Origin of the sequence: Microbulbifer sp. MCCC 1A16149 (assembly GCF_050368945.1) — a bacterium.
Lineage (GTDB): Bacteria > Pseudomonadota > Gammaproteobacteria > Pseudomonadales > Cellvibrionaceae > Microbulbifer.
The window spans coordinates 3235001-3292671 of the sequence record NZ_CP185959.1; the positions used below are offsets into that span (position 1 = coordinate 3235001).

Genomic DNA, 57671 nt, shown 5'->3' on the forward strand with positions numbered 1-57671 from the left:
TGCCACCCTGATACATCAGGTCAACGATCAGCTTCAACTCGTGCAGACATTCGAAGTAGGCCATTTCCGGTGCATAACCCGCTTCGGTCAGGGTTTCGAAGCCAGCCTGAACCAGTGCAGATACACCGCCACACAGAACGGCCTGCTCACCGAACAGATCGGTCTCGGTTTCTTCACGGAAATTGGTTTCGATGATGCCTGAGCGGCCACCACCGTTGGCAGATGCGTAGGACAACGCCAGCTCTTTCGCGGTGCCGGAGGCGTTCTGGTAGATTGCGATCAGGGTCGGAACACCGCCGCCTTCCAGATAGGTAGAGCGCACAGTATGGCCCGGGCCTTTCGGGGCGATCATGATGACGTCGACATCTTTCGGCGGCTCAATCAGTTCGAAGTGAACGTTGAAGCCGTGGGCAAACGCCAGCGCGGCACCGGATTTCAGGTTCGGCGCTACCTGCTCGCGGTACACCGCTGCCTGGTACTCGTCCGGAGTCAGGATCATCACAACGTCGGCATCTTTAACCGCGTCGGCAACTTCCGCTACACGCAGACCGGCTTTCTCGGCTTTTGCCCAGGAAGCAGAACCCTTGCGCAGACCGACAACCACATTGCTCACACCGGAGTCTTTCAGGTTGTTGGCGTGCGCGTGGCCCTGGGAGCCGTAACCTATGATTGCAACAGTCTTGGACTTGATCAGAGAGAGGTCACAATCTTTATCGTAATAAACTTGCATAACTTACTTCCTGCTTTTCGTACTTTAAAAGTCATTTACCCGCTGATTACTCAGCATTGATTCATTCAGACAGCGCTCAAACACTGAGGATTTTTTCGCCGCGGGCGATCCCCGAAACACCGGAGCGGACCACTTCCATAATGGTGTGCTCGCCCAGCGCCTGTAAGAAAGCGTCCAGTTTTTCACTGGTACCCGATACCTGTACCGTGTACATATTGCTGGTGACGTCGACGATCTGGCCGCGGAAGATGTCCACACTGCGTTTGACTTCGTCCCGCTGTGCTCCGGTCGCACGCACTTTCACCAGCAGCAGTTCGCGCTCGATATGTGAACCCTCAGTCAGGTCCACCAGTTTTACCACATCGATCAGCTTGTTCAGATTCTTGGTGATCTGTTCGATCTTGTGGTCGTCCCCGATGGTAGTCAGCGTCAGCCGCGACAGGGTCGCGTCTTCGGTAGGGGCCACCGTGAGGCTCTCGATGTTGTAACCTCGCTGGGAAAACAGGCCAACCACCCGCGACAGCGCACCGGGTTCGTTCTCCATCAGAACTGAAATGATTCTGCGCATTGTGTTTACCTCCCTTTACGTCCGTTCCGTTTTGCTGAGCCACATATCCCGCATGGAGCCGTTCGGCATCACCTGCATGGGATAAACGTGCTCAGTCGGATCGACGTAAACATCGATAAACACGGTGCGATCCTTGATCGCAAACGCCTCCGCGAGTTTGCCGTGCAGCTCATCGCGGTGCTCGATCTTCATGCCAAGGTGCCCGTAGGCTTCCGCCAGCTTGATGAAGTCCGGCAGGGACTCCTCATAAACACTGTTGGACAGGCGCCCTTCGTACTGCATTTCCTGCCACTGCTTCACCATGCCCAGGGCCTGGTTATTCAGACACAGGATTTTTACCGGCAGCTTGTACTGGGTCGCCGTGGACAACTCCTGGATACACATCTGGATGCTGCCTTCACCGGTTACACAAACGACTTCTGCATCCGGGAAAGCGGCTTTCACCCCCAGGGCAGCCGGCAGGCCGAAGCCCATGGTGCCGAGGCCACCGGAGTTGATCCAGCGCCGAGGTTTGTCGAAGCGGTAGTACTGGGCTGCAAACATCTGGTGCTGGCCAACATCCGAAGTCACGTAGGCATCGCCCCTGGTGATCTCGTGCACTGCGCTGATCACCTCTTGCGGCATGATCATGTCGCCATTGGTGCGATAACGCGGCGCGGTATAAAGACCGTGGCGCTCGCGCCAGTCGTCAATCTGACGCCACCAGTCAACGATCGCAGACTGATCCGGCATATCCGTGGAGGCCTTGAGCATCTCGAGCATTTCCTTCAGTACCGACTGCACCGTACCCACGATGGGCACATCCGCAGTAATGGTCTTGGAAATGGACGCGGGATCCACATCGATGTGGATAACCTTGGCGCCGGGACAGAATTTATTCGGCGTATTGGTTACCCGATCATCAAAGCGCGCACCCACCGCGAGAATCACATCCGCGTGGTGCATGGCCGTGTTGGCCTCGAAAGTACCGTGCATGCCGAGCATGCCCAGGAAGCGCTTGTCGGTGCCCGGGTATGCACCCAACCCCATCAGGGTATTGGTCACCGGGTAGTTGAGGTGCTGGGCCAGCTCGGTGAGTAATTCGGAACCGTCGCCTTGAACCACGCCGCCACCGGCGTAGATGACCGGGCGCTTGGCAGACAACAGCAGCGCCACCGCTTTGCGGATCTGGCCGGTGTGTCCCTTACCCGCGGGGGTATAGGATCGCATGCGCAGCTTTTCCGGGAACTTGTAGGGATAGCGATCCACCGGATTGGTGACATCCTTGGGAATATCGATCACCACCGGGCCGGGACGGCCAGTGGAAGCGATATAAAACGCCTTCTTGACCACCTCGGGAATTTCTTCCGCCTTCTTGACCAGGAAGCTGTGCTTCACGATCGGCCGCGAGCAGCCCACCATATCGGTTTCCTGGAAGGCGTCTTCACCGATCTTGTCGGAAGGCACCTGCCCGGAAATCACCACCATCGGAATCGAGTCCATGTAGGCGGTCGCAATACCGGTAATGGCATTGGTAGCACCGGGACCAGATGTGACCAGGACGACGCCAGTCTTACCCGTCGCGCGGGCATAACCATCGGCAGAGTGGGTTGCCCCCTGCTCGTGGCGCACCAGTAGATGCTTGATGCCCTTCTGACGGAAGATGGCATCGTATATATGAAGCGCCGAACCGCCGGGGTAACCGAAAATCAGGTCTACCCCTTCATCCTGCAGCGCGCGAACCAACATATCGCCGCCGGAGAGTAATTCCACTTGAGCCCCCTCAATATTTCGCTAAATTAGGATCCGCATCATCCAATAACCACAGAAAAACCGGACGGCGCGAAAGCCAGACGGCGATTCTAAAGGAAAAGCGTGATAAATATCAGCCTTAAACGCAGATTTAGCCCATTTTTTAGGATAGCTTAACGGAAACGCTAAATTGCGCGGTGTCCGGCCGGTAGCGGAACCGGGTCGCGAACACCAAGGCCTCCAGATGGGGAGGGCCTCCTCGGCAGGAGGGGGTGAGTGCTTAACTCACCGGAAAGAGTACGGTCCACGGGGTGGTGTGGTGACATCTACTTCGCCGAGCGAAGGCCAAATTGTGCAGTTTGCGCCCGCAGTGTCAACAGATGAAGCCAGCCAATAGACCACGCGGCCACTTTCCCTCGCACAAACTGTTAACTGGGTTGCGAGATACCCACACCTCCCCGGTACAATGCGGGCATCGGGGCAGGCGTCTGACGGACTCCCGAACAGGCCGGCACAACAACAATACTCATACACCGAGGCGGTTTTCCATGCGCACTGTTATTGCAACCCTCTTCCTGTCGCTGGGCCTGTTGGCAGCGACAGCTCAGGCCGATGGCATCTACAAGTGGGTGGATGAAGACGGCGTGGTGCACTTCACATCCCAGCCGCCGCAGAAGAAACAGGTAGAAGTGGTCAAGGCACCCCGCTCTGAGCGCTACAAGAAATGGCAGGAGGAACAACAGGCCCTGGTCGCACAGCGCAAGATGAGCACCGCCGGCAAGCCCAACGAAGAAACCTCCTCCGTCGCGCCACAGCAGTCCAGCCGTGACGATGCCGAGAAAAACGCCGCGAAAGCGGCAACCGAAAAGGCCGAGATCGCGGCCCGCGCCCAGCGCTGCCGCAGCGCACAACAGCGTCTGCAGGAACTGGAGAGCCACGCGCGCGTGCGCGAAGTGGATGCCAGTGGCGGCTACCGGGTTCTGCCGGAAGAAGAACGGCAGCAGCGGATCCAGCAGACCCGCCAGATCCTGCAAAATAACTGCTGAGTCTCTCAGTGTCCGGCGGGCATTTCACCGTCCGCCGGGTGCGCTCTATCCGGCAATTCGCCACCTGGTCCATCCCCGCTCTGCCTTTCCTCCTTTTGCCCCGCTCCGTAATCGCGCCCCAGGTACATATACATCGCCGGCACCACAAACAGGGTGAACAGGGTGCCGATGGTCATCCCGGAAGCCACGACCAGCCCCATGGCAAAACGCGCGCCCCCACCGGGACCGGCAGCAATCAGCAGCGGCACCATTGCCAGTACCAGAGAGGCCGTGGTCATCAGGATCGGGCGCAAGCGGATACTGGATGCCTCTTCGATCGCCTCTCGCTTGCTTCGCCCCTGCAGCTGTAATTGATTGGCAAACTCCACGATCAAGATGCCGTGCTTGGAGATGACCCCGATCAGGGTCACCAGCCCCACCTGGGTATAGATGTTGAGTGTGGTCAGCCCCAGGCTGACGAAGATCATTGCACCGCACACACTCATGGGTACCGTGACCAGCATGATCAGAGGGTCCCGCCAGGATTCAAACTGCGCGGCCAGCACCAGGTAAATTACGATCAGCGCGAAGAAAAACGTGAGCAACAGATCCGAACCCTCGTTTTTAAACTGGCGGGACTGGCCGGAGTAATCGGTGGAGTACTCCCGCGGCAACACCTCCGCAGCCGCGGACTCGAGAATGCCCAGCGCCTCACCCAGGGGAACCCCTGGCCGGGGCACACCGGAAATGGTGACCGCATTCAATTGCTGGAAGCGTTTCAGCTGCTGCGGTTCGACGCTTTCTTCGATTCTTACCAGTGTGGACAGCGGGACCAGGGTGTCATCGCCGGCGCGAATGTAATATTGCTGCAACTGTTCACCGGTGAGACGCTCGCTGCGCACCACCTGCGGGATAACCTTGTAACTGCGGTTCTCCAGGGAAAAGCGGTTGGTGTAGGCACCGGACATCATCGCGCCCAGCTCCCGCGCCAGGTCGGCCATGTTGATCCCGATGGACGCCGCCTTGTCACGGTCGATAACGACCGAAAGCCGGGGTTTGTCCAGCTTGAGGTCCGCATCGAGAAAGATAAATTTCTTGCTCGCCAGCGCGCGCCCCATGATGTCGTCGGCAAAGCTGGCGAGACTGGCGATGGGCTCGGTGGTGCCAATCACAAACTCTACCGGCAGGGTGCCACCGGCAGTGGGCAGGCTGGGGGGAACAAAAGTGGCGACTTTCAGCCCGGCAATCTGGGAAACCTCGCCGTTGATCAGCTCCTGCATTTCCTGGGTGTTCTTGTCGCGCTTGTTCCAGGAGGAGAGCACGAACCCCGCGATTGCGCTGTTGGTACTGTTTCCCGCGCCGCCGACGCCGTTGAGCAGAAAAAGGTTTTCCACTTCCGGGTGCCGCTCCTTCACACCGTTGATCTGCTTGGTGTACTGCTCCATATAATCCAGCGTGGCGAAAGAGTCCCCACTGGCAATCCCCAGCACAAAACCGCGATCTTCTTTCGGCTCCAGCTCACTGGGTGATGTAATAAACAGGAAGTAGCAACTGCACAGCACGATCAGGCCGAACACCAGGATGACCGCGCGACTGTCCAGTGCACCGTGCAAGCGCCGCCGGTACCCGGACTCCAGCCCATCGAGTCGGCGCTCCAGCCAGGCTTCCAGACGATTGCTGCGTTCACCACTTTCCGGCCGCAGCACCCTGGCGGCCATCATCGGCGACAGGGTCAGCGCAACCACGCCCGACAGCAGCACCGCCCCGGCCAGGGAAAACGCAAACTCAATAAACAGGGTACCGGTCAGCCCACCCAGAAAGCCAATAGGCAGATACACCGCGATCAGTGTCGTGGTCATCGCCACAATGGGCCAGGCCAGCTCGCGCGCGCCCTTGATGGCCGCTTTTTCCGGCGACAGCCCCTCTTCGATATGCCGGTGCACGTTTTCCAGCACGATGATCGCGTCGTCCACCACGATGCCGATGGCCAGCACCATTGCCAGCAGGGTCAGCAGATTGATGGAAAACCCCATCAGCAACATCAAAAACAGCGCCCCAACCATGGACAGGGGAACCGCCACTGCGGGAATGATCACACTGCGCAGGGAGCCGAGGAACAGGTAGATCACCAGAATTACAATCAGCACTGCCTCGGCAATGGTCTTCACCACTTCATTGATCGAGTCCTGAATGTATTCGGTGCTGTCGTAGGGAATTTCCCCGAGCATGCCCTCCGGCAGCTGGGGAAAAATTTCATTGTTCAGTTTGTCGCGCACATCAGCGATCACGTCCAGCGCATTGGCATCCGGCGCCACCTCAACCGCGACGAAGGTAGCGGAACGGCCATTGAAGGTCACCGAGGTATCGTAAGATTCGGATCCCAGCTCCACCTCCGCCACATCCTCCAGTCGTACCAGGCGATCACCATCCGCGCGCACCACCAGCTTGCGAAACTCGGCTTCAGTAGCGATATCCGTCGCCGCGCGGATGTTCATCGCCACCCGGGTGCCCTTGGTGCTACCCACCGCTGCCAGCACATTGTTCTGACGCAGCGCGCTGCTGATATCCCCGGGGGTAACACCCTGGGCTGCCATCTCCGCCGGTTTCAGCCAGATACGCATGGCGAAGGTGCGGTTGCCCAGTAATGCCGCGCGCTGGACCCCGGCCACGGTGGAGAGCTTCGGCTGTACGACTCGGGTGATGTAATCGGTGATCTGGTTGTTGTTGAGAATTTCTGAAGAGAACGACAGGTACATGGCAGCGATGGTTTCCCCCACCGCCAGGTCCACGGTGGAATCCTCGGACTCTTCCGGCAGTTCATTGCGCAGCTTGTTTACCTTTGCAACGATCTGAGTAAGGACTTCGTTGGGGTCGTAATCCAGGCGCACGTACGCCTGAATGACAGAAATACCCTGGATACTGGTGGAAACGATGTAATCGAGGCCGTCGGCGCTGGCGATTTCCTGCTCCAGGGGCGTGGTAATAAATCCCTGTACCAGATCGGCATCGGCACCGACATACACGGTGCTGACGGTAATCACCGCATTTTCCAGCTCCGGATACTGGCGCACGTTCAGCTCGGTAGCGGAGCGCAGGCCGAGCAGGAAGATAAACAGGCTCACCACGCAGGCGAGCACGGGCTTGCGAATAAAGATATCGGTAAAATTCACACGGCATCCTTGCCTGCTGGCGGCGACAGCTAACTGTTATCCGGTTGCGGTGATATCTGATCCGGGGGCGGGTTTTCGTTATTGATGATCACGCTGCCCTCGTTGCGCAGCTTCAGCAACCCGCTGGTGGCGACCTGCTCACCGGCTTCCAGCCCCTGGGTAATCTCTATCAGGTCCCCACGCTCTTCCCCGGTTTTCACAAACCGCTTTACTGCGACCCACTGCGGCTGTTGCGATGCGCCTTTTTGAGAGGAATCCCCCTGCGCCGAAGAATCCGACGGTTTTTTCTGCGGCTTGCGGATCACGAATACTGCATTGCCATAGGGCGCGTAACTGATGGCGGTACGCGGTACCACCAGCACGGTGCGAAACTTTTCCACTTCTACCGATACTTCCGCGAACATACCCGGGCGCAGCCGGCGCTGTTTATTCTCCAGGGTGGCCTGGAGCAGGAAGGTTCGATTGCGCGGGTCTATGGCGGGATCGATCGCGGTAATACGCCCGCTAAATTTCTCGGCGGGCACCGCAGCAGCATTGAGCGTGATCTGTTGACCCAGCTGGACGCGACTGAAGTCCTGCTCAGACAGGGAAAAATCGACATAGATGGGCTGCAATTGCTGCAGGGAAACTACCGCATCCCCGGGCGCGACATTCTGGCCGAGGTCGACCTGGCGAATTCCCAGTTGTCCGGAGAACGGGGCGGTGATCGTGCGCTCAGCTATGGTGGCACGCTGTACGGAAAGGTTCGCGAGCACCTGATCGCGGGTGGCTTCGGCCTGATCCAGCTCGCGCAGTGTGGCCACACCCTTGTTGTAGAGTTCGGAGATCCGTTTGTAGTCCCGGTCCGCGAGCCGGCGCTCAGCCTCCAGCACTTCAATCTGTGCAGTCTCCGGATTGGCGGTGAGCTCTGCCAGCAGGGTCCCTTTTTCCACCTGCTGGCCGGACTCGAAATAAATGGCTTTGACTTCGCCCTGGGCCTGGGTGGTGACGTCGACACCATTGATGGCGCGCACGCTGCCCACTGCGGCGAGCGTTGTCTGCCAGCGCTGCTGGGCAACCCTGGCGGTACTGACGGTGGCCGGCGGCAAAGACATGTTGTCCATAAACTGGTTCATCATGTATTTGCCGAACAGTTTGAAACCGAAAATGCCGCCGAACACCAACAGGCACCCCAGCAACATCCAGAACATGCGCCGGTTAAACAGCTGCTTTGCCAACGACATACATCAGGTCCATTGAATACTGCCCGTCCCTGGGCGTTCGTTAGTCAGGGCGCTATTTGGTGAATACCGCCTTGTCTCCTTCCAGCGCTGCGTGAATGGTATCTCCCGGGGCAAATTTCCCGGAGAGCACATCCTGGGCCAGAGGGTTTTCCAGCCACATCTGGATCGCGCGCTTCAGGGGACGCGCGCCGTAAACCGGATCGAAGCCCACATCGGCGAGTTTGTTGAGAAGCTCTTCGGAAATCTCCATTTTGAGGTCCCGCTCCGCCAGTCGATTGCGCAGGTTCTGCAACTGGATTTCGGCAATGGATCGCACCTCGGCGCGATCCAGGGGATGGAACACCACAACCTCGTCGATGCGGTTGATAAACTCCGGACGGAAATGGGTTCCTACAACCTCCATGACCGCCGCCTTCATTTGCCGGTAGTGGATTTCGCTGTCCACCTCGTCGTCATTTTTGGCGCTGGCGTATTTCTGAATCAGGTCAGACCCCAGATTAGAAGTCATAACCACCACCGTGTTACGGAAATCGACGGTGCGACCCTGACCATCGGTCAGACGACCATCTTCCAGCACCTGCAGCAGGATGTTGAAGACATCCGGATGCGCTTTTTCCACCTCGTCCAGCAATAGCACAGAATAAGGCTTGCGGCGCACGGCCTCGGTGAGGTAGCCGCCCTCCTCGTATCCCACGTACCCGGGGGGCGCACCGATCAGGCGCGCCACCGAGTGTTTCTCCATAAACTCCGACATGTCGATACGCACCATGGCGTCTTCGGTGTCGAACAGGAATTCCGCCAGCGCTTTACACAGTTCGGTCTTGCCCACGCCGGTGGGGCCAAGGAAAAGGAAGGAACCGTTCGGGCGGTTGGGATCTGCGAGCCCGGCACGGGAACGCCGCACGGCATTGGATACCGCTTCCACCGCCTCGTCCTGGCCGATAACACGATCGTGCAGCGCGCCTTCCATTTTCAGCAGCTTCTCGCGCTCACCCTCGAGCATCTTGGACACAGGGATGCCCGTCCAGCGGGAAACTACTTCCGCCACTTCTTCATCGGTGACGCGATTGCGCAGCAGCTGATTGTCGCTGGTATCGCTGGCATCAGACGCCAGTTTCAGCTGCTGCTCCAGTTGCGGAATCACGCCGTACTGGATTTCAGACATGCGCGTGAGATCACCCGCGCGACGTGCGGCATCCATATCCAGCTTGGCCTGCTCCAACTTGTTCTTGATGTCCGCGCTGCCGGCGAGCTTGGCTTTCTCCGCCTTCCAGATTTCTTCGAGATCGGCGTATTCTTTCTCGATACTGTGGATATCTTCCTCGAGCTTCTGCAGGCGTTTTTTCGCCGCTTCATCGTCCTTGTCTTTTTTCACCGCCTCACGCTCGATCTTGAGCTGGATCAGGCGGCGTTCCAGTTTGTCCATTTCCTCCGGCTTGGAATCGATCTCCATGCGAATGCGGCTTGCCGCTTCGTCGATCAGGTCGATCGCCTTATCCGGCAGCTGTCGATCGGTGATATAGCGCTGGGAAAGTTTGGTGGCGGCGATAATCGCGGAGTCGGTGATATCCACCCCGTGGTGTACTTCATAGCGTTCTTTGAGCCCGCGCAGGATCGCGATGGTGTCTTCCTCACTGGGCTCATCCACCAGCACTTTCTGGAAGCGGCGCTCCAACGCCGCATCTTTTTCGATGTACTGGCGATACTCGTTGAGGGTAGTGGCACCGACACAATGCAGCTCACCGCGAGCCAGTGCCGGCTTCAGCATATTGCCGGCATCCATGGCCCCTTCCGCCTTGCCGGCACCGACCATGGTGTGCAATTCGTCGATAAACAGAATGACACGACCTTCCTGTTTGGATAATTCGTTCAGGACCGCCTTCAGTCGCTCCTCGAATTCGCCACGGAATTTTGCCCCGGCGAGCAGCGAGCCGAGATCCAGCGACAACAGGCGCTTGTCTTTCAAACCCTCGGGCACTTCGCCATTAACGATGCGCTGGGCGAGACCTTCGACAATTGCAGTTTTACCCACACCCGGCTCACCGATAAGCACCGGGTTGTTCTTGGTGCGACGCTGTAGTACCTGGATGGTGCGACGAATTTCATCGTCGCGACCAATCACCGGATCCAGTTTGCCGGCTTCCGCGCGGGCGGTCAGATCCATGGTGTACTTGTCCAGCGCCTGTCGGGCTTCTTCCGCCTGCGGGTCGTTGACCTTCTCATCGCCGCGCACCTTGGTGATCGCATCCTGCAGATGCTTGAGGTCACCATGCGCATTCAATATCTTGGAAACTTCACCCGCGGCAGAATCAAACGCCGCCAGTAAAACCGTTTCACTGGCAATAAAACTGTCGCCATTTTTCTGCGCTTTTTTATCCGCCAGATTGAACAGGCGCATCAATTCCTGCGACATACCGACGTCACCGGTGGGGGAACCCACGGTGGGCAGGCTGTCGAGGCGCTTGGCGAGATCATTGCGCAGGCCGTTGATATTGAATCCGGCCTGATTGAGGAATGCGGTAACGCTGCCATTGGATTGATCCAGCAGCGCCTGCAACAGGTGTTCGGGATAAATCTGATTGTGGTCGCGGCCAACCGCGATGGATTGTGCGTCAGCAATGGCGGCCTGCAACGGGTTGGTCATTCTGTCGATGCGCATTGTGCTTTTCCCTCTCCTGATCATTGACGCGCCGGACAAAGGATAAGGCGGCGCATGGAAACGCAATGACGAATACAGTCTAGTGCTGATCAGTAATTTGCGGGCTGGTGGCGGGTTTTCAAGCTCTGCGCAGCTTGGAAATGCTTATTTAAATGCGGTAAGCAGCGGAGCACTGTAAGGTCGGGGAGAAGGCCAAGCGCTGGAGATGGGGATTCAGGATCGTCGGCAACAGGGATGTTGCCGACGAAGCGTACAGGGATGTATTCACAGCGGTCCTGAAGCCCCATCTCCGGTGATTGGCCGCCACAGGACTAGCTTCAGTGCGGAAACCTCACAGCTCAAATATTTATTCAAGCCAAATCAAAGTCGCCATTCGACCGGTATCCCCATCCCGGCGATAGGAAAAGAATTCAGATTCTTCCGTAACGGTGCAGCGGTCGCCGCCAAATACCTGAGAGATTCCCAGTTCCGCCAGCTCTGCACGTCCCAAGGCGTAGATATCCGCCAGAAAATGCAGCGGCTTGTCCGCATGGGGAACAAAGCTGTTGGAAATGGCCTCGGCGTGGGATTCGCTCATGGCCGATTCAAACGCCGCTTCGAGCACATCCACACCGCATTCAAATGCCTGCGGACCAATGGCCGGGCCGAGCCAGACCATAAGATCCTCCGGTGCACTCGTCAGTGCGCGAATGGTCTCGCGGATCACGCCCCCGGTCAGCCCCTTCCACCCCGCGTGAATCGCAGCTACCTCGGTACCGTCGCGGTTGGTCACCAACAGCGGCAGACAGTCCGCGGTCAGCACCGCGCATACCACTCCCTTCTCGCGGGTATAACTGGCATCCGCCGTGCGCACCTTGTCATCGCCCTGCGCTTCCACCGCCTTGTCGCTATGAATCTGCTCCAACCACTGCGGGCCGCGGGGCAGGTTCTGCTCCCGCTGCAATTGCGCGCGGTTGGCGGCAACCGCATCGGGATTATCACCCACATGATCGGCGAGATTGAACGCGCTGTAAGGTCCCTCACTGTGGCCGTCGCGGCGCAGTGTAAAACAGGCCCGTACATTGGCCGGGGCGGGCCAGTCCGGGGTCAGATAGTGATCAGCTGCCATGTTGATTCCTGGTAATTCCTGTTCGACGCGCGTTAGTGATTATCCGCCCGCAGTAGCGCGAGCAGTTGCAGCATATCCTCCGGCATGGGTGCCGACCAGTGCATTGGCTCTCCGGTCTGTGGATGGATCAGCGCCAGCTCCGCGGCGTGTAGCGCCTGACGGGGGAACTGCTGCAGCGCAGCAACCAGCTCGGGATCTGCGCCGGTTGGTAGCTTATTGCGCCCGCCGTACAAGGGGTCGCCCACCAGCGGGTGGCGGATATGCGCCATATGCACACGAATCTGGTGGGTGCGGCCGGTTTCCAGCTGGCAGCGCACCAGGGTGTGGCCGCGAAAGCGCTCCTGCAAGCGATAGTGGGTGATCGCTTCCTTGCCACCGCCATCGCCGGATTTACCGAGTACCGCCATCTTGAGGCGATGCTGACGATGCCGCCCCATGGGGGCATCGACGGTACCGCCGCCGCTGAGCACGCCCAACACAATGGCGTCGTACTGCCGGCTGACGGTGCGCGCCTTGAGCTGATTGACCAGGTCGGCCTGCGCCTGCAGGGTCTTCGCCACCACCATCAGGCCGCTGGTGTCCTTGTCCAGACGATGCACAATGCCGGCGCGAGGGATATTTCTCTGCCCCGCGCAGTGTGCCAGCAGGCCGTTCAGCAGTGTGCCGTCCGGATTGCCCGCCGCCGGGTGTACCACCAGGCCCGCGGGCTTGTTGACTACCAGCAGACTGTCGTCTTCGTAGACGATATCCAGGTCCATCGGCTGCGGCTGCCACTCTCCCTGGGGCTCCAGCTCTGCGCGCAATTGCAGCGTTTCACCGCCAAATAGCTTGTCCTTGGGCTTGCCAGACCGGCCGTCAATGGTGAGTTGGCCGCCTTTTATCCAGGATTGAAGTCGCGCGCGGGAATAGTCGGGGATCAAATCCGCTGCGATCTGGTCAAACCTCTGGCCGGCGTACTCCGCCGGCACTTCAATATCGATATGTATTTGATTGCTCATCCGAGTGGGTCTAATACTTTGGGCTGGCGGGGCGCTGTGGTTAAATAGCTGCCCTTCTGCCCCCGGTGAATTTTGGGCGGCTAGTTTAATAAGGTTGAGACAAATAATGATAGAGCGAGGGGCTATGCAGGCCTGGAAAACGCTGTGGCTGGCACTGCTGGCCGTTTTGGTGGCCTCGTGCGCCAGCACGGACGAAGAAGAAGAGGGACTGCCCTCTGGTAACCGCACCGAGCAGGCTTTCTACGAAGCTGCCCAGCGGCAGCTGAAATCCAGCCAGTGGGAGCTGGCGATCAAGAACCTGCGCGCGCTGGAAGACAACTTTCCTTTCGGCAACTACGCCGAACAGGCGCAACTTGAGCTGATCTACGCCTATTACCGCGACTACCAGAACGATGCCGCCATCTCTGCGGCAGATCGTTTTATCCGTCTGCATCCGCAGCATCGCAACGTGGATTATGCCTATTACATGAAGGGCCTGGCGTCATTTACCGAGGGCAGTGGCCTGTTTGAGCGCTTTTTGCCCACCGATATGACCCGTCGGGATCCGGGATCCGCGCGTGAGTCTTTCGCATATTTCGCCCAACTGATGGCGCGCTATCCGGACAGCCGCTACGCCCCAGACGCGCAGAAGCGCATGATCCACCTGCGCAACCTGCTGGCGCGCTACGAGATTCACGTGGCCAACTACTACTTCAAGCGCAACGCGTACCTGGCAGCAGCCAACCGCGGCCGCTATGTGGTGGAGAACTTCCAGCAGACCCCGGCGGTGCCCGATGCTCTAGCGGTGATGGTGCAGTCCTACCACCTGCTGGAAATGCCGCAGCTGGAGTCGACTTCACTGGCGGTGTTGCAGAGCAACTACCCGCACCACCCCGCCTTCCGCGATGACGGCACTTTCAACTATAAATACTACGCTGGCGCCAGTGGCCGCAGCTTTATCCACCGCATTACCCTGGGCCTGTTCGAGAAGTCAGATCCACGTGGCTTCGACAGCCGCGAGCTGTACAACGCCGAATACCGCACCGAGGACGCGCCGCTGCCGCCCGAACTTTAAGGACGACTTCTAGCGCAAACAAAAAAGGCCCCGCTGTCACCAGCGGGGCCTTTTTTGTAGATGGTGAGCGTGATTGCCAACCCGTCCGACGAAGCGAACGCTTACTCCCCGGCCTTCCAGCCATTGGTGATCGGGTAACGGCGGTCGCGCCCGAAACCGCGCTCAGAGATCCGCACCCCGACTGCAGCCTGGCGGCGCTTGTACTCGTTGCGATCCACCAGTCGCACCACGCGCATGACGGTCGCCTCATCAAATCCGCGGGAAATGATGTCCGTAGCACTGTGATCCAGGTCGATATACAGCCGCAGGATTTCGTCCAGTACCTCATAGGGCGGCAGGCTGTCCGAATCCACCTGGTCCGGCGCCAGTTCAGCGCTGGGCTCGCGGGTAATCACGGTTTCCGGGATGACTTCGGACACGCTATTGCGGTAGCGGGACAGCTCGTACACCAGAATCTTGGGCACATCCTTGAGCGCATTGTAACCACCCACCATATCTCCATAGAGAGTGGCGTAGCCCACTGCCATCTCGCTCTTGTTGCCGGTAGTCAGCACCATAAAGCCTTTTTTGTTGGAGATCGCCATCAGCAGCATGCCGCGGGCGCGGGCCTGCAGGTTCTCCTCGGTGGTATCGCGCTCGCTGCCGGCAAACTCTCCCTCGAGCGCCTTCATTGCGGCATCGAAAATGCCTTCGATCCCGATCACCCGGTAATTGATCCCCAGACGCTCCGCCTGGTCCGCGGCGTCGTTTTTGGACAGGTCCGAGGTATAGCGGAACGGCATCATTACCGCCTCAACTCGCTCCGGCCCCAGGGCATCTACCGCCACCGCCAGGGTCAGCGCGGAGTCGATGCCCCCGGACAGGCCCAGCACCACGCCTTTGAAGCCGTTCTTGTTTACATAGTCCCGAACCCCGAGCACCAGCGCCTGGTATACGGAGGCCAGGCCATCCAAAGGCTTGGCATCGCTGCCCTGGTCCAGGGACACCCGATCCCCGTCCGCCTGCACCGTCACCGGCAACAGGCTCTCGACAAATTCCGGCGCGCGCGCACGCAGCTCGCCATTGCTGTCCACAGCAAATGACCCGCCATCGAACACCAGCTCGTCCTGGCCACCCACCGAGTTCACATAGACGATAGGCATCTTACCCGCCTGCGCCTGGCGCCCCAACAGCGCGAGGCGCTCTTCCGCCTTGCCGCGATGGAACGGAGACGCATTGATGTTCAGCATCAACTTGGCGCCGGCACGCTCCGCCTGCACCACCGGCTCCGGGTGCCAGATATCCTCACAGATGGTAATAGCGGTAGGGATACCCTTGATATCCACCACACAGGGCTGCTCGCCGGGCACAAAGTAGCGCAACTCGTCGAACACCTGATAATTGGGCAACTTCTGTTTGGCGTATTCCGCAACCAGCTCCCCATCCTGGATCAGTCCGGCCATGTTCAGTACGGTACCCGCGATCACCCTTGGATAGCCGATAAGCACCGCACAGGGAAGTTCAGCCTGCTTGATCTTGCTCAGGGCCGCGTCAATCCGCTTCTGCATACTGGGACGCAGCAGCAGGTCTTCCGGCGGATACCCGCACAGGGTCAATTCCGGGAACAGCACCAGATCGGCACCGTGTTCCCGGTGGGCCCGTCGCGCGACCTCGACTACCTGGTCGGTATTGCCGTGAATATCCCCCACCAGCAGATTGATTTGCGCCAGCACTAGCTGCAAAGTAGACATCGTTATATCCCGTTTATCTGAGGCGGCTATTGTAGCCACGCCGACCGGGTGTACAACATCTGCCCGGGCCATCTCCCGACAGTTTGCCACTCACCATAACAATGTGAATAAAACGAGAACAAAATGTGAGCAGCCAGACGGCCACCGATCCCGCAGTTTCTCCAGAATCCGAAAATCCTAAGGGCGCCCGTTCACGCGGTGTAGAGCCGTATCGACTGCGCTTGCGGCAGCGGGAGCTGCTAAAGCTGTACGCCTGGTACCGGGTCATCATCGCACTGATATTGCTGGGACTGTTCGCTTCCGGAATCAGCAGTAACAGTGTGGGCACCCTGCACCCTGCGCTCTATCTGGATACCGCATTTACCTATGCGGTCCTCAACATTGCCTGGCTGCTTTACCTGTATCCCAGCAGTTTTCAAACTACGCCGCTGCGTATCGGCTCCCTTCTCGGGTGCGATATCCTCGCATTCCTGCTGTTGATCCAGGCCAGTGGTGGACTGAATTCCGGGGTCGGCTACCTGATGCTGACTACCTGTGCGGTGGGCTCCCTGATTCTAGATCGCCGTATGGGCGCGTTTCTCGCAGCAATAGCCAGTATCGCGGTGATTGCACAGCAACTGTTTGGCTTGCTCACCGGGCAGGCCGACACCCAGGACATCGTCTCCGCCGGCAGTCTCGGAATCCTGATGTTTACCTGCGTCAGCGTCCTGCAATACCTCTCTGCACATATCCATATCGCCAATCAGAAAGTAGAACAGGAACGCAGACATACTGCGCATTTGCAGAGGCTCACCCAGCAGATCGTCGCGCAGATGCGTACCGGGGTGCTGGTGGTCGACGGAGAAGACCGGCCGGCACTGGTCAATCGCGCCGCACAGCAGTTACTCGGTATCCAACGTATCAAAGACGGCAAACTAAGCGCGGATTTTCGCCAGACACTGGATGACCTTCGCCGCGGTGAGACCCGCAACCGCATCATCCAGGGAGCGGGACACTCCGAGTTGCGCGCGAGTATCACCACCCTGCCCCACGATGCGCGGGGCAGCTCGCTGATATTTCTTGAGGACAATCGCAAGCTCGCGCAGCAGGCACAACAATTGAAACTCGCCTCACTGGGCCGCCTCACCGGCTCTATCGCCCACGAAGTGCGCAATCCACTGAGCGCAATCAGTCATGCCGCGGAACTACTCGCGGAGTCCTCCTCGCTGACCGCGGAAAATCGCGAACTCACGGAAATCATCGGCCGCCACAGCCAGCGGGTAAACCAGATTATCGAGAATGTGATGCAGCTGTCCCGTCGCCAGCCTCCAATGACGCAACTATTCGACTTGTGTCAGTGGGTAGGTGACTTCCTCAGGGATTACCGCATGGAAATGCCGCGGGACATAGAGATCCGCTGCAGTTACCCGGTAATGCCGGTGTACGCACGTTTCGACCCGAACCAGATGGCTCAGATTCTCACCAATTTATGCAATAACGCGGTGCGACACTCACAGGCCGCCACCGGCGAACCGACTGCGGAACTCGTAATCAGTTACCTGCCCCAACGTCAGTGCGCGCGGCTTGATGTACTCGACGATGGACACGGAGTTGCCGACGAAAATACAGATAAAATTTTCGAGCCATTTTTTACCACCGAGTCGGCCGGTGCCGGGCTCGGTTTATATATCGCCCGCGAACTGTGCGAATCGAACAGAGCAAACCTCTATTACTGCCGAGGCCGAGACAGACGCAGTTGCTTCAGAGTAGAATTTGCGAACGCAGACCAAATTTTTTGATCCCATTAACACAATAATTTTTTAAATAAATGGCCGATCGTCAACCCATAGCGCTAATAGTCGACGACGAACCGGATATCTGTAACCTGATATCCATGACCCTGCACCGTATGAACGTGCGCTCAGATATTGCCATGTCAGTCGGTGAAGCCCGTCGGCAACTGGAGCAAAAGCGCTACGATTTCTGCCTGACCGACATGAAGTTGCCGGATGGTACGGGGTTGCAGATCGTCGAACATATTCAGGATCTACCCGCTGACCGTTTACTTCCGGTTGCCGTCATCACCGCACACGGCAATATGGATACGGCCATCGCCGCACTTAAACTCGGCGCCTTTGATTTCGTCAGTAAACCGGTAAACCTCGAACGCCTACGTAACCTGGTTCAGTTGGCGCTGCGCTTGAATGAAGCCCGCTACGTGGAGCAGCAGGAATTCCCCACACTGCTACAGGGGCAATCTCCGGCGATACAGGAACTGCGCAAGCAAATTGAAAAAGTTGCGCGCAGCGATGCTCCGGCACTTATATTCGGCGAGGCGGGCAGCGGTAAAGAACTGGCGGCACGCTGTATCCACCAGCACGGCCCGCGCGCGCAGCAGCCATTTGTGCCCGTGTACTGCGCCAGCTTGACATCAGAGCAGCTAGAAGCAGCCTTATTCGGTAGCGAATCAGAGCCAGGCTTCATCCAGCGCGCACATGGCGGCACTCTGTTTCTAGATGAAGTTGCCAGCCTTCCCCCGGATATTCAGGTCAAACTCCTGCGGGTCATTCAGGAAAAGCGCTATTTTTCAGAAATAGATGCAGCACGCACCGATCTGGATATTCGCATCCTCAGCGCCAGCAAACAGCCCCTGGCTAATGCAGTGCGAGAGGGACGATTTCGCAGCGATCTTTACTACAGTATCAACGTTATTGAACTACACGCCCCACCCCTCAGGAAAAGGCTTGAAGATATCCCGCTTCTGGTTCGCGATATGCTGCGTAGGGTTTCCACTACGAAAAAAGGCGCCGCCCCGAAGGCTGCACCAGACGCCATCAGTGCCCTGCAGGCCTACGCACTTCCTGGAAACCTGCGCGAACTTGAGAACATACTCGAGCGCGCAGTCACATTGTGTGAGCGCAACACACTGCACGCCGCAGACCTGCTGATTCCCGCTACGCAACCGACGAGGCCTTCCGAAACTGGAGAGCCGTCGGCTTATTCAAATAACAACGAACTCGAACAGCCAGTGATGACACCACTTCCGGAGTCAAAGCAATCCACCTACCCCGGCCAGTTCGCAACTTCAGATTACTCAAGCCTGGATGACTTTCTGCAAACCATCGAGCGGGAAGCTATCGAAACGACCCTCAATGAAACCGACTGGAATAGAACGGCAGCGGCGGAAAAACTGGGGATTAGCTTTCGTTCTCTTCGATATCGCCTGAAAAAGCTGGGGCTAGAGAGCGAATAACCCGGCAACTGCCGGGTTATTCTTTATTTACAAATAGCTTGTGCCTGCGTTACCAACAATCGACACCGAGTGCCCCACCGGCGCCCCGAACTCCGGCATTGGTCAGCGTGAAATTTCCACACTGGGAATCCGAGGCCTGGGTTGTGCCATCGACCGGTGTTGCAGTCAGAGTAAATGTGGTTGCGGCAAGCGCTGCCGATATGACGTACAGGTTCTCACCAGAATCTATGGTCGCTCCATCCTTAAGAGACTCAGCTATCGCGCAGTCCTCACTATTGTAGATATTGTACGTGGTAAAGCAGCGCTGCAGACGTTGCGCAGTATCATTCAGAGAAGCCTTCGCATCTGCTCTGTTACTTTTTCGTACAGAATCCAGATAAGAAGGGTAGGCTATTGCGGTAATAACACCAATGATCGCCACGACGATCATCAACTCGATTAGAGTAAAACCTTTTTGTATTTTCATTTTTTATCTCTCTTGAATACGGATTACCGCAGCTGACGCCAGGACATACGCCCTACCGCCTCTGAGGGAAACGCCCCTTCGGTCACATCCAACTCACCTTTGATGTTACTGGTGGGTAGATAGGCCTTTTCCCCACTGCGGATCACCTCTGAGTAGCTGATCACCGCGTAATCAACCTCTATACCATCTTCACCAAAAATAGAGTGCCCTTCATAGCGATCGCCAACGGCGACAAGTTCCATCAACCAGCCACTGCCACCGAACGAACATGGATCGGACGAAGTGATCATTGTCGGGAAAAGCAATCGATCATAAATCAACAGTGGCTTACTGATAATCCGCTCTCCAGTGACGCTGCCGTTATAGGTGAAGTCCAAGTACCAGCCTTTCTTATTCAGCCACCAGTCCGTATCAGCATTACCGTCTACGACCCGACGACCATCTGCTTCAGTAGAAATTGTCTTGGCGAATAGCTGATCCCTACCGGACACTTCTTCCCCGGTATCGGCAATTGCATAGAAGCTGTTTACAGTATCGCCAGCGCTGTTATCAGAGGAAGTCAGATAACTACCTGTACCAAAGTACACCATAACCGCATTTTCCATCTCCGCATTTAGGCCCAGGGTGGGCGTAGAGGTTATCGGCTGGGTGACAGTGATGTCGGCACCATCTGCATCCACAGAATCATAAGCAGCGGTGTACAGGGGAACATCATTGCCACCGCTACGGTAGTCGACACCCCAGCTATTGGTATTGCCCGCAGAAATATCAAACTTCCACATATTCCCAAGGAGATCACCGGCATAAGCGGCTACGACTTCACCCGTACCATTGGGCAGCAGAGCTGCGCCGGATAGACCATTAGCTCCCGATGTTCCGGCTGCCATTACCTTAGTAGCAGTAGTCGGATTATCAAGGCTAACCGCAAACAGGTGAGCATTACCGCCATCAGAGTTATAGCCGTTACCAAGAATCACTCTCCAACCAGCATAGGTTGGGGCAATAATCGGCTCATTGGTGATATTGCCTAACTTGGTGAAATCACCAGCAAGAAGATCTTCATCGGTGAAGTCAAACAGCACGTCCCCTTCATCAAAGTTGGTCGGATCGGTCACATCTAGCGCGAAAAGTCCGCGCCCGCCCGCACCAAGCGTCCCTACAAGAACATTTTTCCAACTTCCATTGATAAAAGCATCGCCCACAAATAAGGGACCGTCCACATTATAGGTGTGTGGATTGCTATTGGTACCGTAATCAGAACCACTTAGCTTACGAAGCTTTTCGTAAACACCTGCCGGCACATAGGCAAAAAGCTCTTCCCCGTTTGCGGCATCAAACGCATGCAACATCCCATCGTTGGCGCTGACGTAAAGCACTTCTTTGCGATTCTGTTTGTAAGTCGCGTAGTAAGTGGCATACAAAGTTCCGCCCAGTTCTTCAGACAGCAAGTGGAAGTTGTGTTTTTTACGACCAGCAAAAACGGGGCTGGAATTTACAATATCACCCAATAAACTCTCGCGACTGCGCAATCCAGACTCATCAGAGCCCCGCACCCACGCCAGACGTGACCGGCCCTCAACTTCCGTGTCATCACCCACGAGATCTGCCTGTTGCGCGGCACTAATCGTATCCCAGGTAAATTCGGCACCTGCCGTACCATTGTGGGTATATATCTCCCTGTCCGTGGGGTTCGTGAAATCCGAGTCCTCGGTTTGCCATTTCACAGTTCCTACGGTGCCATCGCTATTAAGAGTCAGTGCCTTCAGCTCGCCGCTCCAGTCCGCGCTATTGAACAGCGCCTGGTAGATAACAGTGTCTGTTCCCAGCCGGGTGGAGTTAGTAGCAACAGACGATGCGGATCCAGCGGCGGCGGCTACCTGCTCCAGAGCTTCACTTAAGCTGGCCTCCAGCTCTGAAGGATCTATCGCATAAAAATAAGTGCTGGCCTCTCCTGCGGCGATATCCGCTTCGGAGGGCGCGTTACCATTTTCATCATCGCTGTAACCGCCCCACTTCGCTGCGTAGTAGAGCGGGGTTTCCAGCAACTTGGCAGTAGACGTCCCTACATTGAATGTTGCAGGGAATGCGGCATCACTGAGATTACAACCATCACTACAACCAGTGCCGGAATAAGTAAAACCTTCGACTCCCGAATTCACATGGAAACCATCATTGGTGGTACCACCGATGACAAACCCAAACCCCATTGGTTGGTCGGTAGACTCCGCAATCGCATTAGTCGTCACTTTTACCTGTGTAGAGGTAACTTCATAATCGATGATGCCCCACATATCCTGGTCAAAGTCACCGCCTTGCTCGCTGTCCTCCCAGTTCACATACAGCTTACCTTTATTCGCCAAAACGCCCGCGCCGGTGTCCACACCCAGATCTTGTGAAATCACTTTGAAGTCTACGATAGCGCAGTTTCCATCCGGGTTCGGATGTGTGTTACGGCAAGCGGGTAGGATGGAAATGGTCTTGCCAGAATCGCCAGGTACCGGGATTTCCACCTTGGGCACCGCAGGCGCCAGCGCCACGCCATAAGTACGCACCGTCTGGTCGGAAGGCAAATCATTGCGGATACTATTCGCGCGGGCAAAGTAGGCCATACCAGCGATATCATAGGTACCTTCCAATCGGGGAGCATCCGGACAGGTCCCCTCGACTCCGGAAAGGGCATTTACGGTTTTCGCCGTGCACAACTGATTATTATCGGTACCGTTCTCGCCTACGAAATATGTGCCACCGTGAATATTTTCCGCATCACCGATTTTATCAGTCCACGTATCAACACCAGAGAAGGTTGCGTCCGTGTAGTCGCCGTCATAGGAACTAGTCGAAGCGTTAAACTGAATAACACTGAGCGCAGCGCAATAATTGGAGGAATCCAGCGGAGTATCCCATGCGGGAGCAGGAAGGTTACTTATATAGTTCGAATCCGTGGCCGCAAAATTCGAACTTGCGGTTCTTCCAGCGAGATAACGCAATGACTCCAGATAAATTTCGGACTGCGGATTTCCCCAGTTGGAACAGTTTCCATCGGTGAAGCTCGACCGCCCCCATGGACAGCTATCTGCACTGTTATACACTCCATCGTCGTAGTCATAGCCATAAATACGCAGCAGATCGAGTGTCTTAACGATACCGATCGCACTGGTAAAGGTACCGTCGGTAGACACGTTCACCTCATCGGCAAGACTTGAAACATTTTTGCGTAGAACACCACCAGATTTGTTCTTTCCGTAGGACCCTGTCAGCAAGCCAAATAAAATATCTCCGTCTTCACCGTATTTTTGCAGCAGTCCGGTCGGTTTCTGGTTGCCATTGGGATAAGCCTTACAGTTGTCTTCCTCCAGACCGGAAACACAGACCTGAACGCGCACATTGTATTCGCCATCCCCTAGTTTTACGCCGGACACACCTTCTGAACTATTTTTAAGCGGGCTCTGGGAGTTTGCCCGCATTCCAGTTTTCGCGTAATCATTACCGTTGACGCCCTGGTTACCGCCAACACCACTTTCATTTTTCCAGCGACATTGCCAGCGCTCATTACTGGCCCAGAGTGAATAGTTTCCTTGCGCTACACGAATTTCTGGCGCGTTTGTTACACCTTCGGAGTTTCCACTACCGGGAGTGGTATTACACAAAGTAATACCGCTGGTTGAGGTATCTGATCCACCGATATCGCCAAATGGTGTCAAGCTGCCAATATCACTGCCGTTGTAGTACTTTGCAAACGAGTGCGCATCGTGGGGTAACAAGGCACGCTCAAGTACGGTAACACCATCGTCCGCTTCGACATCCGCATCATAATCATTATCGGTTGAACGGTAGCCACCGTACAAAATCTTGCGAACCGCATCCATACGCGTCATGGTTGCCCAGTTCAGGAAGTTACCACTCCACTCGCCAGTCCCCGTATCGTAGTTACAATAGCGACTGGAATCGGCTACCCGGCTGGGCTCAAAGCGCGCGTTCTGATACTTGTAGCACTTGCCATTATCAAAATAACCGTAGTATTCGATGGTCTTGTCGTAGGTGGTATCCAGAGTGCCATCTTCATCCAAGTCTGTGTAATCATCGTACGCCTTGAAATAGAGCTGATGATCATTAGACATGTTCAGCATCACAATCGGCTTCACCGGTTGTGAAAGGAAAAGTGGCGACTGCGCCAGTTCCAGAGATTGCACACTGTGGGCGAATCCCACTGCCAACAAAGCCGCACTGGTTGTCAGGCTGAGTCTTGCTTTTATCTTTTTGAGCAACATAATCAATTCCTAAACTATCGACTTATCAGCGCTTGTACGTTGACTGCAGAATCACGATGGCATCAGCGGTACCGCCTTCAGCACGACCGGTCACCCGGTAGAAAACCGTATCCTCTGTATCCAGGGAGCTGGCAAAATCAACAGCGCTACCATCTGCCGCATTGATGGTGGTAGTACTGATAACCTCCTCAATGACAAACTGCGGCTGGCTCGCCACTTTTTTGACCCCGATATCGGTACGTACTGAACCAGCATCCCAGTTATAGGCATCCCAGTAGCCGGTACTGGTGGATCCATCAATCGCGGCGTAATAGCCAGTGACGGTATTATCGAACGCCGGGATGGTTGCTCCCGTCAGCACTTCCTCACCTTCGCGCAAGGCCGCCTCCGCGGACTGGAACGCGAGGTTTCGGTCACGCATATTGCCGGCCATCAGCTCCTGCATACCACTGCCCCGAATTGCAGCCATTCCCACCACGGTCATCAGCAAGACCATGATCAGGCCGACTATCAGTGTCATTCCGCGCTGGCTGCCGATTTTTTTTTGATAATTCATATTCTTCATGAGCTAAGAGTCTATTTTGTTCAGGGAAGACGGCTGCGGATAGCAATGGTATTGATAAACACCTGACGCAGGCGGCGATCACCGGGAGTGCTGTTGGTAGTACCGTTAAAGGTATAGGGCTGCTCCTCAGAAAGGAGGTTGTCTTCGGTACTTTGCACCAGTAACTGAACCCGCACACTGGCGACATCCTCCCAGGCATTCGCAGTATTGATTGCAGTAGCCGTCTGGTAACTGTCCGGAATGCCATCACCGCTGGTGTCGCGGCCGTACAACAACTGCATGTCTTCAACACCTTGCAGAAGTTCCTGAGCATCACCACTATTTACCCTTTGCCACAGACTTGGCTGCCCAGAGGTTCCGTTATTCCTGATGTAGTACACAGTGGTGTTCATCTTGATGATCTCGGAGTCAGTCCCGAAATTTTCATCTGGATCACTTTGACCGCCCCAGGATGAATCTGCGTTCCCTGGTACCATGTCATTGCCACCACCACTTGAATGCACGACATTGATTTCTGTGGCACCACCCGTAGAAGAAAGGTTTAGCACTTGAAACACGCGAGCCTTGGTGCAGTCTGAAACCACCAGGATGTCGTGCTCACACAATCCGCTAAAACTGTCCAACCCCTCACCACAACTCGCCGTAACACCGGTATTTTCCGCAAATAACTGTGAACCATTGTTATTCTGCGTTACATCTACACCGTTACCGGTTGCGCCGCGAACGACAAGCACATCAGTTCCGGCCACGATATCAGCGGGGTAACCAGTAGGAATGGTTGTAACGTTGTCCAGCGCCTCGATACCGCTTTCAAAATCGTATTTCAGATCATCGGCATCATTTAGCGTATTGGTAAAGCTCATATTCCGGCTCATACAGCCCATATAACCGGCCATACGAATATCCTGAGCCAGAAATTCCATCGCCAGTCGTCCACTCTCCTGGACTCGAGCCAATGCTTGCTGAGTGGAAAAAGTAGTACGACTTGATAGGAATAGTTGCACCACACCCGTCATCAGAATCAGACCGATAGTGACTGAGATCATCAACTCGACCAGAGAAATACCTTTTTGACTACGCATGCTTCCCGTCCTTACAGCCGAGTGGAGTACACAAATTCAGATTCATCTTCAGCAGCCTCACCAGAGCTGTTCTGCTCCGCCCACTTAATTGTGACAGTACAGAAATCGGTAGCGGCTAGACACTCTACGCCACCGTCTGCACCCGGTAGCATGGTCTCAATATTGGTGAGCCACTCATTCATATCGGTCTGTGCGAGACTGGTACCAGTAGGTTTGTTTGCATCTACAGCAAGTGAATAACTAGCCACATTGCGACGATTAATCCGGACTCGATCGAGAATGTCATACGCGAGAATGTTCGCCTGTGAACGTAGATAGGCACTGTGGTTGTACTGCAGAGACTTACTCTGTAGAGCTGCCAGAGCCAGCAGCGAAGTACCCAGAATCAACGCCGTCACCATGACTTCAATCAATCCCGCTCCCTGTTGTGTACGCATATAGTTTTCCTCTCTGGTCAGGAGCAGCCGGTGGTGCTGCGCGACATATTCAAAAGCCCGGCGACACCCACGGTGATGACTCGCGCAGAATTACTACCACAGCCTTCGAAGCTGGCATTCATGGTGACATCTCCCGAGCTGGAGCGCCCGAGCATGCCTTTGCGGGTAAACCGCACGAAGGTGATGGCATTCCCACCTTGCGTAGCGGTCAGAGCGGCATTGTTGTCCGGGGCCTCCCAGAAGCGGAGCACTGCATCGGCATTGGCTACCACCGGTGCCGCCGCGTCATCAGTGGTAGCGGTGTCCACCACAACGATCCAGCTGTCGGTCCAGCCGCCGTTACACTCGGATCCATTCGTTGTCCCACACAGAGTAATCCGCGCGCCGCGCTTCACCGATTCCGATCGCGCAAAGTTGAGCGCCCCGGCCAGGTCCTCGCCCAGGGCCAGAGAGCGCTGGTTTTGGACCATTGTGTTGAAGCTCGGCACCGCGATACCGACGATGATGGCCAATACGGCCATGGTTACCAGCAGTTCAATCAGGGTCAGGCCCCGCTGTTTGAATCCCATGACTGGATTATTCCCCCAATACAGATGCATCTGTTTCTCTAAGCGTTTATTTTTTGCACATTTACCACCAAAACACTTGTAACACAGGGGGCGCCCCCAAGTGGTACGGATAGCTAGTAAATTCTGGCGTTCATTTTACTGTATCGCGACAGAGAACCCTGCGTCCTCTAGATGCGGAGTTACTGCGATGATAATTTTTGGGCACCGTATCACGTTGCCGACGCACTCAGGAGTAGCGGCCGACCAGCGGTGTCGTTTGCGGTAGTCAACGGCAGCCAGGATGGCGGCCGTTCAGATATTGCACAGGTTCAAGGAAGAAACGTGAAAGCCAAAGGCCTCACTTTAATCGAGCTGTTGATTACACTCACCATTCTCGCGGTTCTTGTGGCCATCGGTATTCCGAGCTTCAGCGCCCAGGTAAAATCCAGCAGGACTCGCGCAGCGGCAGATGAACTACTGCAGGCAATCCACTTGACCCGCACTAAAGCGGTGACGAGTAACCGACGTGTGACACTGAGAAAACTGGGAAGCTGGCAGTCTGGCTGGGAAGTCTTTTACGACCGGGATTTTGACGGCGAGCGGGACAACGATGAAGCTCAAATTACCACCGCAGGCCCTCTGGAAGGTGTTTCTATCAGTACCAACGCCCCATTTACCAACTATGTTTCTTTCATTGGTACCGGTGAGAGCCGCTATGCGGGATCTATAAGTGGTGGGGGTATCCAAATGGGCAGTTTTACCATCTGCCCTAAGGACGGAGGGGAAGGATATCAATTGATAATCTCCCGCAGTGGCAGGGTTAGGGTGACCCCGGTCACTGCGGAGGACTGCTGACCAAGGTTAGGTCCGCAACTCTTTAGGCAAGCTGAAGCTGATATTTTCCGGAATGCCGGCAACTTCATCCGGCGCTTCCGCACCCAGTTCGCGCAACTTCTGGATCACGCGCTCCACCAGCACTTCAGGCGCGGAAGCGCCAGCGGTAATACCGACGGTCTTCTTGCCTTCCAGCCAGCCGGCATCGATACACTCAGAGCCATCAATCAGGTACGCCTCGGCACCGCAGCGCTCGGCCAGCTCACGCAAACGATTGGAGTTGGAGCTGTTGGGGCTTCCCACAACCAGTACCAGATCACATTCCAGAGCCAGCTGCTTGACCGCATCCTGGCGGTTCTGGGTGGCATAGCAGATATCATCTTTGCGCGGACCGCGGATATTCGGGAACTTGGCCCGCAGTGCGTCGATCACTTTGGAAGTGTCATCCACCGACAGCGTAGTCTGGGTGACGAAAGTCAGGTTATCCGGGTCGCGAACTTCGAGCCCGCTCACATCCTGCTCATCCTCCACCAGATAGATGGAGCCACCGTTACCGGTGTCGTACTGTCCCATGGTGCCTTCTACTTCGGGATGGCCCTCATGGCCAATCAGGATGCACTCACTGCCATCGCTGCTGAACTTACTCACCTCCATATGCACCTTGGTCACCAGTGGACAGGTGGCATCGAAGACCTTCAGTCCGCGATTGGCAGCTTCCTGCTGGACCGCCTTGGACACGCCGTGGGCACTGAAGATGACAATCACATCGTCCGGAACTTCATCCAGCTCATCCACAAAGACTGCACCGCGTTCGCGCAGGGTATCCACCACAAACTTGTTGTGCACGACTTCGTGACGCACGTAAATGGGTGCACCGAACACGTCCAGCGCGCGATTGACGATATCAATTGCACGATCGACACCGGCACAGAAACCGCGGGGATTGGCGAGGCGAATCTGCATTTTTCTGTCCTTGACCTAGTTGACCGAGGCCACTTCGAGAATTTTCACGTGAAAGAATACGGTCTGTCCGGAAAGCGGGTGATTGAAGTCGACTTCCACTTCATCATCAGTGATTTCGCGAATAACACCGGGCAGTTCTCCCGTGCCGTTATCAAATGAAACCACGAGGCCTTCCTCCAGTTCCATATCCGGAGAGAAGTGATCCCGGCGCACTTTCTGGATGTTGGCCGGATTGCGCTGGCCAAAACCCGCCTCGGGGGGAATTTCGATCTCCGCCTCGTCACCAGCCTTGAGGCCGAACAGCGCCTGCTCGAAGCCCGGCAACAGATTGCCGTCGCCGACGATAAACGTGGCGGGGTCACCTTCAAAGTTGGAGTCCACCTCGGAACCATCATCCAGCTTCAGGCTGAAATGCAGGGTAACGCGGCTGTGTTCACCAATGACGTTATTGCTCATAAAACTGCTCTGAATATTTACACTTCTGCGCTGTTCTTGTCGGACTGCTCACTGTTGTCTTTGAAAAAAAGCAGCTCGATTACCAGCATGGCGGCCCCCACTGAGATGGCCATATCAGCGACATTGAATACCGGGAAATGCCAGCTGCCGTAGTACACGGAGATAAAATCCCGCACATAGCCCAGCACCACGCGGTCCCACAGATTGCCCAGGGCACCACCAAGAATCAGCGCCAGCGCGATGGGTTCCCAGCGCTTGGCCGCCGGCAACCGCTTCAGCCAGACAATCACCACCGCACTGAAAATCAGCGCAACGGCACCGAAGAACCAGCGCTGCCAGCCACCGGCATCGGCGAGGAAACTGAATGCAGCACCGTAGTTCTCCGCATAGGTGAACTGCAGCAGGCCCGGAATAATCTGCAGTGCGGGCCCGTACATAAACTGCTCCACGGCCCACACCTTGGTGGCGATATCGAGCAGGATCACTACCAGCGCCAGCAGGTACCAGCGCAGCGGGCTGCCGGAAAGTCGAGCCCCAGCAAGGTTAGGCATAGTGACGTTCCTCACCGGCACCGCTGACGTTTTCAACGCAGCGACCGCAGAGTTCCGGGTGCTCGCTGTTACTGCCTACGTCTTCGCGGTAGTGCCAGCAGCGGCCACACTTGGGCGCATCCACTTTGTGTACGGTCACGCGCAATCCGGCCAACTCGGTCTCTTCCGCGCCCGCGGCGTCGGAGAGAGGCTGTACGGACGTTGAGGAGCAGATCAGCACAAAGCGCAGTTCGTTTTTCAGCGCGTCCAGCTTCTGCTGCAGAGCCGGGTCGGCGTACAGGGTAACGGATGCCTGCAGCGAGCCGCCGATATTGCCGGCGCCGCGCTGCTCCTCGAGCACCTTGTTTACCGCGGTCTTCACATCTGCGATCGCCTCCCAAAATTCCGCATCCATCTGCGCATCCTTGGGCAGTTCGGGGAACTGGTGCCACTCCGCCAGCATCACACTGTCTTCAGTGTTGCCGGGCACAAACTGCCACAGCTCTTCCGCGGTGAAGCTCAGGATCGGCGCAACCCAGCGCACGAACGCCTGCATGATGTGATACAGGGCCGTCTGCGCAGAGCGGCGCGCGACGCTGTCTGCCTGAGTGGTGTACTGACGGTCCTTGATGATATCCAGATAGAAGCCACCCATTTCCACTACACAGAAGTTGTGCAGCTTCTGGTAGATCTGGTGGAACTGGTAACGATCGTAGGCTGCGATAATTTCTTCCTGCAGTTTCGCAGCCTGCTCCAGCGCCCAGCGATCCAGCGCCAGCAGCTCCTCTACCGGCAGCAGATCTTTTTGCGGATCGAAACCCGCCAGATTGGACAGGAAGAAGCGGGCGGTATTGCGCAGACGGCGATAGGAATCCGCGGTGCGTTTGAGGATTTCATCGGAAACCGCCATCTCGCCACTGAAATCGGTGGCGGATACCCACAGGCGCAGCACGTCCGCGCCCATTTTGTTGATCACGTCCTGCGGGGCAACGGTGTTACCAATGGACTTGGACATCTTGCGGCCCTGGGCATCCACGGTGAAGCCGTGGGTGAGCACCTGCTTATAGGGCGCGCAGTCGTTGATCGCGATAGAGGTTTTGAGGGACGACTGGAACCAACCGCGATGCTGGTCAGAGCCTTCCAGGTACAGGTCCGCCGGGAAACGCAGGGCATCGCGACGCTTCAGTACCGCGTGATGGGTCACACCGGAGTCGAACCATACGTCCAGGGTATCGGTGACTTTCTGGTAGTCGTCCGCGTCGTCACCGAGAAGCTCACTGGCGTCCAGGTCAAACCAGACGTCCATACCACCCTGCTCAACCTTCTGCGCCACTTTTTCCATCAGCGCCGGGGTGTCGGGATGAATTTCGTGGGTTTCCTTGTGCACAAACAGCGCGATGGGCACACCCCAGGTACGCTGACGGGAGATACACCAGTCCGGGCTGGCATCCAGCATGGAATCGATGCGCGCCTTGCCCCAACCGGGGATCCACTGCACCTCATCTGCCGCCTTCTGCGCGTGATCCAACAGGTCATTCTGCTGCATGCTGATAAACCACTGCGGCGTGGCGCGGTAGATCAGCGGGGTTTTGGTGCGCCAGCAGTGCGGGTAGCTGTGTACCAGTTTGTCCTGGTGCAGCAGCACGCCCTTTTCTTCCAGCAGCTCGACAATCTTGCCGTCCACTTTGTACACATGCTCGCCGGCAAACAGCGGCACGCTGTCGCGGAACAGTCCATTGTCATCGACGTAATTCAGGGTATCGATGCCGTAGCGCTTGCCAACGTTGAAGTCGTCCGGGCCGTGATCGGGCGCGGTGTGTACGCAGCCGGTACCGGCGTCGGTGGTGACGTGGTCGCCGAGGATGATCGGCAGTTCTTTGTCGTAGAACGGGTGCTTGATTTTCAGGTGCTCAAGCGCTGCGCCACGAATGTGGCCAACCACATCGCCCTCGAGCCCTGCGCGCGCAAGTACCGCGTCTTTCAGCTCTTCCGCCACTAACAAGCGCTTGTCGCCAACCTGGACAACCACGTATTCCAGCTCGCCATTGACGGATACCGCCTGGGAGGACGGCAGGGTCCAGGGGGTGGTGGTCCAGATCACTACGGAGAGCTGGCCATCACCGGCGTGGCCGCCCGCCGCATCGGCGATGGCGAGCGCGGTTTCTTCGGTGACCGGGTAGCAGACATCGATGGAGAAGGAGGTTTTATCCTGGTACTCCACTTCCGCTTCCGCCAGCGCGGAACCGCCGACGACGCTCCAGTAGACCGGTTTGAAGCCGCGGGACAGGTGGCCATTTTTCACAACGCCGCCGAGGGCGCGAATGATGTCGGCCTCGAACTGGAAGTCCATGGTGCGGTAGGGATTGTCCCACTCACCGAAGACGCCCAGGCGGATAAAATCTCTCTTCTGGCCTTCCACCTGTTTTGCGGCGTATTCGCGGCATTTCTGGCGGAAGGTTTTATGATCCACTTTGACGCCGGCCTTGCCGACTTTCTGCTCTACCTTGTGTTCGATAGGCAGGCCGTGACAGTCCCAGCCGGGCACGTAGGGGGCGTCGAAGCCACTGAGGGTTTTCGACTTGACGATGATGTCCTTGAGGATCTTGTTGACCGAGTGACCGATATGGATGTCGCCATTGGCGTAGGGAGGGCCGTCGTGCAGGATAAACTGCTCGCGACCGGCGCGGGCTTCACGAATTTTTTCGTAGAGCTTGCCTTCTTGCCACTTTTTCAGAATCTCCGGTTCCCGGTTGGGCAGGTTGCCGCGCATTGGGAAATCGGTCTGGGGCAGATTCAGGGTCGCTTTGTAATCGGTCATTGGCTATCTACTTCGGTTGTAGCAAGAAAACTATTCATCTTTCAGTGCAACCTCAAACTTCCAGCTGCGCTCTCACGCTTACGAAGTACAAGGCTGTAAATTGAAGCGGAAGCGATTGGGGTCAGGTTTCAAAACCGTCGGTGACAGGGATGTCACCGACGGAGCGTACATGGATGTACTCGCAGCGATTTTGAAACCTGATCCCCATTGCTTCCGCGCCCCCCGGACCAAATCAGAACGCCTTGTTCAGGCTCCGGGGCACCACTAAATCATGTTTAGTGACGGCAGAGCACCGGATGCGGACTTGCAGGACCGCTGTGAACCCATCCCTGGGCGCTGCGGCGGCGACGTCCTGTCGCCGACGCTCCTGAAAGTCCGCATCCGGTGCTCTGCCTTCGCATCTGTGAATTGCACTCTGTCAGATGCGAAGGGGTAAATTCGTTTATTTCAATTCGGTTTGCAGCTTACAAACCAGGCTTTTGCATTTTCAATGTCTTCGGCGATCTTCTGCTTGAGGATATCCAGCGACTCAAACTTTTCTTCGTCACGCAGCTTGTGGCAGAAGGTCACCGCAATTTCACGACCGTACAGATCGCCGCTGAAATCAAACAGGTGCACTTCCAGCAACGGCTTTGCACCTTCACCTTCCACCGTCGGGCGGAAACCCACATTGGCCACGCCAGCCACTTCCATACAGCTGCCCGCCATCGGGCTGCCATCGGTGCGCTTCGCAGTGACCGTATACACACCCACCAGAGGCGAACGGTAGCGGTGCAAGCGCACATTCGCCGTGGGCGCGCCCAACTGGCGCCCCAAAGCGCGTCCGCGGGCCACCAGACCGGTGATGCGATACGGCTTGCCCAGCAGCTGCTCTGCCAGCGCAAAGTCGGCGCTCTGCAGCGCTTCACGGATACGGGTGCTGCTTACCCGCTCACCGGCGATCTCCAGGGTTGCGGTGTCTTCGACGGTAAAGCCCGCCTGCGTGCCCGCCTCCTGTAACAGAGCGTAGTCACCACTGCGATCGCAGCCGAAACGAAAATCGTCTCCCACCACCAGGTGGCGCACGCCGAGACCGTCCACCAGTACCTGCTGGATAAATGCCTGCGCACTCAGGTTGCGCAGACGCTCGTTAAACTGCAGGCACAGTACCCGATCCACCCCGGCGGCAAACAGGGCCAACACCTTCTCCTTGAAACGCATCAGCCGCGCTGGTGCTTTTTCACCAGAGAAGTACTCGTGGGGCTGGGGCTCGAAGATGATCGCCACCGACGGCAGCTGTCGCTCCGCCGCCCGCGCGCGCAGCTGGGTGATAATGGCCTGATGCCCCAGATGTACGCCATCGAATGAACCGATGGTCGCCACACACTCCTGGTGGCGCGGCCGCAGGTTGTGCAACCCGCGAATCAGCTCCCGTTGCTCGGTCACAGTGCTTCACTCACCCTTGCAAAATCAAGCGGCGCAGTATAACGGATTTTACCCTCACGATGTGGCCCGGAAATGTCGCGGGCGCAACCCGCTGGCCAGGAGAACCAGGCCATAGGTGCCGCCGCCGGCCGCCACCAGGGCGCCCATGCGCCAGGCGCGCTGCCACCAGGCCCAATCGTGCCAGCCGGACCAGTAATGGAGAACTACCAGCAATACCGCCGCCATCGCCAGATTGGCCAGCAGCAAGCGCAGCAGGAAAGCCTTCCAGCCCGCCTCCGGCGCGTAGACACCACCCTGGCGCAGCCCGCGGTACAGCAACCAGGCATTGATTGCCGCCTGGCCCGCGGTGGCCATAGCCAACCCCATATGTCCCAGCTGGAAATAGAGATGCAGGGGCACCACAAACAGCAGGCTGAGAACCATTTTCGAGGCAATGGCGATCAAGCCAAATTTCACCGGTGTCGCAGTATCCTGGCGGGCGAAATAGCCGGGCGCCAGCACCTTGATCAGCATGAACGACAACAGGCCGAAGGTGTAGGCGCGCAGCGACCAGGCGGCCATGGTCATATCCCGCGGGGTCATATTGCCGTACTGGAACAGCACCGTGAGCAGCGGCTCGGCCAGCACGAACAGCGCCACCGCAGCCGGCAGCGCGATAAGCGTGACGCAGCGCAGGGCCCAGTCGATGGTGTGACGGAAGCGCTTTGGGTCGCCGCCGGCATGTTGGCGGGACAGGTTCGGCAGGATGACCGTGGCCACGGCGATACCGAACACCCCCAGGGGCAGCTCGGTGAGTCGGTCGGAGAAATACAGCCAGGTCACAGACCCGGTGGGCAGGAAGGACGCCAATACCGTATCCAGCACCAAGCTGATCTGGGTGACGGACACACCAAAGATGGCGGGCGCCATCAGACGCAGGATCTTGCGCACCCCAGGATACTGCCAGTCCCATTTGGGTCGCGGTAACAATCCCTCGCGCACCAGGAAAGGCAGCTGGAACAACAGCTGCACCACGCCGGCGGCCAGTACGCCCCAGGCGAGCGCCATTACCTGGGGCTCAAACCAGCCAGCGGCCACGGTAGCGGCAGCAATCAACACCAGATTGAGCAAAACCGGGGTCAGGGCGGGAATGGCGAACCGGTCAAAGCTGTTGAGTATGGCCCCGGCAAATCCGGTAAGCGAGATCAACGCCAGGTACGGGAAGGTGATGCGCAGCATCTCCGTGGCCATGGCGAACTTCTGCGGCTCGTTGCCGCCCCACCACCAGCCAAAGGCAAAAAGCCCGGTCACCAGCGGCGCGCACAGCACGCCGAACAGGGAAACCAGCAACAGGGTTCCGCCGAGGGCCCCGGCCACCCGGTCATTCAGCTCCCGGACCGCCGCCAGACCACCATTCTGGCGATACTCGGCCAGTACCGGCACAAACGCCTGGGAAAACGCGCCCTCGGCGAACAGCCGCCGGAAAAAATTGGGAATCTTGAAAGCCACAAAGAAGGCATCGGCCGCGTCGCTGGCACCGGTGAGTCGGGCGAACACCACGTCGCGCGCCAACCCCATGATCCGCGATAACAAAGTGGCACCACCTACCACGGAGGTTCCGCGCAGCAGTCCTTTTTGCGGACTATCTTTGCTTACCTGCGGGGGGTGCTCGGTTGATTCCTGTTCGGGCGGAGATACTGCCACGTCCCTGATTCCTGGTTAGCGATGCCTGAGTGATGGCCGGCAAGTCTACCGCAATCCACTTGCGCGGCCACCCGCCGGCGGCCGCTTTCTGCTCGCTCGATAGCATTACGCCCCCACGTCATCCTACGGTTGGCGCGAGGGGGAACTATACTCAGTTTAAGCAGTTGGCGAGCCGCAGGGAGTGGCGGCAACAGAGGAGAGACGGAATGACCATCAATGCGCTGATTATTGCCCTGATCCTGGCGGTTCTGCTGTATGCCGCAGTCGCCCTAGGGCCGCGCCCCCAGCGGGTTCGTGTGCGGATAGACCAGCCTCGGGATCGCCGCTACCGGCGCCACAGCAGCTAAGTTCTGCATCAGCTTTGCTGGAGGCTGAACTGAGTCACAGGCCGGGCTGCCACATTTCGCCATAATTGCTGCGGAATTTGCCCCACTGGCGCCACGTCAGTGCCTCCTTGCGAGGGTTAAATGACACTCAACCGAAGCGGGAACACTAACCCGGTCGGAACCAAGAGCAGTCATTTCAAACCTAAATCGCAAGGAACACGATCATGAAAAAGATGTTGATGGCAGTAACCCTGAGCACCCTGGCCCTGAACAATGTTGCAACCGCTGAGGCCGCCACTGACACCGAGAACGCAGTGCAGGGCAACGCCCTGACACCGGCCAAGCAGGCCACAGTATTCACCGGCGCCGCAGTTGCGGGCGCCGCCGTAGGTGGCCCGGTCGGCTTTATCGCAGGCGCCCTCGGTGGAGCCTGGCTGGGCGAACAGATCAAGCAAGCAGAAGAGGCAGACATGCTCGCAACTCAACTGACCGAAAGCCGCTCCGAACTGGGCAACCTCGCACAACAACTGGATGCGGCGCGACTGTCCGCCAACGACGCCCGCGAGCTGGCGATGGACAGCCTGGAGTTCCAGATGCTGTTCACCACCGGTGACGACCAGCTGCATGATGCGCAGGAACGCCAGGTCGCCGCCATGGCTGACTTCCTCAACCGCCACCCGCAGCTGCAGGTTTACCTCGAGGGGCACTCCGACCCCCGCGGCAGCGACGGCTACAACAATGTCCTGTCCGACCAGCGCGCCCTCAGTGTCCAGCGCGCTCTAGAAGCCTACGGTGTCGCTCCAGAGCGTATCGAACGCCGCGCGCTGGGCGCCAGCCAGTCCAAGGCAACCAAGGGCGATGTAGACGCCTACGCTTTTGAGCGCCGCGTAGACATCCACTTCGGCATGCCGGAGTCCATGGCCGGCACCTTCTGATTGCCGGGCCGAGTCCGCCGGTTACCGCTCCGCAAAAGCGGCGACCGGCAGGCTGCCATGCGCACAGACATGCAACTCTCCTCAACCCTGTAAGCCGTAACCTTGCGCGCCGCCCCCAACGCTGCGCGCTTTTTTTGCGCGTGTCACCCACATTTCCAGTAAGTTTTGCCAGCTGCCCCCCTGTTCGGGCATGATTTTCCGCCAGACACAGTGTTCGAATACAAATAACGACACTGACAACCACGCAATACCCGACCCCAAAAATAAGTGAGCCGGTGCCGGAATCCATCATGACCAGCCCAACCATTGCCATCGTCGAAGACGAAATCGCCATTGCCGAGAACTACCGCGATGCCCTGCGCCGCACCGGTTATCAGGTGAACCTGTATCACACGCGCCCGGAGGCCCTCGCCGCATTTCAACAGAGACTGCCGGACCTAGCAGTGATTGACGTGGGCCTGGGCGCGGAAATCGAAGGCGGCTTTGACCTGTGCCGGGAACTGCGGGCCATGGCCCCAACCCTGCCGATCCTGTTTCTCACCGCGCGGGACTCCGAGCTCGATATCATTTCCGGATTGCGCCTCGGTGCCGACGACTACCTCACCAAGGACATCTCCCTCCCCCATATGCAGGCCCGCATCAGCGCACTGTTGCGGCGGGTTAGCGTGATGCAGTCCCAGAGCGACGACAGCGAAATCCTCACCCAGGGAGACCTGACCCTGGACGTGTCCCGCCTGCACTGCCACTGGAAAGGCGAGCCGGTCGACCTCACCGTCACGGAATTCTGGATTGTGCACGCCCTGGCCAAGCGCCCCGGACACGTGAAATCCCGCAGCCAGCTGATGGAGGCCGCCAGGGTGGTGCTGGACGACAACACCATCACCTCCCATGTGAAGCGCATCCGGCGCAAGTTCCAGGCCATCGACAGCAGCTTCGACGCCATCAGCACCGCCTACGGTATGGGTTACCGCTGGCAGGTCTGACATCGACTTATGGGTGCCTCCTTGAATCTTCGCCGTCAACTGGTCCTGCTCAGCCTCTGCACCCTGGCCCTGCCCTGGGCCGGCTGCCAGTACCTGCGCCAGGTGGACAAGGCGCTGAGCCAGGGACAGATCCAGACCCTGGAGGCCACCGGCAATGCCATCGCCGCGCGTCTTGCCAGTGCCCCGGAGCTGATCGCCCCCGATCCCAAGCGTACCGGTCGGCCACCCGGCGCCCAGCTGTATCTCAACCCACTGGCACAGGCGCCGGTACTCGACGGCTACGGTGAAGAATGGCGCGCCCTCAAATTGCGCCCGCGCAAACTGCGCGACCAGACTGGCCAACCAATGGCCCGGGTCACTCTGGGCAAGTACGGCAGCCAGGTGTACCTGCTACTGACGGTAAAAGATCGCACCGCCAGCTACCACGACCCCCGCAGTACCGGTATCTCCAGTGGCGACACCGTAGAAATTTACACCGCGCGACAGCAATACACCCTGCCGGTGGCCAGCCAGGGACCGGTGCGCGCCCTGCACTACAACCCCCGGCGCGGCAGCTACGAGCGCGAATTGCGCCTGCGCGGTCGCTGGACCGCCTCACCCCAGGGCTACCAGCTCGAACTGGCACTGCCGTTTGCGCTCACCGGCGGTGAACTGGCCATCCGTGTGCTCGATCGCACCCACAGCGACGGCAAAGATCCCGCGCGGCTCGCCAGCACCCTGCCCGCCGACGGTCGCCCGGGCAACCTGATAGAACCCCTGCCCGCACTGCAGCAGGAACTGGAGCACTTTGCACGGCCGGAGCTGCAGTTGACCGTAGTGGATCAGGAGGGATTTGTGCTGGCGCAATCCGGGGGCACTCCCAGCAATGGGGATCGCGCAGCCAATCGCGCCTCCCACGAGCGCCGCTGGTTGCGCGACTGGTTTTACCGCCAGCTGCTGGAAACCGACCAGTTGCCACCGCTGCCGCAAGGGGAATACCCCGCGGCCCTGACCGAAAACCGCGAGACCGCGTCGCAGTGGTTCGGCGCCCCCGAGGACGCCCTCAGCGCACCGGGCGATGAGCGTATCGGCGCGGTCAGCGTGCCTGTGGTCACCCGCGCCGACGACATCATCGAACGCCCGCTTCTTGGACGGGTGATCGCGGCCCAGTCCGCGGGTGCCCTGCAGTCGCTGACCGAATCTGCTGCGCGCCGACTGTGGCTCACCACCGCCGCCGCAGCCGGTCTGGTTTTGCTGCTGTTGCTGGGCTATGCGAGCTGGCTCTCCTGGCGCATTCGGCGCCTGCACCGCGCAGCGCGCAATGCAGTGGATGCCAGCGGCCGGCTGCGCGGCGACTTTCCACGCCCGTATCTCAATGACGAGCTCGGCGCGCTCAATCGCGCCTTTGCCAGCCTGCTCGCAGAGCTGGACCACTACCACCAGTACCTGCGCAGTCTGGCGAGCAAACTCTCCCACGAACTGCGCACCCCGCTGGCGGTTGTGCGCTCTTCCCTGGACAACCTCGCGGCAGGCGAACTGGACGCCGACAGTCGCCGCTATGCCGAGCGCGCTGCCGATGGCGGTGCGCGCCTGTCGTCGATTCTCAATGCACTGTCCGCCGCCAACCACCTGGAGGCCAGTATCAGCCAGGCGGACAAGGAGACCTTCGATCTCGCCGACTTGCTACAGCTCCTGACCCAGAGTTACGCAGATGCGCGCCCGGAACACCGCTTTGCGCTGGATTGTCCAGATGGCCCCCAGTCCTATCACGGCGCGCCAGAGCTACTGGCACAGCTGCTCGATAAGCTGGTGGACAATGCAGTGAGCTTCGCCCCCGCGGGCAGCGAAATCCGCCTGACGCTGGAAACAGAGCGCCAGCAGTACCGGCTGAGTGTCAGCAATGACGGCCCGCCGCTGCCGGCAGGCTTTGGCCAGAAACTGTTCGACTCCCTGGTTTCGGTGCGCGACGACGGCGGCAAGGCCGGTCACCTGGGACTGGGGCTACATATTGCGCGCCTGATTGCCGACTTCCACCAGGGGGAACTGAGCGCCGCCAACCGCGATGACAACAGCGGGGTGATCTTTACCCTGAGCCTGCCCCGCTAGTGGATTTATCCCCCAGGGGAGGATGTAGACACAGCCATTTTGGGCGCCTTCTACCGTCCCGGCGCCCCTTGCATCCCCTGCTGATCCGTTACCGATCCTGTGCAGGCACGGCCGGTCACAAACAGCCCTTGGCGGTGGTTGACAAACGACCGGCGCTGGGGATAATGTCGCGTCCCAAACGGGCCCCCGGCCCGAAGTTCGAGTTTTACAGATTCCAGACAGGAGCAACCGGTGGCCAACTCACCTCAAGCGAAGAAACGCGCGCGCCAAAACGAAAAGCGCCGCAATCACAACGCCAGCCTGCGCTCCATGGTGCGCACCTACATCAAAAAGGTAGTTGCAGCCATCGATGCAGGTGATGCGGAAAAAGCCAAGACCGCGTACGCGGAAGCCGTGCCGGTTATCGACCGCATGGCCGACAAGGGCATCATCCACAAGAACAAGGCTGCTCGTCATAAGAGCCGCCTGAATGCCCAGATCAAAAAGCTGGCTGCCTGATCTATCAGGAAGCCCGCTCTTCTGAGCACAAAAAACCCCGCAATTGCGGGGTTTTTTATTGCCTGGAATAATGTAGCGATCCCGCTTGAGACCACTACAACCGAGCCAGCGGCAGGGTTGACCTACAGCAGGATCAGATTATCCCGGTGGATCAGCTCGTCATCGTCGCGGTATCCCAGCAGATCGATAATCCGGTCTGAAGGCTGGCCGCAGATCTTCTGCGCCTCGGCACTGTCGTAGTTCACCAGCCCACGGGCAATCTCCTCCCCCGCCTCACTGATACAGCTGACCAGGTCTCCGCGGTGAAAACGCCCCTCGATACCGGTCACCCCAACAGGCAGCAGGCTCTTCCCCTGACTGCGCAGCGCGCGCCCGGCACCGCCGTCCAGCAGCAGACGCCCCCGCACCTGCAACTGACCCGCCAGCCAGCGCTTGCGCGCGGTCAGAGGATCTGCCTCAGGCAACAGCAGGGTTCCCAGGTCTTCTCCCGCCACCACTCGCTCGATCACCGAATCATTCGCGCCGCCGACAATCACCGTGCGCGCCCCGGAGCGCGCTGCCAGCTGGGCTGCGCGCACCTTGGTGGCCATACCACCGCGTCCCAGCCCGCTGCGTGAATCCCCCGCCATCGCCTCCAGGCGGGGATCCGATGCCGTGGCCTCACGCACCAGCTCAGCGTGCGGGTTATCCCGGGGATCTTCGGTGAACAGCCCCTCGGCATCGGTGAGAATCAGCAGCACATCCGCCTCCACCAGGTTCGCCACCAGCGCCCCCAGGGTATCGTTGTCGCCAAAGCGGATTTCTTCGGTAACGACGGTGTCGTTTTCATTGATGATCGGCACGGCACCGAGCGACAGCAGGGTCTTCAGGGTGCTGCGCGCATTAAGGTAGCGGGTGCGATTGGAGAGGTCGTCGTGGTCCAGCAGGATCTGCGCGGTGCGACAGTCGTACTGGCCGAATGCATGCTCGTACACTTGCACCAGGTGGCTCTGGCCCACCGCGGCAGCGGCCTGCAACTGATGAATGGACTCCGGGCGCTTGCGCCAGCCCAGGCGATCCATACCCGCCGCAACCGCACCGGAAGAGACCAGCAACACCTCAATTCCCTGCCGGCGCAGGGCGCTGATCTGGCCAGCCCAGTTATGGATGGCCGCACGATTTACGCCGCGACCATTGTCGGTCAGCAGCGCACTGCCTATTTTGATGACCCAGCGCTTGCTGGTAGAAAGCTGTTGGCGCGACGAGATGGAGTCCATTTCTTCCTCATATCAGGACGCGCCCCTTCAGGTCACTCAGGCGGGCTTCAGATGAACCTCGGCCAGTGCTGGCCAGGATCAGGATAAAGCTCTGAAGGGGCGATTTTCTCAGGGACGATATTCTACATCGACGTCGTAGTCATCGTCGTCCCAATCTTCATCATCTTCGTCAACTTCACCGGATTCTTTTGCCGCTTTGCGCTTGGCTCGCTGGGTTTCGCGCAGCTCTTCAATACGCTCGCGCGCCTCGCGCTGCATCTGGCGCTGCGCTTCCTGCTCGGCCTCGAACAGGTTGCCGTCCAGCTCTTCCATTTCCTTGCGCTCTTCGAGGTAATCCATCAGCTGCCCGCTCAGCACATCGGTACCCTCGCCGCGGATGGCCGCCACACGGAATACCGGTCCCTGCCAACCCAGGGCATTGACCACAGACTGACAGCGCTCTTCCAGCTCATCCGCCGGCACCAGATCGGTCTTGTTCAGCACCAGCCAGCGCTCACGACCGGCCAGGGTAGGACTGAAGCTCTCCAGCTCATGCTCGATCGCCAGCGCATTCTGCGCCGGATCAGAGCCGTCGAACGGCGCCAGATCCACCAGGTGCAGCAATACGCGGCAACGGGTCAGGTGCTTCAGGAAGCGCACACCCAGGCCGGCGCCCTCTGCAGCCCCCTCGATCAGGCCGGGAATATCCGCAATCACAAAACTGCGATACTTCTGCACCTTCACCACACCCAGGTTGGGCACCAGCGTGGTGAACGGGTAGTTCGCCACCTTCGGCTTGGCCGCAGACACCGCGCGGATAAAGGTCGACTTGCCCGCATTCGGCAGCCCCAGCATGCCGACATCTGCCAGCACCTTCAGCTCCAGCTTGAGGTTGCGACGCTCGCCCTCACTGCCGGGAGTCGTCTGGCGCGGCGCGCGGTTAGTACTGGACTTGAACCGGGTATTGCCCAGGCCGTGCCAGCCACCCTGCGCCACCATCAGCTTCTCGCCAGGCTCAAGCAGATCGCCCAGGGTCTCCCCGGTATCCACATCGATGGCGGTAGTGCCCACCGGCACCTTGAGCACCAGATCTTCACCTTTGGCGCCGGTACAGTTGCGACCGCGACCGGCCTCGCCGTTCTGGGCCTGGTAGTTGGGCTGGTAGCGGTAGTCCACCAGGGTGTTCAGTGACTCATCAGCCAGCAAATACACCGAGCCGCCGTCGCCGCCGTCACCGCCGTCGGGACCACCCTTGGCGACGAATTTCTCGCGCCGAAAGCTCAGACACCCTTTACCGCCGTTGCCGGCCTGCACCGAAATCGGCGCCTCATCTACAAATTTCATGACTCTACTTACCGGATTACCCGGTCTTCAGTGTAATTTGCCCACAGAAATAACAAAAAACGGGCTAGATACAAAAAAGCCCCGCGATTGCGGGGCTTTTTATCGGGCGTTACGACCGCTTAGGCTGTTTCGATGGAAACAAACTTGCGGTTGTTGGCGCCTTTGACCTCAAACTTCACTACGCCATCAGCGGTAGCGAACAGAGTGTGGTCTTTGCCCATACCAACGTTAACACCAGCGTGGAACTTGGTGCCGCGCTGACGAACGATGATGCTGCCTGCAGAGACAGCCTGACCGCCAAAGCGCTTTACGCCCAGGCGTTTACTTTCGGAATCGCGACCATTGCGCGTACTACCGCCAGCTTTCTTATGTGCCATGAGTAGTTACTCCTCTTCTATTACCCGGTGATTAGCCTTTGATGCCAGTGATTTTAACTTCGGTGTACCACTGACGGTGGCCCTGACGCTTCATGGAGTGCTTACGACGACGGAACTTGATGATCTTCACTTTCTCGCCGCGGCCGTGGCTCAGCACTTCTGCAGTCACCTTGGCACCTTCCACTACCGGCGCACCAATGTTGATGGCGTCGCCGTCAACTACCATCAGAACCTTGTCGAAATCGACAGATTCACCGGTAGCCACTTCAATTTTTTCCAGGCGCAGAACTTCGCCTTCTTCAACACGGTGTTGTTTGCCACCGCTTTCGATAACAGCGTACATATTTCTATGCTCCAAAATGGACGACACGAAGCAGCGACGGGGTCACAAAGTATAAAGGTGACCAACCAGCCAGCATTTTGGGAGCTTGCGCCGTTGATGTTTAAAACTACATTTTCCGCCTACCGGCTATCCACAGAGGACAGGCCCAGTTCGAGCGGGGCGCAGATTCTAATCAATTCGCCCGATTGATACAATAGCGCACTTTTCCATCAGGTCGCCTTTCCGCCCGGGGCCAAAACCGCTAGGCTTGTGCCGCCGTAAGCAGACCACACACCAGAATCCCGAAGCCAGATATCACAGAAGTATAAGGAACCCTGCATGTTGCCCTTTCATCAGGTAGCCGCGGACGACTTTGCCGCCGTCAACCAGCATATTCTCGACCAGCTGCACTCAGACGTCCCCCTTGTGGAAAACATCGGCCACTATCTGGTGGAAGCCGGCGGCAAGCGCCTGCGCCCTCTCCTGGTGCTGCTGTGCAGCCGCGCTGCGGGCTACAAGGGCACCGCCCATATCGGCCTCGCCACCATTATCGAATTCATTCACACCGCCACCCTGCTGCACGACGACGTGGTGGACACGTCCGACATGCGCCGCGGCCGCCTCACCGCCAATGCCCAGTGGGGCAATGCGCCGGCGGTGCTGGTGGGCGATTTCCTGTACTCCCGCGCCTTCCAGATGATGGTGGCCCTGAAGGATATGGACATCATGTCCATCCTCTCCGACACCACCAACACCATCGCCGAGGGCGAGGTACAGCAGCTGGTGAACGCTGGGGATCCCGCAGTCACTGAAGCCAACTATCTCAATGTTATCCACAAGAAGACCGGCGCCCTGTTTGAGGCCGCCTGCGAAACCGCCGCGGTACTCGCCGGTTGCAGCGCGGAAGAACGCGAATCCCTCAAGCTGTATGGCCGCCATTTAGGCTCCGCGTTCCAGCTGGTAGACGACGCGCTGGACTACCGGGGCAACTCGGAAGAGCTGGGCAAGAATGTGGGTGACGACCTGGCAGAGGGCAAACCCACCCTGCCACTGATCTACGCCATGGCGAACGGTACCGCCGAGCAGGCGGCCCTGGTGAGGCAGGCCATCGAACAGAAGAGTGCGGATCAGCTCGAGCCGATTGTCGCCGCCATCGAGGCCTGCGGCGCCCTGGACTACACCCTGGAGCGCGCCCGCGCCGAAGTAGACCTGGCGATGGAGAAACTGGAGTTTCTGGAAGAAGGCGAACACAAAACCGCGCTAAAGCAGCTGGCCAGTTTTGCAATTGAAAGAACCACCTGATCGGAAACGAGCCGGGCGGCCGCCCGGCTCGTTTTCCACTGAACCTCCCCCTTACTTAAAAGGTGTACTTCAGTTCCGCGCTGATCGAACGCGGCGGTGCCGGATAGCGGCCGGAAGGGCTCACATCGATGCCGCGGAAGTAATACTCGTCGTTCAGCAGGTTGTTCGCCGAGAGACCGGTGTACAACTCTGAGCCATTCGCCTGGGTAAATACCTTGCTCACCTGCAGATTCCACACGGTGTAGGCCGGTAGCTTCCCGGTGGTACCGGATGCCAGCTCTTCTTCCGTGTTGGCCTGATCACTGTACGCACTGCTGAAATAGAAGCCGGACAGTGTGATATCGACATCCGCCAGTGCATAACTCGCATCCCAGCTCAACTGGTGCTCGGAAGCGTAGGGCAATTCCTTGCCGATATTGGCGCCCTCGCGCTGCTCACTATCGAGATAGTTGTAGGCCATGTGCAACTGCAGTGCCGGCAGGCTGCTGGGGGAAATCGCACCTTCAAGCTCCAAGCCCTGGTGACGGGTCTCGCCCACATTGTCGAAGCTCTGCTCGCTGCTGTTGTAGAGCAGCTGATCGGTAAAATCGATACGGTAGAGCGAGGCACTCACACTCGCACTTTCCGCCGGCTCGAATCGTATCCCCGCCTCATAATTCCACGCCAGCTCCGCCCCCTCGTCGCCAGTGCCGCGGATGACGGCGATTTGTGGCGCGCGCAAAGAGCGCTGGGTATTGGCGTAGAGGAAGAGCTTGTCGCTGGCCTCAAAGCCCACACTGATACCCGGCAGCAGCTCCGTGATGCGGTTATCCGTGGCAGAGTCATTACCCACGTCGGTGAAATCCATGTCGACGCTTTCGTAGCGCAGCCCCGGTGTAACGCTCAGGCGTTTATCCAGCAGGCGAATCTCGTCACTGACAAAGGCGGCAATCGCACTGGTTTCCAGCAACCAGTCCCGCGGAGTCGCGGTAACCCCGGTATCGATCACTGTCTGGACCAGTTTGTAATCCACTTCTTCTTTTACCAGACGCGAACCAAAGGTCAGGGTATGCGAAACATCGCCTGCGAACTGCAGGCTCACCCGCGGCTCGGAGCCCCAAACATCAAACTCACGCGGTGAACTGCGCAGCAACGTGGCTGGCGCAGCCGGGTCCGCCCAGTGATTGGCACTGGGATCAGTACTGAAGTCCCACTGAAAATTACGCGTTGAGTTGTGCGCAAACGTCATCCACTCAAAGGTGCCTGCATCAGCGAAGCCCAGCTCACCCAGCTGCTGCTTGTAGTGCGCACTGAAACGGGTGGTATCCCCCTGGAATTCATCGTTGGGCCGCAGTGACTGTTCCCGATTTTCGGCATAAGCGTCCACAGTCAATGCACCCGGCATTTCGGTATCGGCGTCGTAGCGCTGCAGCGTCAGATCCAATTGCTTGCCAGCATCGATATTCCAGCGACTTTTTACCAGCCAGTTTTTGACACTGGTATCCGAATGATCCCGAAAGGAATCACCGCTAATCAGGTTACCTTCGAGCTGAATGGCAAACTGGTCGTTTAGTGCTCCACCGGTACGGGCGTAGGTATCGGTGAGCATATTGCCACCGGAGAAACTGGTGAGCTTCTCCTGCAAACTGGTTTCCCACTGCTGCGGAATCGGCTTGGTAACCAGGTTGATTACACCACCGACGTTATTGGGACCGTATTGCACCGCCGCACCACCGCGCACAATATCAATACGATCGAGGCTTTTCAGGGCAGCGGGAAACAGTGATTGACCGGTGTGGCCATAGGGAGCCAGAGTCAGTGGAATCCCATCAACCAGAAATTGGGTATAACCCGAGCGACTGGCGTTGAGGCCGCGCACGGCGACATTGGGTAAAACACCGGTGCCGCTTTCATCCTGAATCTTGACGCCCGGCACCCGCTGCAGGCCATCATCAATGGACAGAGTGGCCATTTTCTGCAGTTGCTCGGCGGTCAACAGACTGCGATTACCGGGATAAGTGAGCACTTCTTCCGGCAGCGAGTTGCCCAACACATTGCCGGTAACCTGAACCTCTTCCAGCTCGGCTTTTGCGGGCTCGCCCTCACGATCTGCAGCTTGCACTCCGACAGCGCCGATAGCGGAAGCGAAGATAGCGCAGCTCAGCATTGAGCGCGGAAAAAATTTCGACGTATTTTGCATAGGAATGTCCTTGGCCTATATCAGGAAATCAAACATTGGGATTAGTTGGGATTAGCAGGGATTAAGGGGACCGCGCGGAGCCTGGTGATTTGAAATCATTGAGGTGTGCCTTCAACTGGCGAAACAGAATTCCACGATCCTCGCCGGTAACGAAGGTATGCACACCCATTTCCCGCCACGCATCGAGCTGGGCTGGCTGCCGGGGAATGGCACAGAATGGAATGCCGGCTTCAAAGCAAGCGCCCGCCATGGTCTGGAGTGCCGCTTGTACGGATGCATGCTGGACCTGGCTGCCATGGCCCATTGCAATACTGAGATCCAGCGCCCCTTCGAGAATCATGTCGATGCCACCGAGCGTGAGAATCTCTGGCAGCGCGCTGACGCCTTCAGGATCCTCGATCATCAACACCAGTAAAACTTCGCGGTCGGCCCGCGCCATATACTCATCGAGATTCAGGGCTCCAAAGCCCGTATTTCGCCCTCCGGTAATTCCGCGTCGCCCACGGGGAGGAAACCGCACCGCCTCAATTGCTGTACGCGCCTGAGCCACACTGCTAACACGCGGAATCACTATGCCCTGGGCACCAGCATCCAATGCGCGTGCAATCAGGGCGTTGTCACTACTCGGCACACGCACCAGGGGCGTTATATTGAAAGACTCCGCAGCACGAATACAGTGCTGCAGCTCCGCGGGATTCACCAGCAGATGCTCGGTATCGAGAATAATAAAGTCGTAGCCCGCAGCGCCGATCATTTCGCAAACTAGCGGCGAGGGCACAGAATTCAGAATGCCAAACACTTCTTGCCGGCGAAGCATTTTTTCCTTGGCCGAATTTTTTTGAAGCACGGCTTCGACTTCCTTTTCCCGTATTACTTTTCGTAAATAACCTGCTGCCACCTGCCTGAGGTTTGATCCAGCAAGCCGCCCGACAACAGCAATTGGGACACACGTCCCGAACCAATTAACTCAAATGATAAACATTTTCATTTAGATATACAAGCAGGGTTTCCCTATGTATGCTCCGTCACCGTTACCTGTACCGACGGATTGGCACAGAGGAAATAATTTTGTCATCAGTTTGAAAACCCCTGAAAAAATGGGGAATTAAATTCATCTGATGACGGCGTAATCCGACGGTGCGGCAGCCGAGCTTTGGGGGGCAATTTGCTCCCCGGTTTCCACAATCTGCAAAGGAGATCGCAATGTCCCGTCAAATGGTATTGATTACGCACATCCTCCATCCCGCTATCGTGCGCGGCTTCCTCCCCGCGAGCCTGGAACTGGGCTATGAAGTCACACTTGTGACCGATTGCGGCCTGGCGCACAAACAGCACCTTGTCGAACAGTCAGTAGAGCTACCCATCACCATTCTCGAATGTGATGTATTCAATCCCCTTGCCGTGATTGACCTCCTGAGCAGTCACGACCTCTCACCGGATATGGTGTTCAGCAATAGTGACCACTTGCAGACGGTCACCGCCCTGGTGGCCGAGTATTTCTCTCTACCCGGAAAAAACTGGCGCCGCTGCTATTCCGCCAAGAACAAGGCGTCTATGCGCAATCGCCTGGAAAAACTAGGACTCCCGACACCCCGCTCTGAATTGCTACTGCCAACCCAGAGTCTTCCCACACAGCTCAGCTATCCGGTCGTCGCAAAACCCCGCGAGGGCGTGGCAAGCATGCATGTGCGCATGTGTCAGAACGCGGAAGAGCTCACCGAATACCTGAAAGTATTCCGTCGCGCCAATCCGATCACTCCCGTTCTGCTGGAGGAATATATGCAGGGAGACCTGTTCACACTGGAAACCCTGGGTGACGGGCATGACTTGATTGCGGTTGGTGGTTTTGATGTGACACTTTCCGAGCCACCGGATTTCATCGAGCACAGCGCGGTATGGAATGGAAAAAACAGTATGCGGTACCGCGAGCAGGCACTGGCACAACTGCGGGAATTCGGTATGCACTTCGGCGTCTGCCACAGCGAATTCATTGCGACCGAATCCGGGCCGAAACTGGTAGAAATCAATTACCGGAGCATCGGCGATGGCCGTGAATTTCTCCTCGATGAACTGCTGCCAGGAGGTTGGTTCATACCCATCCTGCAACTCCACCAAGGTGAACCGCTCCCCGCATTTAGCGCGCCAAAGGACCAGGCAATCATTCACTACCTGATAGCGGAGCAAGAAGGTGAAGTGGTCGAGCAGACAAGAGAAATTCAACGGCAGGAAAACGGTGTGAAATTCAGCTACCAGCCACTCCGTAAACAAGGGGAAACCATCCGCTTATCGCGCTCCAACAAAGACTACATTGGCGTGGTAACCGCTATCGCCAGCGCCTCTATCGACCTCCATAGCGCCGTCGAGGAATTCTGCAGCACTCTCGAGTGGAGAATCCAAGCATGAGCGAAGCGGCCGAAAGCTACATTACGCAACGTATCATCAACGCCTGTATTCGCGAACAAATTGGTGACCTTGCCCACGCCACTGTCACGCGCGAATGTCCAACATCGGCAGTGCGATCTACAGTAGCGCTACATAGCGACTACTGGCTGACATTTACCACCGGCAAGGGCACGGTTTATCTGCCAGTTGAACAACATGAATTTATGCAAAGCTGGCGCGCTACTGGCGACCAGTGGCTGGTGCAAAGCAAGGACCAATGGCTGCAGCAGCGAGGCTATCGTCACTGGTTGTCCCTACTTGCATGTTCGCAGGATGAAGAAACACAGGCACTTTTTTCCGCGTACTGCCAAGAATCGGAGACCGCGGTACGTCATCGCGATTTATGTCTCGAGGCGTACCGAAACCAAGAGGCGGTGTTAAGCCTGCCTCTATCCGCACGACCACACTGGTGGCAGCGACTGCTTTACAGCGAGCAGGTGGCCTCGTACCTCGACCACCCCTTTTACCCGACTGCCAGGGCAAAGCATGGCCTGGACGACGAGGACCTGCGCCGCTACGCCCCGGAATTTATGTCGAGCTTTGCACTGCGGTGGCTGGCCGTAGAAAAACCCCTACTTACCCTGACCGCGCCGCTGCCATCCGTTTGGCCATCATTTAGCGAGGTCGGTTTACCGGAAGACTTTTCACACAGCCACTATCTGTTACCGGTACACCCGTTGACCTGGGAGCACCTGACGCTTCCGCACGCAGGGATCATCCGGGCCCCCAATAGCGCACGGGAAGTCCTGCCTACCCTCTCGGTTCGAACGGTCATGTTTGTAGACCAGCCGGATCTGCATATCAAAATACCCCTCAGCATGAGTACGCTGGGGGCCAAAAATATCCGCTCGATCAAACCCTCAACCCTGTATGACGGCCATACTTTTTCCCGCCTACTGACGGAGATAGCAAAGCACGACCCGGTATTACGCGGCAGCTATCTGCACTGCGACGAACAGGCCGGCGGACATTGCGGAGAATCTCGCGAGCTTGCGTTCATCCTGCGCCACTACCCCGCTGAGCAACTGCAGGAATCGACGCTGGTACCGGTAGCAGCGCTGGCGAGCCCGATGCCTGATGGGAGGCTGTATCTCGAACATCTGGCCGACCAATTTTACCGAGGAGACCTGCACGCCTGGCTCGATGCATATCTATCCCTGATGCTCAAGGTGCACTTGCGCCTGTGGCTTGTTTACGGCATCGCGCTTGAGGCCAACCAGCAAAACGCCGTACTGAATTTTTGTGAGGGCAGGCCCCTCGGCCTGATCATGAAAGACAATGACTCGGCCCGCATCTTACCTTCTCGCTGTATTTCCGCGGCACCCGAGTTGCAATCAATCATCGAAGATTTGCGTGATGCACGCATTCGGGTTGACGAAGAACTGCCACTGGCACAAATGTTCTGCACCATCACGTTACAGTTGAATATTGCGGTCATTATCGAGGCGGTTTGCCAGCGCGGTTTGGCCAGACGGCGCCCCCTGTATGAAAAATTAAGAAAATATTTACAGGTAGAGCTCGATTCCTTGCAACGTGACGGAGTGGATACCACTTTCGCGACTCAATCCTTGCTGCGACAGGAATTCCTCCCCATAAAGTACCTGCTCAGCGCCGGAAGCCTGCTCAGTAAAAGTCGTTCAGGTGCCGCTGACATCAACAAGCATTACGGTCAATCTGCACCAAATTTCCTGAGGTTGACCAATGCGCAGTAACATGAATGCATTCGTGGGCAGCGTCCTGTTATGCCACTTCCTCTCAGCCTTCAGCGTGCTGGGCATGACGCTGTTTATTCCGCGAATATTGCAAAACCTGGATGCCAACCTTCCGGGCTACTGGGTTGGCCTGCTGTTTACCCTGCCAAGTGTGTGTACCGCCCTGAGCGCGCCTCTCTGGGGCCGCTTTGCGGATCGCTTTGGCAAGCGTACGTCGCTGCTTCGCGCGCAACTGGGGCTGATCATTGGCTTCCTCTTGTGCGGTTTTGCGGAATCCATCTCCACATTCGCCATCGGGCTTCTTGTGCAGGGCGCATGTGGCGGGACCATAGCCGCGTCCAATGCATTTTTATCTACCCAACAGAAAGGCGAGACGCTCGCAAAGAGTCTGAACCTCACTCAGGTTTCCGCACGAATGGCTCTCATAATTGCGCCGATACTGCTCGGGGTGACTTTGCAATGGATAGCGCCGTTACAGGTCTATCGCTATCTCGCGATGCTGCCATTTATCGCAGTACTCATTACGCTGAACCTACCGGCGGACACGCCACATATCAGCTCCAACAGGAGAGCGGGAGCCATTCCTCTCCCCCGGGCACTACACCTGCTTTTCATTCTCCAGTTCCTGTTCTGCTTCGCCATGGTCGCTACCTACCCCTATTTCTTGCCCTATGCCAATACGCTGGGTGTGACAACAGAGGGACTTGTTGGCCTCCTATATAGCCTGCCACACGTCGTGTACATCCTACTGATTGTACCCGCTGGAAAAATACGGCTGCCTGCGCAGGGCCAGGCGTTACTTGGCTTGTTGTGCCTGGGATTGTCCTGTACAGGTCAATACCTGGCGGTATCACTCGAACAGCTTTGGCCGTTGAGGCTCCTGTTCGGTATCGGCGTAGTGTTTACGTATACCGGACTCAATCGCCTGTTGAGCGCTCAAGTCGACAAAGCTCAGGCCGGACGTACTTTTGGCTTTATCGATTCTGCCGGCAAGTGGGGCGGCGTCTTGGCAGGGCTTGGTGCCGCCACCTCGACTTCAATCCAGCACAGTGCCACGCCTTTCCTCCTATCCGCAGTAAGTTGCGGGATAGCTATTACCCTGCTTGCATTCAAAACCGGGAGTATGAAAATCCATGGAAATACGGAAGTTTATTGAATCAGTTCAGACCCAGATCAATGCAGAGCTCTCTGACAAAAATGCCACCACCTGCCTGCTGAACTGCTATATCCGCGAGCGCGCAATGAACGCCAATGAAGTGTCGTTTCATCACGAACTTGCCGATTGCCCACTTTCGCTGAGATCACTCAAAGCGCAATCCAGTGGCCAATGGGTCTTGCTCAATTTTCCACAGTCCGGCGCCCGTTTGCTCGCCGTTGCCGAACAGGTCAGTAACATCGGCCGCTGTCGTTTCCTGGGAAAGCCCTTCGTGAAAAAGGAAGGCTCTCCCTGGCTCGCAATGGAAACCCTGGAGCTATGTACCTTCCTTCTGAACCACCTTTCATTGATATTGCCCGCAGAGTTCAATGAAGAGTTGCTCGAGCAGGTACAAAATAGCCGAGACATTACCCAGGCATTTCTCGGCAGCAGCAAAGTCAATCCAGATCAAACTGGAAATAGCTTTATCCGTGCCGAGCAAAGCCTGCTTTGGGGGCATGCACTGCACCCCAGCCCGAAAAGCCGGCACGGTGTGCCTCTCGAAACCCTCCTGCAGTGTTCGCCTGAAATCTCTGCAAGCTTTCCGCTTTTCTGGTTTGAAGTCTCACCGGAGCTGATCCGAATTTTGGGGAATCAGACCGAAAAGGCAGAGAATGTATTGCGAAATTTACACGGCCAAAGTGGGTATCTCTATCCCTGTCATCCCTGGGAGGCGGAATACCTGTTGAAGCAGCCGCTGATACTGGCGGCAATCAAACAGGGATTACTCAAGCCTCGAGGCGAGCTGGGCAATCCCGTACAGCCAACGTCATCGGTGCGAACGGTTTATCGGGAAGACCTTGATCTACAGATGAAATTTTCCATTCATGTGAGACTGACCAACTGCATTCGAAAAAATGCCTGGTATGAGCTGCACAGCGCGGTATCGCTGACAGGCTTGCTACGACCGCTTGCTACTGAAGCCCGTGAATACTGTCCGGACTTCCAGGTGATGTACGAACCACTGGCAAGCACGCTAGACCTGGGTGCCCTGGCGAGGGAGCTCGGCATGAATGAATCTTCTGCAAGAGATTGCATGGAATCATTCGGTATCCTTTTCCGGGAAAACCTGAGCGCCCGCGCTAATAAAAACCTGCGACCGCAACTGGCCGCCAGCCTGTTCACCTGTGACGCTCGCGGAAACAGCATCATTGCCACTCAACTAGCGTACCACTGCCGTCAATCGGGTATTAGCTATCGAGAAATCGCACTGGACTGGTTCCAGCGATACATAGAAACAAGCCTGCGCGGTATCTTTTATTACTTTTTCAAGCAGGGGGTCGTATTTGAGCCTCACCTGCAAAATACGGTAATCGGGTTTCACAATGGCCTTCCCCATAAAATCTGGATTCGCGATCTCGAAGGCACCAAGCTGTTACCCGAGTTCTGGCCTGCTACACGGCTCTCCGAATTACAAGCGCGGGCGCGACAGTCGGTCTATTACGAGCGGGAAAAGGGATGGAAGCGCATCGCTTACTGCCTGCTGGTGAATAATTTTAGTGAGGCCATCTTCCACCTTGCTGCAGGGAATGATGAAGATAACTGCCAGGAAAACATAAGGCTCGAGTGCGAGCTTTGGCAACTTCTAAGAACGGCCGTTGATCAGTGGCAGGATGAAAATGGTGCTCAGCCTGAGCTGGACCGACTACTGCTCGGGGAGACGATACCATCCAAAAATAACTTTACGACACGGTTGTTAAAGCAAGCGGATTTCCAGGCGGGCTACACCAATCTGAAAAACCCGCTGGTGCCGTTGCCCATAAGCCAGAACCATCAAAGCTCAGAACACACATTGCGCACCAGATAGAAACAGGTAATTAATGTGAAACACCGATTAAAACAGGCCATTGAATCCGTGGCTTCTGCATCGCAGCCTGTCTGCGCATATATTTACGATTTGGCAGACCTCCAGCGGCATATCGCAGCCATGCGCTCAGTAATGCCGGAAAATACGCAGCTGTACTACGCCGCAAAAGCCAACCCAGACCGCAGGATCCTCGCAGCACTTGCCCCCTGGGTGGAAGGCTTTGAAGCGGCGTCCGGAGGCGAGCTCGATTGGCTTTATGAAACCCACCCGGAGATGTCACTGATTTTCGGCGGGCCGGGGAAACTGGAAAGCGAACTTGCCAGTGCTCTGGACAAGAAAGTCGAATACTTTCATGTTGAAAGCCTCACCGAGTTGCACAGGCTCGCTCAGCTCAGCACGCAAAGAGACCAGCAGGTCCCCATTCTGTTACGAATGAACATTCCACTGGAAGGGATCGCCCTCACCAAGCTCGCCATGGGCGGCAAGCCCAGTCCTTTCGGACTCGATCCGCAGGATCTGGACAACGCGCTCACCCTGATCCGCGACAATCCGGGGCTGTCACTGCAGGGGTTTCACTTCCACATGATGTCACATCAATTGTGTGCAGATACCCATCTCCAGTTGATTGAGCTTTACTTCTCCACGTTCCGACGGTGGTGTGAAGGATATGGTTTGCACTTGCCAATACTGAATGTCGGCGGCGGCATGGGAATAGACTATGGTGAACAGGCAAATCATTTCGACTGGGAGAGATTCTGCCGGGGGCTGGCAGTATTGATGGAACAGGCAAACCTGGGGGATACCAAGGTACGCTTTGAGTGCGGCCGCTTCATTTCCGCGGCCTGTGGTTACTACGTGATGGAAGTATTAGATATCAAGCACAATCACGGGGAGTACTTCGCAATCGGGCACGGCGGCACCCACCATTTTCGTACACCGGCGGCGCAATCCCATGACCATCCATTTTTTGTGCTGGAAGGCCGCAAACGGGGTAAGGCCATTAGTCACGGGTCCGTTACACTCGTCGGGCAGCTTTGTACACCAAAGGATGTGCTGGCGGCACGGCAACCGGTTAACGAACTGGCTATCGGGGACTATCTGGTATTTCCTCTGGCCGGTGCATACGCGTGGAATATTTCACATCAGAATTTCCTGATGCACGCGCCGCCACAGGTATGCTATCTGGACTAGCGGAAGAAGTGTTGCAGCCGACCCTTGCCCCATAAAAAAACCCGGCTAATTTGCCGGGTTTTTACTGCGCTGCTGAGTTACAGCTTCATGTCACCAAAGAAGTTCTTCACCCCTTCAAACCAGCCGGTCTGACGTGGGGAGTTCTTCTTTTCGCTGAGCGTGCCCGCGAACTCTTCCAGCAATTCTTTCTGCTTGGCGGTGAGATTTACCGGTGTTTCCACCACCACACGACATAACAGATCACCCGGTGCACCGCCGCGGACCGGTGTTACACCCTTGCCGCGCAGGCGGAACAGTTTGCCGGTCTGGCTTTCTGCGGGGATCTTCAGTTTGACCTTGCCGTCCAGGGTCGGCACTTCCATCTCGCCACCCAGTGCGGCGGTGGCGAAGCTGATCGGCACTTCACAGTAGAGGTTCTTGCCATCGCGCTGAAACAGCTCGTGCTCGCGCACCATAACCTGTACGTACAGGTCGCCGGCCGGTCCGCCGTCGGGTCCGGCTTCACCTTCACCGGCAAGACGGATACGGTCACCGGTATCCACGCCCGGCGGAACCTTGACCGACAGGGTTTTGGTTTCTTCCACGCGACCGCGACCATGGCAGCTACCACAGGGATCGGTGATTACGGTTCCGCGACCGCGACAGTTGGGGCAGGTCTGCTGAACGGAGAAAAAGCCCTGCTGCATGCGCACCTGACCGGCGCCACCACAGGTGCCACAGGTCTGGGGCTGGGAACCGGCCTTGGCACCGGAGCCGTGACAGGTGCCACAGTTGGCCAGAGTCGGCACCTTGATCTTGACGGTGGTGCCGCGCACCGCGTCTTCCAGATCCAGGTCCAGGTCGTAGCGCAGGTCGGAGCCGCGCTGCGGTCCGCGACGGCCGCCACCGGCGCCGCCGCCAAAGATATCGCCGAACACGTCGCCGAAAATATCGGAGAATCCACCGAAGCCACCGGCACCCGCGCCGCCAGCCTGACCGTCCACACCGGCGTGGCCGAACTGGTCATAGGCCGCTTTTTTCTGGGGATCGGACAGGACTTCGTAGGCCTCATTGGCCTCCTTGAATTTGTTCTCCGCCTCTTTGTCATCGGGGTTGCGGTCGGGGTGGAACTTCATGGCTACCCGACGGTATGCCTTTTTCAGTTCCTTTTCGTCCGCGCCTTTGCTGACACCGAGGACTTCGTAATAATCGCGTTTGGACATAGCTCTGTGTGTTCTTCTTAAACTGCATAAGGCGCGAAAGCTCTACAGAGCCTCCGCGCCTTTTTGTATTGCCCTGTAGGAGCCTGCCTTGCAGGCGAATGGATTGAATCCCGCCAGCGGCGTTTCGCCAGCAAGGCTGGCTCCTACAAGTCAGGGCATAGGCAAGTAGTTACTTACTTGTCTTCTTTTTTGTCTTCTTTGACTTCTTCGAACTCAGCGTCCACTGCGTCGTCACCACCGGAAGACTGGGCCTGCTCGGCCTGTTCCGCGGCCGCTTCGCCGGCTTGCGCCTGCTCTGCGTACATCTTCTGGGCTACCGGGCCGGAGGCTTCGGTCAGCTTGGTAGTCGCGGCTTCCATGGCAGCTTTGTCGTTGCCTTTCACCGCTTCTTCCGCTTCCGACAGGGCAGCGTCAATTGCAGCTTTCTCTTCTGCAGTCGCCTTGTCGCCGGCTTCTTCCAGGGTCTTCTTGGTGGCAGAGATCAGGCCGTCGAGGGTGTTGCGGGTGGTCACCAGCTCCTCGAACTGCTTGTCCGCTTCGGCGTTGGCCTCGGCGTCCTGTACCATTTTTTCGATCTCGTCATCGGACAGACCGGAAGAGGCCTTGATCACGATGGACTGTTCTTTACCAGTCGCCTTGTCTTTGGCGTGCACGTGCAGGATGCCGTTGGCATCGATATCGAAGGTCACTTCGATCTGCGGCATGCCGCGCGGCGCCGGCGGGATGTCGGCCAGGTCGAAACGACCCAGGGACTTGTTCTGCGCCGCCTGCTTGCGCTCACCCTGAACCACGTGAATGGTTACCGCGGTCTGGTTGTCGTCTGCGGTGGAGAACACCTGGGACTTCTTGGTCGGGATGGTGGTGTTCTTCTCGATCAGCGGAGTGGCCACGCCACCCATGGTCTCGATGCCCAGGGTCAGCGGGGTTACGTCCAGCAGCAGTACGTCTTTCACGTCACCGCCCAGAACCGCGCCCTGGATGGCAGCGCCCACGGCTACCGCTTCATCCGGGTTTACGTCTTTGCGCGGCTCTTTGCCGAAGAACTCGGTTACTTTCTGCTGTACCAGCGGCATGCGGGTCTGACCGCCCACCAGAATCACTTCGTCGATGCTGGACGCAGACATGTCGGCGTCGGCCAGCGCAGTCTTAACCGGCTCCAGAGAGCGGGTTACCAGTTCTTCCACCAGGCTTTCCAGCTTGGCGCGGGTCAGTTTGACCACCAGGTGCTTCGGA

Annotated in this window: 45 protein-coding genes (2 of these 45 running past the window's edge); 16 read left to right on the forward strand and 29 right to left on the reverse strand. The window is 57.5% G+C overall.

The window, feature by feature from the left end:
• From ilvC to ACONT6_RS13635, 3 genes are all read right to left on the reverse strand, one after another.
• Positions 1-730: the 5' portion of a ketol-acid reductoisomerase gene (gene ilvC / locus ACONT6_RS13625; protein WP_181252280.1), read on the reverse strand. It extends 296 nt beyond the left edge of the window; the window shows 730 of its 1026 coding nt (coding positions 1-730); its start codon is at positions 728-730; its stop codon lies off the left edge, out of view.
• Positions 731-806: 76 nt separating this feature from the next.
• Positions 807-1298 (reverse strand): acetolactate synthase small subunit, encoded by a 492-nt coding sequence (gene ilvN, locus ACONT6_RS13630; protein ID WP_078084481.1) that lies wholly within the window; start codon positions 1296-1298, stop codon positions 807-809.
• 15 nt (positions 1299-1313) lie between these two features.
• Positions 1314-3050 (reverse strand): acetolactate synthase 3 large subunit, encoded by a 1737-nt coding sequence (locus ACONT6_RS13635; RefSeq protein ID WP_428819005.1) that lies wholly within the window; start codon positions 3048-3050, stop codon positions 1314-1316.
• 527 nt (positions 3051-3577) lie between these two features.
• Between ACONT6_RS13635 and ACONT6_RS13640 the strand changes: the two genes are divergently transcribed.
• The gene (locus ACONT6_RS13640) at positions 3578-4075 is read left to right on the forward strand and encodes a DUF4124 domain-containing protein (RefSeq protein WP_428819006.1); all 498 of its coding nucleotides are present in this window, start codon (positions 3578-3580) and stop codon (positions 4073-4075) included.
• A gap of 5 nt (positions 4076-4080) precedes the next feature.
• Here ACONT6_RS13640 and ACONT6_RS13645 read toward each other — a convergent pair whose 3' ends face one another.
• From ACONT6_RS13645 to rluD, 5 genes are all read right to left on the reverse strand, one after another.
• Positions 4081-7224, reverse strand: a complete 3144-nt coding sequence (locus tag ACONT6_RS13645) for an efflux RND transporter permease subunit (protein ID WP_428819007.1) — start codon at positions 7222-7224, stop codon at positions 4081-4083.
• Between the two features lie 29 nt (positions 7225-7253).
• Positions 7254-8447, reverse strand: a complete 1194-nt coding sequence (locus ACONT6_RS13650; protein ID WP_428819008.1) for an efflux RND transporter periplasmic adaptor subunit — start codon at positions 8445-8447, stop codon at positions 7254-7256.
• Between the two features lie 52 nt (positions 8448-8499).
• The gene (clpB, locus tag ACONT6_RS13655) at positions 8500-11106 is read right to left on the reverse strand and encodes an ATP-dependent chaperone ClpB (protein ID WP_181252275.1); all 2607 of its coding nucleotides are present in this window, start codon (positions 11104-11106) and stop codon (positions 8500-8502) included.
• A 346-nt stretch (positions 11107-11452) separates the two neighbouring features.
• Positions 11453-12214, reverse strand: coding sequence for a peptidoglycan editing factor PgeF (gene pgeF / locus ACONT6_RS13660; RefSeq protein WP_428819009.1), 762 nt, complete (start codon positions 12212-12214; stop codon positions 11453-11455).
• 32 nt (positions 12215-12246) lie between these two features.
• A complete protein-coding gene (gene rluD / locus ACONT6_RS13665) occupies positions 12247-13212 on the reverse strand; it encodes a 23S rRNA pseudouridine(1911/1915/1917) synthase RluD (RefSeq protein WP_428819010.1) in 966 nt (321 codons plus the stop codon).
• A 124-nt stretch (positions 13213-13336) separates the two neighbouring features.
• Here rluD and ACONT6_RS13670 point away from each other — a divergent pair, with 124 nt between their 5' ends.
• The gene (locus ACONT6_RS13670) at positions 13337-14266 is read left to right on the forward strand and encodes an outer membrane protein assembly factor BamD (RefSeq protein WP_428819011.1); all 930 of its coding nucleotides are present in this window, start codon (positions 13337-13339) and stop codon (positions 14264-14266) included.
• A 101-nt stretch (positions 14267-14367) separates the two neighbouring features.
• On the opposite strand, the gene ACONT6_RS13675 is transcribed toward ACONT6_RS13670, so the two are convergent.
• A complete protein-coding gene (locus tag ACONT6_RS13675; RefSeq protein ID WP_428819012.1) occupies positions 14368-15996 on the reverse strand; it encodes an NAD+ synthase in 1629 nt (542 codons plus the stop codon).
• Positions 15997-16121: 125 nt separating this feature from the next.
• On the opposite strand from ACONT6_RS13675, the gene ACONT6_RS13680 reads away from it, so the two are divergent.
• Positions 16122-17774, forward strand: coding sequence for a sensor histidine kinase (locus tag ACONT6_RS13680; RefSeq protein ID WP_428819013.1), 1653 nt, complete (start codon positions 16122-16124; stop codon positions 17772-17774).
• 29 nt (positions 17775-17803) lie between these two features.
• Positions 17804-19228, forward strand: a complete 1425-nt coding sequence (locus ACONT6_RS13685; protein ID WP_428819014.1) for a sigma-54-dependent transcriptional regulator — start codon at positions 17804-17806, stop codon at positions 19226-19228.
• A gap of 49 nt (positions 19229-19277) precedes the next feature.
• Here ACONT6_RS13685 and ACONT6_RS13690 read toward each other — a convergent pair whose 3' ends face one another.
• The 6 genes from ACONT6_RS13690 to ACONT6_RS13715 are packed head-to-tail and all read right to left on the reverse strand — an operon-like array spanning position 19278 to position 26615.
• Entirely contained in the window at positions 19278-19694 is a 417-nt protein-coding gene (locus ACONT6_RS13690) for a type IV pilin protein (RefSeq protein WP_428819015.1), read from the reverse strand.
• A 23-nt stretch (positions 19695-19717) separates the two neighbouring features.
• On the reverse strand, positions 19718-23962 hold the full coding sequence (locus ACONT6_RS13695; protein WP_428819016.1) for a pilus assembly protein: 4245 nt from the start codon (positions 23960-23962) through the stop codon (positions 19718-19720).
• A gap of 25 nt (positions 23963-23987) precedes the next feature.
• Positions 23988-24518 carry a pilus assembly PilX family protein gene (locus ACONT6_RS13700; protein WP_428819017.1) on the reverse strand — a complete coding sequence of 177 codons (531 nt, stop codon included), beginning with the start codon at positions 24516-24518 and terminating at the stop codon, positions 23988-23990.
• Positions 24519-24547: 29 nt separating this feature from the next.
• Positions 24548-25609: a PilW family protein gene (locus ACONT6_RS13705; RefSeq protein ID WP_428819018.1), complete on the reverse strand. Its 1062-nt coding sequence runs from the start codon at positions 25607-25609 to the stop codon at positions 24548-24550.
• Between the two features lie 11 nt (positions 25610-25620).
• Positions 25621-26046 carry a type IV pilus modification protein PilV gene (gene pilV / locus ACONT6_RS13710; RefSeq protein ID WP_428819019.1) on the reverse strand — a complete coding sequence of 142 codons (426 nt, stop codon included), beginning with the start codon at positions 26044-26046 and terminating at the stop codon, positions 25621-25623.
• 17 nt (positions 26047-26063) lie between these two features.
• On the reverse strand, positions 26064-26615 hold the full coding sequence (locus ACONT6_RS13715) for a GspH/FimT family pseudopilin (RefSeq protein WP_428819020.1): 552 nt from the start codon (positions 26613-26615) through the stop codon (positions 26064-26066).
• A gap of 321 nt (positions 26616-26936) precedes the next feature.
• On the opposite strand from ACONT6_RS13715, the gene ACONT6_RS13720 reads away from it, so the two are divergent.
• Complete coding sequence (locus tag ACONT6_RS13720) at positions 26937-27449, forward strand: GspH/FimT family pseudopilin (protein ID WP_428819021.1); 513 nt, start codon at positions 26937-26939, stop codon at positions 27447-27449.
• A 6-nt stretch (positions 27450-27455) separates the two neighbouring features.
• Here the strand turns inward: ACONT6_RS13720 and ispH are convergent, their stop codons facing one another.
• From ispH to murJ, 6 genes are all read right to left on the reverse strand, one after another.
• A complete protein-coding gene (gene ispH / locus ACONT6_RS13725; protein WP_428819022.1) occupies positions 27456-28391 on the reverse strand; it encodes a 4-hydroxy-3-methylbut-2-enyl diphosphate reductase in 936 nt (311 codons plus the stop codon).
• 15 nt (positions 28392-28406) lie between these two features.
• Positions 28407-28847 (reverse strand): FKBP-type peptidyl-prolyl cis-trans isomerase, encoded by a 441-nt coding sequence (locus tag ACONT6_RS13730; RefSeq protein WP_428819023.1) that lies wholly within the window; start codon positions 28845-28847, stop codon positions 28407-28409.
• 17 nt (positions 28848-28864) lie between these two features.
• Positions 28865-29398 carry a signal peptidase II gene (gene lspA / locus ACONT6_RS13735; RefSeq protein WP_181252260.1) on the reverse strand — a complete coding sequence of 178 codons (534 nt, stop codon included), beginning with the start codon at positions 29396-29398 and terminating at the stop codon, positions 28865-28867.
• Positions 29391-32195 carry an isoleucine--tRNA ligase gene (gene ileS / locus ACONT6_RS13740; RefSeq protein ID WP_181252259.1) on the reverse strand — a complete coding sequence of 935 codons (2805 nt, stop codon included), beginning with the start codon at positions 32193-32195 and terminating at the stop codon, positions 29391-29393. Before ileS ends, lspA begins: the two co-directional genes overlap by 8 nt.
• Before the next feature lie 447 nt (positions 32196-32642).
• Positions 32643-33620, reverse strand: a complete 978-nt coding sequence (gene ribF, locus ACONT6_RS13745; protein ID WP_428819024.1) for a bifunctional riboflavin kinase/FAD synthetase — start codon at positions 33618-33620, stop codon at positions 32643-32645.
• Positions 33621-33674: 54 nt separating this feature from the next.
• Positions 33675-35303 (reverse strand): murein biosynthesis integral membrane protein MurJ, encoded by a 1629-nt coding sequence (gene murJ, locus ACONT6_RS13750; RefSeq protein WP_428819025.1) that lies wholly within the window; start codon positions 35301-35303, stop codon positions 33675-33677.
• A 206-nt stretch (positions 35304-35509) separates the two neighbouring features.
• On the opposite strand from murJ, the gene ACONT6_RS13755 reads away from it, so the two are divergent.
• The 5 genes from ACONT6_RS13755 (at position 35510) to rpsT (ending at position 40130) form a co-directional block, all read left to right on the forward strand.
• Positions 35510-35650, forward strand: a complete 141-nt coding sequence (locus ACONT6_RS13755) for a hypothetical protein (RefSeq protein WP_428819026.1) — start codon at positions 35510-35512, stop codon at positions 35648-35650.
• 203 nt (positions 35651-35853) lie between these two features.
• Positions 35854-36564, forward strand: a complete 711-nt coding sequence (locus tag ACONT6_RS13760; protein ID WP_428819027.1) for an OmpA family protein — start codon at positions 35854-35856, stop codon at positions 36562-36564.
• A 290-nt stretch (positions 36565-36854) separates the two neighbouring features.
• Complete coding sequence (gene pdsR, locus ACONT6_RS13765; protein ID WP_428819028.1) at positions 36855-37547, forward strand: proteobacterial dedicated sortase system response regulator; 693 nt, start codon at positions 36855-36857, stop codon at positions 37545-37547.
• A 21-nt stretch (positions 37548-37568) separates the two neighbouring features.
• On the forward strand, positions 37569-39632 hold the full coding sequence (locus ACONT6_RS13770) for an ATP-binding protein (RefSeq protein ID WP_428819029.1): 2064 nt from the start codon (positions 37569-37571) through the stop codon (positions 39630-39632).
• A gap of 231 nt (positions 39633-39863) precedes the next feature.
• Complete coding sequence (gene rpsT / locus ACONT6_RS13775; RefSeq protein ID WP_010132154.1) at positions 39864-40130, forward strand: 30S ribosomal protein S20; 267 nt, start codon at positions 39864-39866, stop codon at positions 40128-40130.
• 122 nt (positions 40131-40252) lie between these two features.
• Here rpsT and proB read toward each other — a convergent pair whose 3' ends face one another.
• From proB to rplU, 4 genes are all read right to left on the reverse strand, one after another.
• The gene (gene proB / locus ACONT6_RS13780) at positions 40253-41386 is read right to left on the reverse strand and encodes a glutamate 5-kinase (RefSeq protein ID WP_428819030.1); all 1134 of its coding nucleotides are present in this window, start codon (positions 41384-41386) and stop codon (positions 40253-40255) included.
• A 108-nt stretch (positions 41387-41494) separates the two neighbouring features.
• The gene (gene cgtA / locus ACONT6_RS13785) at positions 41495-42709 is read right to left on the reverse strand and encodes an Obg family GTPase CgtA (RefSeq protein ID WP_181252252.1); all 1215 of its coding nucleotides are present in this window, start codon (positions 42707-42709) and stop codon (positions 41495-41497) included.
• Positions 42710-42828: 119 nt separating this feature from the next.
• Entirely contained in the window at positions 42829-43086 is a 258-nt protein-coding gene (gene rpmA, locus ACONT6_RS13790) for a 50S ribosomal protein L27 (RefSeq protein WP_010132157.1), read from the reverse strand.
• A gap of 31 nt (positions 43087-43117) precedes the next feature.
• Positions 43118-43429 (reverse strand): 50S ribosomal protein L21, encoded by a 312-nt coding sequence (rplU, locus tag ACONT6_RS13795; protein ID WP_078083863.1) that lies wholly within the window; start codon positions 43427-43429, stop codon positions 43118-43120.
• Between the two features lie 318 nt (positions 43430-43747).
• On the opposite strand from rplU, the gene ispB reads away from it, so the two are divergent.
• Positions 43748-44710 carry an octaprenyl diphosphate synthase gene (gene ispB / locus ACONT6_RS13800; RefSeq protein WP_428819031.1) on the forward strand — a complete coding sequence of 321 codons (963 nt, stop codon included), beginning with the start codon at positions 43748-43750 and terminating at the stop codon, positions 44708-44710.
• A gap of 55 nt (positions 44711-44765) precedes the next feature.
• Here the strand turns inward: ispB and ACONT6_RS13805 are convergent, their stop codons facing one another.
• Together ACONT6_RS13805 and ACONT6_RS13810 are read right to left on the reverse strand one after the other, a co-directional pair.
• On the reverse strand, positions 44766-46811 hold the full coding sequence (locus ACONT6_RS13805) for a TonB-dependent receptor family protein (protein ID WP_428819032.1): 2046 nt from the start codon (positions 46809-46811) through the stop codon (positions 44766-44768).
• A 139-nt stretch (positions 46812-46950) separates the two neighbouring features.
• Positions 46951-47736, reverse strand: a complete 786-nt coding sequence (locus ACONT6_RS13810) for an HpcH/HpaI aldolase family protein (RefSeq protein ID WP_418295548.1) — start codon at positions 47734-47736, stop codon at positions 46951-46953.
• Positions 47737-48092: 356 nt separating this feature from the next.
• Here ACONT6_RS13810 and ACONT6_RS13815 point away from each other — a divergent pair, with 356 nt between their 5' ends.
• Genes ACONT6_RS13815 through ACONT6_RS13835 form a run of 5 tightly spaced genes read left to right on the forward strand, consistent with a single transcriptional unit; the run spans position 48093 to position 55236 of the window.
• Positions 48093-49292, forward strand: a complete 1200-nt coding sequence (locus tag ACONT6_RS13815) for an ATP-grasp domain-containing protein (RefSeq protein WP_043319102.1) — start codon at positions 48093-48095, stop codon at positions 49290-49292.
• Positions 49289-51043 carry an IucA/IucC family protein gene (locus ACONT6_RS13820; protein ID WP_428819033.1) on the forward strand — a complete coding sequence of 585 codons (1755 nt, stop codon included), beginning with the start codon at positions 49289-49291 and terminating at the stop codon, positions 51041-51043. The genes ACONT6_RS13815 and ACONT6_RS13820 overlap by 4 nt, the downstream gene beginning before the upstream one ends.
• Positions 51033-52199 carry an MFS transporter gene (locus tag ACONT6_RS13825; RefSeq protein ID WP_428819034.1) on the forward strand — a complete coding sequence of 389 codons (1167 nt, stop codon included), beginning with the start codon at positions 51033-51035 and terminating at the stop codon, positions 52197-52199. The genes ACONT6_RS13820 and ACONT6_RS13825 overlap by 11 nt, the downstream gene beginning before the upstream one ends.
• On the forward strand, positions 52177-54045 hold the full coding sequence (locus tag ACONT6_RS13830; RefSeq protein WP_428819035.1) for an IucA/IucC family protein: 1869 nt from the start codon (positions 52177-52179) through the stop codon (positions 54043-54045). The genes ACONT6_RS13825 and ACONT6_RS13830 overlap by 23 nt, the downstream gene beginning before the upstream one ends.
• A gap of 15 nt (positions 54046-54060) precedes the next feature.
• Complete coding sequence (locus tag ACONT6_RS13835; RefSeq protein WP_428819036.1) at positions 54061-55236, forward strand: type III PLP-dependent enzyme; 1176 nt, start codon at positions 54061-54063, stop codon at positions 55234-55236.
• Positions 55237-55313: 77 nt separating this feature from the next.
• Here the strand turns inward: ACONT6_RS13835 and dnaJ are convergent, their stop codons facing one another.
• Positions 55314-56438 carry a molecular chaperone DnaJ gene (gene dnaJ / locus ACONT6_RS13840; protein ID WP_428819037.1) on the reverse strand — a complete coding sequence of 375 codons (1125 nt, stop codon included), beginning with the start codon at positions 56436-56438 and terminating at the stop codon, positions 55314-55316.
• A gap of 173 nt (positions 56439-56611) precedes the next feature.
• Positions 56612-57671, reverse strand: the 3' portion of a protein-coding gene (dnaK, locus tag ACONT6_RS13845; protein WP_428819038.1) for a molecular chaperone DnaK. 875 nt of this gene lie beyond the right edge of the window; only the last 1060 of its 1935 coding nucleotides appear in the window; its start codon lies beyond the right edge, outside the window — the gene reads right to left on this strand; its stop codon occupies positions 56612-56614.

Coding starts and splice junctions, on each gene's coding strand:
- pdsR (WP_428819028.1), top strand. CDS start 36,855: ATGACCAGCCCAACCATTGCCATCGTCGAAGACGAAATCGCCATTGCC.
- ACONT6_RS13640 (WP_428819006.1), top strand. CDS start 3,578: ATGCGCACTGTTATTGCAACCCTCTTCCTGTCGCTGGGCCTGTTGGCA.
- ACONT6_RS13820 (WP_428819033.1), top strand. CDS start 49,289: ATGAGCGAAGCGGCCGAAAGCTACATTACGCAACGTATCATCAACGCC.
- ACONT6_RS13815 (WP_043319102.1), top strand. CDS start 48,093: ATGTCCCGTCAAATGGTATTGATTACGCACATCCTCCATCCCGCTATC.
- ACONT6_RS13830 (WP_428819035.1), top strand. CDS start 52,177: ATGGAAATACGGAAGTTTATTGAATCAGTTCAGACCCAGATCAATGCA.
- ispH (WP_428819022.1), bottom strand. CDS start 28,391: ATGCAGATTCGCCTCGCCAATCCCCGCGGTTTCTGTGCCGGTGTCGAT.
- ACONT6_RS13670 (WP_428819011.1), top strand. CDS start 13,337: ATGCAGGCCTGGAAAACGCTGTGGCTGGCACTGCTGGCCGTTTTGGTG.
- ACONT6_RS13650 (WP_428819008.1), bottom strand. CDS start 8,447: ATGTCGTTGGCAAAGCAGCTGTTTAACCGGCGCATGTTCTGGATGTTG.
- ACONT6_RS13825 (WP_428819034.1), top strand. CDS start 51,033: ATGCGCAGTAACATGAATGCATTCGTGGGCAGCGTCCTGTTATGCCAC.
- ACONT6_RS13695 (WP_428819016.1), bottom strand. CDS start 23,962: ATGTTGCTCAAAAAGATAAAAGCAAGACTCAGCCTGACAACCAGTGCG.
- ACONT6_RS13685 (WP_428819014.1), top strand. CDS start 17,804: ATGGCCGATCGTCAACCCATAGCGCTAATAGTCGACGACGAACCGGAT.
- ACONT6_RS13675 (WP_428819012.1), bottom strand. CDS start 15,996: ATGTCTACTTTGCAGCTAGTGCTGGCGCAAATCAATCTGCTGGTGGGG.
- rplU (WP_078083863.1), bottom strand. CDS start 43,429: ATGTACGCTGTTATCGAAAGCGGTGGCAAACAACACCGTGTTGAAGAA.
- cgtA (WP_181252252.1), bottom strand. CDS start 42,709: ATGAAATTTGTAGATGAGGCGCCGATTTCGGTGCAGGCCGGCAACGGC.
- ACONT6_RS13760 (WP_428819027.1), top strand. CDS start 35,854: ATGAAAAAGATGTTGATGGCAGTAACCCTGAGCACCCTGGCCCTGAAC.
- lspA (WP_181252260.1), bottom strand. CDS start 29,398: ATGCCTAACCTTGCTGGGGCTCGACTTTCCGGCAGCCCGCTGCGCTGG.
- pgeF (WP_428819009.1), bottom strand. CDS start 12,214: ATGGCAGCTGATCACTATCTGACCCCGGACTGGCCCGCCCCGGCCAAT.
- ACONT6_RS13730 (WP_428819023.1), bottom strand. CDS start 28,847: ATGAGCAATAACGTCATTGGTGAACACAGCCGCGTTACCCTGCATTTC.
- ispB (WP_428819031.1), top strand. CDS start 43,748: ATGTTGCCCTTTCATCAGGTAGCCGCGGACGACTTTGCCGCCGTCAAC.
- rluD (WP_428819010.1), bottom strand. CDS start 13,212: ATGAGCAATCAAATACATATCGATATTGAAGTGCCGGCGGAGTACGCC.
- dnaJ (WP_428819037.1), bottom strand. CDS start 56,438: ATGTCCAAACGCGATTATTACGAAGTCCTCGGTGTCAGCAAAGGCGCG.
- ACONT6_RS13700 (WP_428819017.1), bottom strand. CDS start 24,518: ATGAATTATCAAAAAAAAATCGGCAGCCAGCGCGGAATGACACTGATA.
- ilvN (WP_078084481.1), bottom strand. CDS start 1,298: ATGCGCAGAATCATTTCAGTTCTGATGGAGAACGAACCCGGTGCGCTG.
- rpmA (WP_010132157.1), bottom strand. CDS start 43,086: ATGGCACATAAGAAAGCTGGCGGTAGTACGCGCAATGGTCGCGATTCC.
- ACONT6_RS13715 (WP_428819020.1), bottom strand. CDS start 26,615: ATGGGATTCAAACAGCGGGGCCTGACCCTGATTGAACTGCTGGTAACC.
- proB (WP_428819030.1), bottom strand. CDS start 41,386: ATGGACTCCATCTCGTCGCGCCAACAGCTTTCTACCAGCAAGCGCTGG.
- ACONT6_RS13690 (WP_428819015.1), bottom strand. CDS start 19,694: ATGAAAATACAAAAAGGTTTTACTCTAATCGAGTTGATGATCGTCGTG.
- ileS (WP_181252259.1), bottom strand. CDS start 32,195: ATGACCGATTACAAAGCGACCCTGAATCTGCCCCAGACCGATTTCCCA.
- clpB (WP_181252275.1), bottom strand. CDS start 11,106: ATGCGCATCGACAGAATGACCAACCCGTTGCAGGCCGCCATTGCTGAC.
- ACONT6_RS13705 (WP_428819018.1), bottom strand. CDS start 25,609: ATGCGTAGTCAAAAAGGTATTTCTCTGGTCGAGTTGATGATCTCAGTC.
- pilV (WP_428819019.1), bottom strand. CDS start 26,046: ATGCGTACACAACAGGGAGCGGGATTGATTGAAGTCATGGTGACGGCG.
- ACONT6_RS13755 (WP_428819026.1), top strand. CDS start 35,510: ATGACCATCAATGCGCTGATTATTGCCCTGATCCTGGCGGTTCTGCTG.